This is a genomic window from Alloalcanivorax gelatiniphagus, assembly GCF_005938655.1.
Classification (GTDB): Bacteria; Pseudomonadota; Gammaproteobacteria; order Pseudomonadales; family Alcanivoracaceae; genus Alloalcanivorax; species Alloalcanivorax gelatiniphagus.
In genome coordinates this window covers 1-57,671 of sequence record NZ_VCQT01000035.1, presented here as the reverse complement: position 1 = coordinate 57,671, position 57,671 = coordinate 1, and the positions used below count along the sequence as shown (strand labels likewise).

45 protein-coding genes (1 of these 45 running past the window's edge) are annotated in these 57,671 nt (G+C 67.2%); 25 read left to right on the top strand and 20 right to left on the bottom strand.

The genetic code is table 11. The features are described 5' to 3' along the window. The 4 genes from ilvD to FGS76_RS11295 form a co-directional block, all read left to right on the top strand. Positions 1-884, top strand: the 3' portion of a protein-coding gene (gene ilvD / locus FGS76_RS11310) for a dihydroxy-acid dehydratase (RefSeq protein WP_138772753.1). It extends 793 nt beyond the left edge of the window; only the last 884 of its 1,677 coding nucleotides appear in the window; the start codon falls outside the window, past its left edge; the stop codon is at positions 882-884. Between the two features lie 106 nt (positions 885-990). Then, entirely contained in the window at positions 991-1,512 is a 522-nt protein-coding gene (locus FGS76_RS11305) for a sigma-70 family RNA polymerase sigma factor (RefSeq protein ID WP_138772752.1), read from the top strand. Beyond that, entirely contained in the window at positions 1,509-2,474 is a 966-nt protein-coding gene (locus FGS76_RS11300; protein WP_138772751.1) for a FecR domain-containing protein, read from the top strand. The genes FGS76_RS11305 and FGS76_RS11300 overlap by 4 nt, the downstream gene beginning before the upstream one ends. Positions 2,475-2,564: 90 nt before the next feature. Further along, complete coding sequence (locus tag FGS76_RS11295) at positions 2,565-4,955, top strand: TonB-dependent receptor (RefSeq protein ID WP_138772750.1); 2,391 nt, start codon at positions 2,565-2,567, stop codon at positions 4,953-4,955. A 22-nt stretch (positions 4,956-4,977) separates the two neighbouring features. Here the strand turns inward: FGS76_RS11295 and FGS76_RS11290 are convergent, their stop codons facing one another. After that, positions 4,978-5,415: a carboxymuconolactone decarboxylase family protein gene (locus FGS76_RS11290; RefSeq protein ID WP_138772749.1), complete on the bottom strand. Its 438-nt coding sequence runs from the start codon at positions 5,413-5,415 to the stop codon at positions 4,978-4,980. 112 nt (positions 5,416-5,527) lie between these two features. On the opposite strand from FGS76_RS11290, the gene pdxR reads away from it, so the two are divergent. Then, positions 5,528-6,943 (top strand): MocR-like pyridoxine biosynthesis transcription factor PdxR, encoded by a 1,416-nt coding sequence (gene pdxR / locus FGS76_RS11285; protein ID WP_138772748.1) that lies wholly within the window; start codon positions 5,528-5,530, stop codon positions 6,941-6,943. Between the two features lie 186 nt (positions 6,944-7,129). Next, positions 7,130-9,349, top strand: a complete 2,220-nt coding sequence (locus FGS76_RS11280; RefSeq protein WP_138772747.1) for a DUF6351 family protein — start codon at positions 7,130-7,132, stop codon at positions 9,347-9,349. 18 nt (positions 9,350-9,367) lie between these two features. Here FGS76_RS11280 and FGS76_RS11275 read toward each other — a convergent pair whose 3' ends face one another. From FGS76_RS11275 to yrfG, 11 genes are all read right to left on the bottom strand, one after another. Then, entirely contained in the window at positions 9,368-9,607 is a 240-nt protein-coding gene (locus tag FGS76_RS11275; RefSeq protein ID WP_138772746.1) for a DUF5062 family protein, read from the bottom strand. Then, positions 9,604-10,734 carry a PQQ-dependent sugar dehydrogenase gene (locus FGS76_RS11270; protein ID WP_138772745.1) on the bottom strand — a complete coding sequence of 377 codons (1,131 nt, stop codon included), beginning with the start codon at positions 10,732-10,734 and terminating at the stop codon, positions 9,604-9,606. Before FGS76_RS11270 ends, FGS76_RS11275 begins: the two co-directional genes overlap by 4 nt. A gap of 71 nt (positions 10,735-10,805) precedes the next feature. Beyond that, positions 10,806-11,465: a glutathione S-transferase family protein gene (locus FGS76_RS11265; RefSeq protein WP_138772744.1), complete on the bottom strand. Its 660-nt coding sequence runs from the start codon at positions 11,463-11,465 to the stop codon at positions 10,806-10,808. Positions 11,466-11,496: 31 nt separating this feature from the next. After that, a complete protein-coding gene (locus FGS76_RS11260) occupies positions 11,497-12,297 on the bottom strand; it encodes a glucose 1-dehydrogenase (protein ID WP_138772743.1) in 801 nt (266 codons plus the stop codon). Between the two features lie 49 nt (positions 12,298-12,346). Next, positions 12,347-13,267 (bottom strand): YihY/virulence factor BrkB family protein, encoded by a 921-nt coding sequence (locus FGS76_RS11255; protein WP_138772742.1) that lies wholly within the window; start codon positions 13,265-13,267, stop codon positions 12,347-12,349. A gap of 82 nt (positions 13,268-13,349) precedes the next feature. Then, entirely contained in the window at positions 13,350-15,737 is a 2,388-nt protein-coding gene (locus FGS76_RS11250; protein WP_138772741.1) for a glucose/quinate/shikimate family membrane-bound PQQ-dependent dehydrogenase, read from the bottom strand. A 40-nt stretch (positions 15,738-15,777) separates the two neighbouring features. Then, on the bottom strand, positions 15,778-17,070 hold the full coding sequence (locus FGS76_RS11245; RefSeq protein WP_138772740.1) for an NAD(P)/FAD-dependent oxidoreductase: 1,293 nt from the start codon (positions 17,068-17,070) through the stop codon (positions 15,778-15,780). 160 nt (positions 17,071-17,230) lie between these two features. Beyond that, entirely contained in the window at positions 17,231-18,775 is a 1,545-nt protein-coding gene (locus FGS76_RS11240) for a phosphoenolpyruvate carboxykinase (protein ID WP_138772739.1), read from the bottom strand. 116 nt (positions 18,776-18,891) lie between these two features. After that, positions 18,892-19,764, bottom strand: coding sequence for an Hsp33 family molecular chaperone HslO (gene hslO / locus FGS76_RS11235; RefSeq protein ID WP_138772738.1), 873 nt, complete (start codon positions 19,762-19,764; stop codon positions 18,892-18,894). Continuing rightward, complete coding sequence (locus FGS76_RS11230; protein ID WP_138772737.1) at positions 19,761-20,156, bottom strand: RNA-binding S4 domain-containing protein; 396 nt, start codon at positions 20,154-20,156, stop codon at positions 19,761-19,763. Before FGS76_RS11230 ends, hslO begins: the two co-directional genes overlap by 4 nt. After that, complete coding sequence (yrfG, locus tag FGS76_RS11225; RefSeq protein WP_138772736.1) at positions 20,153-20,806, bottom strand: GMP/IMP nucleotidase; 654 nt, start codon at positions 20,804-20,806, stop codon at positions 20,153-20,155. Before yrfG ends, FGS76_RS11230 begins: the two co-directional genes overlap by 4 nt. A 157-nt stretch (positions 20,807-20,963) precedes the next feature. Between yrfG and FGS76_RS11220 the strand changes: the two genes are divergently transcribed. Next, positions 20,964-22,400 (top strand): aminotransferase-like domain-containing protein, encoded by a 1,437-nt coding sequence (locus tag FGS76_RS11220; protein WP_138772735.1) that lies wholly within the window; start codon positions 20,964-20,966, stop codon positions 22,398-22,400. Here the strand turns inward: FGS76_RS11220 and FGS76_RS11215 are convergent. Continuing rightward, on the bottom strand, positions 22,397-24,598 hold the full coding sequence (locus tag FGS76_RS11215) for a hypothetical protein (protein WP_138772734.1): 2,202 nt from the start codon (positions 24,596-24,598) through the stop codon (positions 22,397-22,399). The genes FGS76_RS11220 and FGS76_RS11215 overlap by 4 nt on opposite strands. A gap of 218 nt (positions 24,599-24,816) precedes the next feature. Here FGS76_RS11215 and FGS76_RS11210 point away from each other — a divergent pair, with 218 nt between their 5' ends. Next, the gene (locus tag FGS76_RS11210) at positions 24,817-27,159 is read left to right on the top strand and encodes a DUF6351 family protein (RefSeq protein WP_138772733.1); all 2,343 of its coding nucleotides are present in this window, start codon (positions 24,817-24,819) and stop codon (positions 27,157-27,159) included. A gap of 542 nt (positions 27,160-27,701) precedes the next feature. Here FGS76_RS11210 and FGS76_RS11205 read toward each other — a convergent pair. Together FGS76_RS11205 and FGS76_RS11200 are read right to left on the bottom strand one after the other, a co-directional pair. Next, positions 27,702-28,487, bottom strand: coding sequence for an aldo/keto reductase (locus FGS76_RS11205; protein ID WP_138772732.1), 786 nt, complete (start codon positions 28,485-28,487; stop codon positions 27,702-27,704). Next, positions 28,484-29,704 carry an FAD-dependent oxidoreductase gene (locus tag FGS76_RS11200; protein ID WP_138772731.1) on the bottom strand — a complete coding sequence of 407 codons (1,221 nt, stop codon included), beginning with the start codon at positions 29,702-29,704 and terminating at the stop codon, positions 28,484-28,486. The genes FGS76_RS11205 and FGS76_RS11200 overlap by 4 nt, the downstream gene beginning before the upstream one ends. A 76-nt stretch (positions 29,705-29,780) precedes the next feature. Between FGS76_RS11200 and waaA the strand changes: the two genes are divergently transcribed. Beyond that, the gene (waaA, locus tag FGS76_RS11195; RefSeq protein WP_138772730.1) at positions 29,781-31,058 is read left to right on the top strand and encodes a lipid IV(A) 3-deoxy-D-manno-octulosonic acid transferase; all 1,278 of its coding nucleotides are present in this window, start codon (positions 29,781-29,783) and stop codon (positions 31,056-31,058) included. On the opposite strand, the gene FGS76_RS11190 is transcribed toward waaA, so the two are convergent. After that, positions 31,004-32,431 carry a TolC family outer membrane protein gene (locus tag FGS76_RS11190; RefSeq protein ID WP_138772729.1) on the bottom strand — a complete coding sequence of 476 codons (1,428 nt, stop codon included), beginning with the start codon at positions 32,429-32,431 and terminating at the stop codon, positions 31,004-31,006. The two genes, waaA and FGS76_RS11190, sit on opposite strands and share 55 nt — an antisense overlap. A gap of 239 nt (positions 32,432-32,670) precedes the next feature. Between FGS76_RS11190 and thiC the strand changes: the two genes are divergently transcribed. From thiC to cpdA, 4 genes are all read left to right on the top strand, one after another. Further along, positions 32,671-34,548, top strand: a complete 1,878-nt coding sequence (thiC, locus tag FGS76_RS11185; RefSeq protein ID WP_138772728.1) for a phosphomethylpyrimidine synthase ThiC — start codon at positions 32,671-32,673, stop codon at positions 34,546-34,548. After that, positions 34,541-35,167: an NUDIX domain-containing protein gene (locus FGS76_RS11180; protein WP_138772727.1), complete on the top strand. Its 627-nt coding sequence runs from the start codon at positions 34,541-34,543 to the stop codon at positions 35,165-35,167. Before thiC ends, FGS76_RS11180 begins: the two co-directional genes overlap by 8 nt. Next, on the top strand, positions 35,164-35,622 hold the full coding sequence (locus FGS76_RS11175) for a DUF1249 domain-containing protein (protein ID WP_138772726.1): 459 nt from the start codon (positions 35,164-35,166) through the stop codon (positions 35,620-35,622). The genes FGS76_RS11180 and FGS76_RS11175 overlap by 4 nt, the downstream gene beginning before the upstream one ends. Before the next feature lie 187 nt (positions 35,623-35,809). Next, a complete protein-coding gene (cpdA, locus tag FGS76_RS11170; RefSeq protein WP_240692514.1) occupies positions 35,810-36,616 on the top strand; it encodes a 3',5'-cyclic-AMP phosphodiesterase in 807 nt (268 codons plus the stop codon). Between the two features lie 6 nt (positions 36,617-36,622). Here cpdA and FGS76_RS11165 read toward each other — a convergent pair whose 3' ends face one another. Continuing rightward, positions 36,623-38,254, bottom strand: a complete 1,632-nt coding sequence (locus FGS76_RS11165; protein WP_138772725.1) for a Na/Pi cotransporter family protein — start codon at positions 38,252-38,254, stop codon at positions 36,623-36,625. A 147-nt stretch (positions 38,255-38,401) separates the two neighbouring features. Here FGS76_RS11165 and FGS76_RS11160 point away from each other — a divergent pair, with 147 nt between their 5' ends. The 4 genes from FGS76_RS11160 to FGS76_RS11145 all read left to right on the top strand — a co-directional run bounded on the left by FGS76_RS11160 (position 38,402) and on the right by FGS76_RS11145 (position 44,321). After that, positions 38,402-38,986, top strand: a complete 585-nt coding sequence (locus FGS76_RS11160; protein ID WP_138772724.1) for a YqiA/YcfP family alpha/beta fold hydrolase — start codon at positions 38,402-38,404, stop codon at positions 38,984-38,986. A 27-nt stretch (positions 38,987-39,013) separates the two neighbouring features. Beyond that, positions 39,014-40,900 (top strand): DNA topoisomerase IV subunit B, encoded by a 1,887-nt coding sequence (gene parE / locus FGS76_RS11155; RefSeq protein WP_138772723.1) that lies wholly within the window; start codon positions 39,014-39,016, stop codon positions 40,898-40,900. Positions 40,901-41,133: 233 nt separating this feature from the next. Then, a complete protein-coding gene (parC, locus tag FGS76_RS11150; RefSeq protein WP_138772722.1) occupies positions 41,134-43,371 on the top strand; it encodes a DNA topoisomerase IV subunit A in 2,238 nt (745 codons plus the stop codon). A gap of 53 nt (positions 43,372-43,424) precedes the next feature. Continuing rightward, positions 43,425-44,321 (top strand): acyltransferase, encoded by an 897-nt coding sequence (locus FGS76_RS11145; RefSeq protein ID WP_138772721.1) that lies wholly within the window; start codon positions 43,425-43,427, stop codon positions 44,319-44,321. A gap of 80 nt (positions 44,322-44,401) precedes the next feature. Here the strand turns inward: FGS76_RS11145 and FGS76_RS11140 are convergent, their stop codons facing one another. Then, positions 44,402-45,142 carry a TIGR04219 family outer membrane beta-barrel protein gene (locus FGS76_RS11140; RefSeq protein WP_138772720.1) on the bottom strand — a complete coding sequence of 247 codons (741 nt, stop codon included), beginning with the start codon at positions 45,140-45,142 and terminating at the stop codon, positions 44,402-44,404. 168 nt (positions 45,143-45,310) lie between these two features. Here FGS76_RS11140 and FGS76_RS11135 point away from each other — a divergent pair, with 168 nt between their 5' ends. The 5 genes from FGS76_RS11135 to FGS76_RS11115 all read left to right on the top strand — a co-directional run bounded on the left by FGS76_RS11135 (position 45,311) and on the right by FGS76_RS11115 (position 51,251). Further along, entirely contained in the window at positions 45,311-45,847 is a 537-nt protein-coding gene (locus FGS76_RS11135) for a DUF2058 domain-containing protein (RefSeq protein WP_138772719.1), read from the top strand. Then, the gene (locus FGS76_RS11130; RefSeq protein ID WP_240692513.1) at positions 45,844-46,689 is read left to right on the top strand and encodes a CvfB family protein; all 846 of its coding nucleotides are present in this window, start codon (positions 45,844-45,846) and stop codon (positions 46,687-46,689) included. Before FGS76_RS11135 ends, FGS76_RS11130 begins: the two co-directional genes overlap by 4 nt. Before the next feature lie 53 nt (positions 46,690-46,742). Then, entirely contained in the window at positions 46,743-47,510 is a 768-nt protein-coding gene (locus FGS76_RS11125; protein WP_138772718.1) for a helix-turn-helix transcriptional regulator, read from the top strand. A 346-nt stretch (positions 47,511-47,856) separates the two neighbouring features. Continuing rightward, on the top strand, positions 47,857-50,232 hold the full coding sequence (locus FGS76_RS11120) for a penicillin acylase family protein (RefSeq protein WP_240692512.1): 2,376 nt from the start codon (positions 47,857-47,859) through the stop codon (positions 50,230-50,232). A 98-nt stretch (positions 50,233-50,330) separates the two neighbouring features. Beyond that, positions 50,331-51,251 (top strand): alpha/beta fold hydrolase, encoded by a 921-nt coding sequence (locus FGS76_RS11115; protein WP_138772717.1) that lies wholly within the window; start codon positions 50,331-50,333, stop codon positions 51,249-51,251. 103 nt (positions 51,252-51,354) lie between these two features. Here the strand turns inward: FGS76_RS11115 and epmA are convergent, their stop codons facing one another. Together epmA and efp are read right to left on the bottom strand one after the other, a co-directional pair. Beyond that, positions 51,355-52,293 carry an EF-P lysine aminoacylase EpmA gene (gene epmA, locus FGS76_RS11110; RefSeq protein ID WP_138772716.1) on the bottom strand — a complete coding sequence of 313 codons (939 nt, stop codon included), beginning with the start codon at positions 52,291-52,293 and terminating at the stop codon, positions 51,355-51,357. Between the two features lie 8 nt (positions 52,294-52,301). Further along, positions 52,302-52,871, bottom strand: a complete 570-nt coding sequence (gene efp, locus FGS76_RS11105; RefSeq protein WP_138772715.1) for an elongation factor P — start codon at positions 52,869-52,871, stop codon at positions 52,302-52,304. Between the two features lie 53 nt (positions 52,872-52,924). On the opposite strand from efp, the gene epmB reads away from it, so the two are divergent. The 3 genes from epmB (at position 52,925) to FGS76_RS11090 (ending at position 57,645) form a co-directional block, all read left to right on the top strand. Beyond that, entirely contained in the window at positions 52,925-53,932 is a 1,008-nt protein-coding gene (gene epmB, locus FGS76_RS11100) for an EF-P beta-lysylation protein EpmB (protein ID WP_138772714.1), read from the top strand. Between the two features lie 101 nt (positions 53,933-54,033). Next, positions 54,034-55,485: a hypothetical protein gene (locus tag FGS76_RS11095; protein ID WP_138772713.1), complete on the top strand. Its 1,452-nt coding sequence runs from the start codon at positions 54,034-54,036 to the stop codon at positions 55,483-55,485. Positions 55,486-55,566: 81 nt separating this feature from the next. Further along, the gene (locus FGS76_RS11090; protein ID WP_138772712.1) at positions 55,567-57,645 is read left to right on the top strand and encodes an EAL domain-containing protein; all 2,079 of its coding nucleotides are present in this window, start codon (positions 55,567-55,569) and stop codon (positions 57,643-57,645) included. The last annotated feature ends 26 nt before the right edge of the window (positions 57,646-57,671 follow it).

Here is a 57,671-nt window from a genome sequence, read left to right as displayed (position 1 = left end):
TGATTGCCCTGGGCGGCTCCACCAACGCGGTGCTGCACCTGATCGCCATGGCCCACACCGTGGACGTGGAGCTGTCGCTGGACGATTTCACCCGCATCGGTAAAAAGGTCCCGGTGCTGGCGGACCTGCGACCCAGCGGCCGCTATGTGATGAGTGAACTGGTGGCCATCGGCGGCATCCAGCCGCTGATGAAGACCCTGCTCGACGCCGGCCTGCTGCATGGCGATTGCCTCACCGTCACCGGCAACACCCTGGCGGAAAACCTGCGCGACGTGGCCCCCTATCCGGTGGAGCAGGACATCATCCATGCCCTGGATAACCCGATCAAAAAGGACAGCCACCTGCGCATCCTCTACGGCAACCTGGCGCCCACCGGCGCGGTGGCCAAGATCACCGGCAAGGAAGGCACCTACTTCAAGGGCACCGCCCGGGTGTTCCACTCCGAGGAGGAAGCCACCGCCCGCATCATGGACGGCACCGTCACCGCCGGCGATGTGCTGGTGATCCGCTACGAAGGGCCCAAGGGCGGCCCGGGCATGCGCGAAATGCTCACCCCCACCTCGGCGATCATGGGCCGGGGGCTGGGCAACGACGTGGCGCTGATCACCGACGGCCGCTTCTCCGGCGGCAGCCACGGCTTCGTGGTCGGCCACCTGACCCCGGAAGCTCAGGAGGGCGGCCCCATCGCCCTGGTGGAAACCGGCGATGAAATCATCATCGACGCGGAAGCGGACACCATCACCCTGGGCGTGGACGACGCCGAACTGGAACGCCGCCGCGCCGCCTGGAGCGCGCCGGCACCGCGCTACACCCGTGGCGTGCTGGCCAAATACGCCAGGACCGTCAGCTCCGCCTCCCTGGGGGCGATCACCGACGGCGATTAGGGCGGCCGAAGACCCGGAGGCCGGCCGGTCTCCGGGCACCCGGGGCTGGCCTGTGGACCCATATAATGATAATAATTCCCATTATTGAATGATATTGGGGAAGGGGATGGCCATCGCCGAGGACAGTCCGGCAGCGGTCGAGGCGCGTATCGACCAGCTCTACAGTGCCCACGCGGGCTGGTTGCGCGGCTGGCTGCGCCGCCGGCTGGAGTGCGCCCACAGCGCCGAGGACCTCACCCAGGATACCTTTATCCGGCTGCTCACCGCCCGGGACCGCGGCGGCCTGGCGCTGCGCGAGCCGCGCGCCTACCTGAGCACGGTGGCCGGCCGCCTGCTGGTCAACCATTACCGGCGTCTTTCCCTGGAGCGCACCTACCGGGAGGCGCTGGCGTTAATGCCGGAGGAGCAGGCGCCGTCACCGGAATGGCGCCTGGATTTGCTGGAGACTCTGCAGGCGGTGGACGCCATGCTCGACCGCCTGCCCCGGGCGGTGCGAACCGCTTTTCTGATGGCCCAGCTTGAGGGGCTCACCTATGCCGTCATCGCCGACCATCTCGGGGTGAGCGAGCGCACCGTGAAACGTTACATGGCCCGGGCGTTGGAAGAATGCATTCTGTTGATGGAATGACGGACGACATACCGTTGGACCGCGCCGTGGCCCGGCAGGCGGCGCACTGGTTCCTGCGGTGGCGGGAGGACGATCTGGACGCGGGTGCCCGCGCCGAGCTGGCGCGCTGGCGGGCCAGCTCGCCGCGGCACGAGCAGGCCTGGCAGCGCGCCCTGAGGGTGGCGGAGACCTTCCAGGGTATTCCCGCGGACTTGGGGATGCGCACCCTGGATCGACGCCGGCGTGTGGATCGGCGCACCGCGCTGAAACATCTGGCCCTGTTGATTGGCGTGGCGCCGGCGGCCTATATGGCCGGCCGCGCTCTGCCGTTGGATGCCTGGCGCGCCACCCACCGCACCGGCGTCGGCGAACGCCGGGAGCTGGTGCTCAGTGACGGTACCCGTTTGAACCTGAACACCGACACCGCCCTGGACGTGCGTTTCGACGGCGCCCAGCGCCTGCTGCGTCTCCATCGGGGCGAGATTTTGGTGGCCAGCGGTGGCGACCCCGCCGACCGGCCCCTGAGGGTGCGCACCGACGAAGGCCTGATGCAGGCTCTGGGCACCCGTTTTCTGGTGCGCCGCACCGAGCCGGGGTTCTCTGAGTTGGCGGTGTTCGAGGGCGCGGTGGCGGTGCGGCCCGGGCAGAGCCCGGCGCCGGCCCCGGGGCGGGTGGTCGGCGCCGGCCAGGCCACCGGCTTCGATGATCAGGGGCTGGCGGCCAACTGGCCGGCGCTGGAAAGCCGCGCCGCCTGGACCCGGGGGCGCCTGGTGGCCGATGCCATGCCCCTGGCGCGCTTTCTGGCCGAGCTGGGCCGCTACCGGCACGGCGTGCTGCAGTGCGATTCGACGGTCGCCGACCTGCGCATCACCGGCACCTTCCAGCTTGATCGCACCGATCCGATTCTGGCGGCCTTGCCGGCCACCCTGCCGGTGACGGTGTCGTTCATGACGCCCTATTGGGTGCGCGTGGCTGCTCGCTGACGATCTTTTTCGCGAGGGCTGTCCCCTTTTCCGATCTCCCGTGTCCTTCCCGGTATAGACATTGAATTCACCGCATCAGGACACCGGACAATGATTTCCATGACCTTGTCGTTTCGTGCCTTAGGGCGGCCGCTGGCCGGCCTGCTGATCAGCGCTTTGTTTGCCCTTTCGGCGGCGGCCGCGCCCGCCGGCGAACAGGCTTTCGACATCCCCGCCGGGCCCTTGGCGCCGGCGCTGCACCGGTTCGCCGAGCGCGCCGGCATTACCCTCCAGGCCGATTCCGATTCGCTGGCCGACAAGTCCTCCCCGGGTCTGCATGGCCAGTACCGCGTGGCCGATGGGCTCAACCAGTTGCTGGCCGGCACCGGCCTGGCGGGCACCGTGGCCGGGCCGGATCTTTACGTGATCCAGCCGATCTCCGGCCAGCAGCTGGAGCGGGTGGAAGTGACCGGCGGCATCGGCGCTTCCCCGGCCATGGCCCTGCCGGTGCCCTACGGGGGCGGCCAGCTGGCCAGCGGCGGCCAGGTGGGCATGCTGGGCAACAAGGACTATATGGACGCGCCGGTGAACATCACCAGCTACACCCGCGAGACCATCGACAACCTGCAGGCGCGCACCGTGGCGGAGATGGTGCGCAACGATCCGTCGGTGCGCGGTGCCAGCGGCGCCGGCGGCATGCTGGATTCGTTCTTTATCCGTGGCTTCGCCATGAACGAGGGCAACTCCGGTGAAGTGTCCTATAACGGCGTCTACGGCGTGGCCCCCAACTATCGGGTGCTGACCGGTTACGCGGAGCGGGTGGAGGTGCTCAAGGGCCCGTCCACCCTGCTTAACGGGCTGTCGCCCAATGGCAGTGTGGGCGGCACCATCAACGTGGTGTCCAAGCGGGCACCGGCCAATGACCTGAACCGGGTCGAAGCCCAGTACACCCAGGACCAGCAGTTCGGTGGCAGCGTGGACCTGAGCCGCAGGGCCGGCGAGGACGACCGCTGGGGGCTGCGCTTCAACGCCGGCTACACCGACGGCGACACCCGCCTGGATCACCAGCAGCGGACTTCTCGCTACTCCGCCCTGGCGCTGGATTATCAGGGCGAGCGCCTGCGCGCCAGCCTGGACCTGCTGGCCCAGCGGGAAGATTACGACGCCCCGTCCCGGGAGTTGATGCTGGCCAGCGGCGTGCCGCTGCCCTCGGCGCCGGATGGCCGCCGCAACGTGACCCAGAAATGGGAATGGTCCCGGGTGGACGACCGCTCCCTGCTGTTCTCCACCGAGTACGACCTCAGTGAGCACCTGATGGTGTTCGCCAACCTGGGCGGCGGCGACAGCGAAGTGGACCGACTGTTCGGCTACCCGACCATCCAGAACGCCCAGGGCGATACCCGGGATTCCCCGTCCTACATGCTGTTCCGCAATCAGCGCCGCACCGCCGACGCCGGCCTGAGGGCCCTGTTCGACACCGCCGGCGTGGAGCATGAGGTCTCCGTTCAGGTCAGCGGTTACCGGGAGAAATACCGGCGCGGCGCGGTCTACGCCAGCTCGTCCTACGATTCCAATATCTATGATCCGGTGTCGCGGCCGGAGCTGAACGTGGCCCGGCCCGCTCATATCCCACGCATGTCCGAGTCCAAGCTGAAAGGTCTGGCCCTGGCCGATACCCTGTCGTTCCTGGACCGCCGCCTGCAGGTGACTCTGGGCGCCCGCCGGCAGGACATCGAGACCGACAACTTTAATGCCGCCCCCGGCAGCGACCACTACGACGAAGGCGACACCGCTTTGTTCGCCGGACTGATGGTCTCCCCCTGGAGCGGCGTGTCGCTCTACGGCAACTACACCGAGGGCCTGAGCCGGGGTGAGATCGCCCCGGCGGCGGCGGCCAACGCCGGCCAGGCCCTGGAACCCTATGTGGCCAAGCAATACGAAGCCGGCGTCAAGCTGGACCGGGGGGCTCTCGGCGCCACCCTGGATGTGTTCCAGATCACCAAGCCCTTCGGTGAGCTGAACGGCGCCGGTGTCTACCGGGCCGGCGGTGAGCAACGCAACCGGGGCCTGGAGGTAATGGTGTTTGGGGAGCTGGGCCAGCGGCTGCGGCTGATGACCGGGATGATGGTCATGGACGCCGAACTGACCCGGGCCAGGGACCCGTCGGTGAAAGGCAACAAGCCGGTGGGGGTGCCGGACTTCCAGGCCAACGCCACCGCGGAATGGGACCCGGCGGCGGTGCCCAACCTGACGCTGCTGGTGTCCGCCAACCATACCGGCGAGCAGTATCTTTCCAATAGCAATCAACAGCAGCTACCGTCATGGACCACCTGGGACCTGGGCGCCCGCTATCAGAGCCGGCTGGCGGGTACCCCGGTGACCTGGCGGCTGACCGTCCAGAATGTGGGCGACAAGGCCTACTGGGCCAGCGTCAACAGTTGGAGCATGCTGACGGTGGGCGCGCCGCGCACCGCGGTGCTGTCGGTGACCGCGGATTTCTAGGCGCGCCGCCGCCCCCCGGTGACTATTCCGGCTCGCGCCGGAAGCCGACGCCGAAGCGGTTCCAGGCATTGATCATGGCGATCAGATAGGTCAGGTCGGTGCGTTCTTTCTCGGTGAAGTGGGTGGCCAGCCGGTCGTACTCCTGGCTGTCATCCACCGGCTCGGCCAGCCGCGTGAGCCGCTCGGTCCAGGCCAGGGCGGCGCGCTCCCGGTCGCTGAACCAAGGCGCCTCGCGCCAGCCGGGCAGGGTGTCCAGCACCTCGTCGGGCACGCCGATCTTGCGCGCTTCGCCGGCGTGCATGTGCATGCAAAAGGCACAGCCGTTGATCTGCGAGGCGCGCAGTTCCACCAGATGCATCAGGCGCGGCTCCAGGCCGCTGGCGGCGTACACCTTCTGACAGCCGAACAGGTGCTTGATGGCGTCCGGTGAAGCTTTTTGGTAATCGAATCGGGCTTTCATGGGGCCTCCTTGAGGCGGTCGAGGAAGGGACCCGCTCAGGGTAGAATCGGATTGGTTCGATAACAGGATCCAATTTCGACCCTTTAACGGGACCAATCAGCGAGGCCGGACGGTGCAGATTCATCTTTCCCTGGACGGGGCCGGCGGCCTCGGCCAGCGGCTTTACGAGGCCCTGCGCCGGGCCCTGCTGGACGGGCAGGTGGCCCCGGGCGAACGGCTGCCGCCCAGCCGGGTGCTGGCGGCGGAACTGGGCCTGTCCCGGCGGCTGGTGGTGGAGGCCTACGAGCGCCTGGCGGCGGAGGGATTTCTGGGCGCCACAACGGGCCGGGGCACCTTCGTGCTGCGGGTGCCACCGCCGCCGCAACAGACGTTGCGGCAGGCCGGGCCCGGCCCCGGCGCGCACTGGCGGTCGCCGCCGGCCTGGGCCGGCCGGCTGGCGCCGGGCCGGCACAACTTTCCCGGTGGCGTTACCGACCGGGCGCTGTTGCCCTGGGCGGCCTGGCGCCGGGCGATGATGGCGGCCCTGCGTGAGACCTCCCGGGACATCGGCTTCTATGGCGACCCGCAGGGAGAGGCGTCGCTGCGCCTGGCCATCGCCCGCTACCTGGGCTACAGCCGTGGGCTGGCCTGTGACGGCGACGCCCTGTTGATCACCCAGGGCGCCCAACAGGGCCTGGACCTGCTGGCGCGGGTACGTGTCGCCCCCGGCGACACGGTGGCGATGGAAGAGCCGGGCTACCCGCCGGCGCGGGCGGTGTTCGAGGCCCGGGGCGCCCGGGTGGTGCCGGTGCCGGTGGACCAGCAGGGCCTGTGCGTGGATGAGCTGCCGGCGTCGGCCAGCCTGGTCTATGTGACGCCCTCCCACCAGTTTCCCCTGGGCATGCCGATGAGCCTGGAACGGCGGCTGGCGCTGCTGGCGTTCGCCCGGCGCCACGACGCCCTGGTGGTGGAGGACGACTATGACGGTGAGTTCCGCTTCCAGGGCCGCCCCCTGGACGCCTTGAAAAGCCTGGACCGGGACGGCCGGGTGGCCTACCTGGGCTCGTTCTCCAAGGTGCTGCACGCGGACCTGCGGCTCGGTTATCTGCTGATGCCGCCGGGGCTGGCCACGGCGCTGACCCGGGCGCGGGCCTTCAACGATGGCTACCCGCCGCTGGTCACCCAACGGGCGCTGGCCAGGCTGATGATCGGCGGTGATTTCGCCCGCCACCTGCGGCGCATGCAGCGCCTGTATGCGGCCCGGCGCACGCGCCTGGAGAAAGCGCTGGCGGAGTATCCGCGCCTGTGGACGCCGTTGCCCCAGGTGGCCGGCATCCATATGGCGCTGCGCTTCACGGCGCCGGTGCCCGATCTGGCGGCGCGGCTGGACGCCGCCGATGTGCGCGCCAATCCGCTGGCGCCGTTCCATGCCGGCGACCCCGGGCTGGACGGCTTGCTACTGGGGTTCGGGGTGATCGACGGCGACGCCATCGACCGGGGCGTGGCCGCCCTGGCGGAGGTGGTGGGGGGCGCGGCGGCGCCCCGCTGACCCCGCCGCCGCTGGTTGTCTCACTCCGTGGGTTGCCGACCACTGTTCCAACGCTTTTCCCTGATCTGTGCCTGTCTGGCCCGCTTTGATCGGCCTAGCCTCTGGCTGACGGTTTCGGTGAGCGCATCGTGCGGGTTCGTCCCCGGTGCCCGGCCATGATGTATGACAACAATTCAAAGAGGCACCATGAATATAAAAAATGAAAGGGATGAGCGCTCGGCAAACGGGCTCAAGGGCGCCGTGGTCGCCACGCTGGGCATGTTGTTGCTGGCCTGTGGCGGTGACGGTGGTCACCATGACGACGGTGAGCAAACCCGGGCCCTGAGCCTGTCGGTGGTGTCCAGCGACGCGGCCCGGGTGACCGGCGGCGACATGCGCGTGCGGCTGCATGCGGATGAGGCGCTGAAGCCGGCGGTGCGGGTGCGGGTGGATGGCGCGGAGCTACCGGAAAGCCCGGATATGGAAGTGCGCGACGGCGATCTGTCCGGTGTTATCTCCGGCCTGCCACTGGGCCCCAGCCGGGTGGAGGTGGAGGCGACCACGATGAAGGGCGAGACCCTGAGTGCGTCGCTGCAGGTGGTCAATCATCCCGCCGCCGGCCCGGTGTTCTCCGGGCCGCACCTGATGCCGTTTGAATGCCGCACGGTGGACTCCGACCTGGGCGCGCCGCTGGACACGGACTGCTCGGTGGAACGGCGGCTGGACTACTTCTACTTCAATCAGGCCGGGGAGCGCCAGGTGCTGGCCGACCCCTATGGCCCGCGCCCGTCGGATCTGGCCACTACCACCACGCTAGGCGGCGACACCGTTCCCTACATCGTGCGGGTGGAATCCGGCACCGTGAACCGTTCCATATATCGCATCGCGGTGCTGGAAGATCCTCAGGTGGAGGGCACCTGGAACGACAGCGGCTGGAATGGCCGGCTGGTGTTCCGCCTGGGTGAGTCCACCGGCGCGCAATACAACCAGGGCGATAACGATTTCGGCGATGTGTTCAAGGACAGCGGCGCCAACCACGCCATCGCCAGCGGCTACGGCTACATCATCTCCACGCTCAATGTGAACAAGGTCAACGTCAACGACGTGGTCGCCGCCGAGACCATGATGATGGTCAAGGAGCGCTTTATCGAAGGGTACGGCGTGCCCATGTGGATGGTCGGCATGGGCGGTTCCGGCGGTGCCATTCAGCAAATGCTGATCGCCCAGAACTACCCCGGCCTGTTGGATGGTGTGATGCCCAATGCCGCCTTCCCGGATGTGTTCGGCACCGCCCAGGCGGTTTCCGATTGCCGGCTGCTGAATCGCTATTTCACCGCCCACCCGGCGGACGACGCCACCCGCCAGGCGTTTGAAGGTCATCTGCCCGGCACCTGCAGAAACTGGGACTTCGGCAATGGCGACGCCATCGTGGTCGACAGCGGTTCGGTGTCGCCGGCCTGTGGCCTGCGCAACGCCAGCCTGGTTTATGACCCGGTCACCAACCCGGGCGGCGTGCGCTGCTCCCTGTACGACATCAATATCAATACCTTGGGCACCGATCCGGACACCGGCATCGTGCGGCGTCCGCTGGACAACGTGGGCATTCAGTACGGCCTGCAGGCGCTGCGCGCCGGCGACATTTCCGTGGACGAGTTTCTCGATGTGAACGCGGGCGTGGGCGGTTTTGACGCCGACGGCAAGCTGGCCGCCGAGCGTACCGTGGCCGACCCGCGGGCCCTGGCGCTCGCCTATGGGCGCGGCCGGGTGGGCACCGGCGGTGGTGGCCTGGCCACGGTGCCGATCTTTCACCTCCGCTTCTACGCCGAGCCCGGCGCCGATATTCATACCATCTACAACGACATCCAGATCCGCGAAAAACTGATCCGCGAGAACGGCAACGCCGACAATCAGGTGGTCTGGCTGTTCCCCCGACCGGAGCTGGCGATGCTGCTGAACCTGGGGGAAGACCAGCAGGAAGCGTTGGCCGAGCTGGCCGAACAGGTTTCCCTGCGGCAGTTCGAGCTGATGAGCCAATGGCTGGATGACCTGGTCGCCGATCCGGCGCCGCTCAGCGCCGCCAAGGTGGTGGACCACAAGCCCACCACGGCGACCGATGCCTGCTGGCGGGTGGACAACGGTGAGCGCGTCAACGAAGTGGCCACCTTCGATGAGGCCGGGGTCTGCAACAGCCTTTATCCGAAGACGCCGACGCCGAGAATCGCCGCCGGTGGTCCGGTGGCCGACGACATCCTCAAGTGCGAACTGCGGCCCACCGACGATTTCGACTACGGCAATGTGTTCTTCACTGGCGGTCAGTGGGACCGTCTTAACGCGATCTTCCCCAACGGGGTCTGTGATTACAGCCGCAAGGGTGTTGAGCAGCGTTCCCTGGAAGGCACCTGGCTGGATTACTCGGCGCGGGACTAACGCCACCCCGCCCGGCGGTCAGGGCTTCTGCTTCGAAGCCCAGATCGCCAGCTTGTGCTGCATGGATTGCTGCGACACCTGATCCTCCGGCAACGGTTGGATCAGCTTGTCGTGCACCAGCAGCCGGTAAATGTATTCCACTTTTTCGGCGGCGGAATCGGTGGCTTCGAACTCCACCACGCCGCGCTTCTCGCCATACTCCATGCCCATGGTGATGGCTTTCTTGACCAGTTCCTTCTCGTTTTTCAGTTTCTTCATGACGGTGGCTCCACGCGCAGCAGCTTGCCGTCCGGCGCGTCGGTGAGTAGATAGAGGTAGCCGTCCGGGCCCTGGCGCACGTCGCGGAGGCGCTCGCCCCGGTCGGTCAGGTAGCGCAGTTCCTCCACCGCCTCGGTGCCGTCGAAGCGCACCCGGTTCAGGTGGGTAAGTTTCAAGGCGCCGGACAGCACGTCGCCACGCCAGTCCGGGTAGCGCTGGCTGGTCACGAACACCATGCCCGAGGGGGCGATGGACGGGGTCCAGTAGTGCAGCGGCTGGGCGTAGCCGTCTTTCTTTTCCTGGCCGATGGACGGCCCATAGTACTCGCGGCCGTAGGTGATCACCGGCCAGCCGTAGTTGACGCCGGCTTCCACGCGGTTGATCTCGTCGCCGCCCCGGGGGCCGTGCTCGTTGAGCCAGGGCTCGCCGCTGTCCGGGTGCAGGGCCAGGCCCTGGGGATTGCGATGGCCCCAGCTCCAGATCTCCGGCTGGGCATTGGCGTCGCCCACCAGGGGATTGTCCTCCGGCACCCGGCCGTCGTCGTGCAGCCGCAGAACGCTGCCGCCGTGGTCGCCGGTGTCCTGGGCGCGGTCCCGTTCGCCGCGATCGCCCACGGTCAGGAACAGATAGCCGTCGTCGTCGATGACGATGCGCCCGCCGAAATGCTTTGCGGTATCGGTGCAGGCGCTTTCCGCCACGAACAGATCCTGGAAGTCCACCAGTTCACCGTCGCGGTACACGCCACGGCCCACCGCCGTGGTGGCGCCGCCGTCGCCGCAGGCCTTGGCGTAGCTCAGGTAGAGTTGATGGTTGTCGGCGAAATCCGGGTGGGGCAGCACGTCGAACAGGCCACCCTGGCCCTTGGCCACCACCGCCGGCACGCCGCTCACCGGTGTGTCCCGCAATTGACCCTGGACCACCCGGCGCAGGGCGCCGCCGCGTTCGCTGATCAGCCATTCGCTGTCGGACAGCATCGCCAGCGACCAGGGCTGGTCCAGCCCCTCCACCACCGGCGTGGCGCTGAGGTTGTCGCGTTCCTCGGGGGTCAGCGGGGCGTCCGCCCCGGCGCAGCCGGCCATCAGGACGGCGGACAGGGCCAGGGAGGGGGAACGGAAGCGGGGCGACATGGCGGACTCCGAAAGCTGAAGAAACAGCCATTGAGCATGCCACGCCGCCCAGGTGCCGTGAAGGCGGCGGTCTATTTACCGCCGCGGGCGTATTTGAGGAATTTCGCCATGGCGGCGTCCCGGTCGGCGGCCACCTGTTTGGCACTGTCACGCTCGTTGAGACGTTGCAGCAGCTCGGCGCTGCCCGGGGCCTCGGCCAGCAGGTCCAGGCCGAACAGCTTGCCGGCCACCGCCTGGGCCAGGTCGGCGCTGTACAGGAACATCACGTCCGCCGCGCTCAACTGGTCGCCGGCCAGGTAAGGGGAGAAATCCGCCGAGCGGCGCAGGGCGTGGATGCCCTTGAGCAGGGCTTCCCGGGCCTGGGTCTTGGTCTCGTCGCTGACCTGGCCGCCGAAGAACACCTCCGCATAGCAGCGCCGTGCCGGCAGCTCCAGATACAGCTCCACCATTTTGGCCAACTGTTTGACGCGGGCGCGCTGGAACGGCTCCGCCGGATACAGGGCCGGGCCCTGGCCCAGGTCGTCCAGGTATTCAAGGATCACGCTGGCCTCGGACAGATAGCCCTGTTCGGTTTGCAGCGCCGGCACCTTACCCATGGGGCTCAGCGCCAGTACCGGCTCTTCCTGGGCCGGGTAAAGGGTGGCCTGCTCAAAGGGGATGCCCTTTTCCAGCAGGGCGAATTTGACCATGTTCACGTAGTTGCTGGCGTCGAAGCCGTGCAGTGTCAGCATTGAAAACTCTCCCGATAAAAAAACAAAAAACTCAAAGGGCGGTGAGACCGCCATCCACGGCCAGCTGGTGGCCGGTGACGAAGGACGAGGCGTCGGACAGCAGCCAGCGCACCGCCTGGGCCACTTCGGAGGCTTCCCCGACCCGCCCCAGGGGATGCATGGCGGCATGGAACTGGCGCTGCTTTTCCTCGCTGGCGTAGCCGGCGCGGGCGGCCTGCTCAATGGCACGTTCCATCATGGCGGTGCGGATGATGCCCGGGCACACGGTGTTGACGCGGATGTTCTGGCGGGCGTACTCGGCGGCCACGCTCTTGGTCATGCCCACCACCGCGTGCTTGCTGCCGGCGTAGGCGGCCCGGCGCGGCGCGCCCACCAAGCCGGCCACCGAGGCGGTGTTGACGATGCTGCCACCGTGGGCGGCCATGGCGGCGGTCTGGTGCTTCATGCACAGCCACACGCCCTTCACGTTGATGGCCATCACCCGGTCGAACAGGACTTCGTCCACCTCCGCCACCTTGTCGTTTTCTTCCTCGATGCCGGCGTTGTTGAAGGCGCCGTCCAGGCGGCCATAGGCGTCCAGGGTGGCCGCCACCGCGTCGCGCACCTGGGCATCGCGGGTCACGTCCATGGCACAGGCGCGGGCCTCGGCGCCGGTGGCGCGCAGGGTCTCGGCGGCGTACTCGGCGGCGGCCGGGTCGATATCGGCGAGCATCAGCCGGGCCCCTTCGGCGGCCAGCAGCTCGGCGGTGGCGCGGCCGATACCGGCGCCGGCACCGGTGATCAGAATGACCCGGTCTTTCAGGGACGTGTCCCCCGGGGCTGGTGGATTCATCTGGCTCTCCCTTTGGTTGTTATGAAATGCGGTTATCAAAGGCGGCGGCTCAGAATTGCTCGCCGTGTTTGTCCTCCAGCACCCGCCGCTGCACGCGCACGGCCACGGAGCTGGGCCGGATATGGACACCGTTGGCCTCGGTCCAGGCGCGGGTGAGGGCGGCGCCGAACAACAGAATCAGGGACGAGTAGTACACCCACAGCAGCAACAGCACCAGCGAGCCGGCGGCGCCATAGGTGGAAGCGGTGGCGGTGTGCGACAGATAGAAGGCGATCAGAAAGCGCCCGAAGATAAACAGCAGGGCGGTGATCAGCGCGCCCAGGCGCACGTCCCGCCAGCGCAGCACCGCGTCCGGCAGTACCTTGAAGATGGTGGCGAACAGGGCGGTGACCACCGCCACCGACACCAGGGTTTCCACCGCCACCACCAGGCCGCCGGGGATCGGCAGCCAGTCCCGGGCGAACACCATCAGGGTCTGCACCAGCACGCTCAGAAACAGGGACACCAGCAGCACGAAGCCGATGGACAGCACCACGGTGAGCGACAGCAGCCGGCTTTTCAGCAGCGCCAGGAAGGTATTGCGTGACGGCTTGGGGGCGATGTCCCAGATATTGTTCAGCGAGCGCTGCATCTGACCGAACACGGTGGTGGCGCCCAGCAGCATGGCGCCGATGCCCACCAGGGTGGGCAGGATGCCGCTGTCGTCCAGGCGGCTGCGTTCCACCGCCTCGCGCACCGTCTGTGCCGCTTCCGGGCCCACCGTATCGTTCAATTGCGCCATGATCTGCGCCATGGCCGCGTCGGTGCTCATCACCAGGCCGATCACCTGCACCGCCAGAATCACCACCGGGGCGATGGAGAACAGGGTGAAAAACGCCAGCGCCCCGGCGTAGCTGATGGCGTTGGCGTCCAGCCAGTAGCGCACCGCGTCCCTGAGCAGGTGATAGGCGCGCAGCAGAATGTGCTTCATAACCAGCGTCCGTCTCGAAGAATCATCGAGTGTAGGGCCTGGCCCTCGCCCTGGCCATTGCCGGGGCCCGGCGTCCGCCGGGTTACTGTTCCAGGCCGTAGACGATGATGGCGTCGCCGGCCCGGGTGCCCAGGGAGCCGTGGCCGCCGGCCACCACCAGCAGCCGCTGGCGGCCCTGGGAATCGCTGTAGGTCATGGGCGTGGCCTGGCCACCGGCGGGCAGCCGGTCCTGCCACAGGGTTTCGCCGCTGGTCAGGTCGTAGGCGCGCACGGTGTTGTCCAGGCTGCCGCTCATGAACGCCACGCCGCCGGCGGTGATGATCGGGCCGCCCAGGTCCGGCACGCCCATCTCGAACGGCAGCGGCACCGGCGCCAGGTCGCGCACGTTGCCGTTGCGGTGTTGCCAGACCACCTCGCCACTGACCAGATCCAGGCCGGCCACATAGCCCCAGGGTGGCTGCTGGCAGGGCAGCCCCAGCGGCGACAGGAACGGCTTCAGGGTCACCGCGTAGGGCGCGCCATGGTTTTCACCGAGCCCGGGCTTGCCGTCGGACACATAGTTGGTGGTGGCGTCGTCCCGGGGCACCAGGGTGGACACGAACGCCAGATAGGAGGGGGAGGCGAAGGCCACCTGGCGGCGCGGGTCCAGCGCCAGACCGCCCCAGTTGAACACCCCGAAGTTGCCCGGGTAGATCAGGCTGCCACGCTCCGAGGGCGGGGTGTAGCGGCCCTGGTAATGGAGGCGGTGGTACTGGATGCGGCAGGCCAGCTGGTCGAACAGGGTGGCGCCCCACATATCGCGGCCGCGCAGCGGCGGCGGCTCCAGGCTCAGCGTCGAGGCGGGCTGGCTGGCCGCCACGGTCTGGTAGCCCAGGCTGGCGGGGGCCGGCCGTTCCTTCACCGGCAGCAGCGGTTCGCCGGTGCGCCGGTCCAGCACATAGATGTCGCCCTGCTTGGTGGGCGCCACCAGCGCCGGCACCGTGCCGTCCCCCATGGTCAGGTCGATCAGGCCGGGCTGGGCCGGCACGTCCATATCCCAGAGATCGTTGTGCACGGTCTGGAACACCCAGCGTACCTGGCCGGTGGCCAGTTCCAGGGCGACGATGGAGGAGGAAAAGCGGGCGGCGGCCGGGTTGCGGTCCTCGCCCCATTGGTCTGGCACTTGATTACCCATGGGCACAAAGACCAGCCCCAGCTCCTCGTCCACGCTGGACACCGACCAGCTGTTCGGGGTGCTGGCGCTGTAGGTTTCGCCCTCGGCGATGGGCGCGGTCTGCTCCGGATTGCCCGGGTCCCAGTTCCACAGCAGCTCGCCGCTGTCCACGTCGTAGGCGCGGATCACCCCGGAGGGCTCGGTGGTGGAGACGTTGTCGTTCACCGCGCCGCCGACGATCACCCGGTCCTCGGTGACCACCGGCGGCGAGGTGGAATAATAGAAGCCGTCCTGGCGATGGGGCATGTTGGCCCACAGGTCCACCGCGCCGTGGTCGCCGAACTGGCGGCACCGCCGGCCGTCGTCCGGGTCCAGGGCGATCAGGCGCCCGTCGGCGGTGGGCAGGAACAGGCGCCGGCGGCAGCGGCGATCCTCGGCGCTGGGCGGCGGCTCGTCCAGGCCGGCGCCGGACGCCGCCAGGGCGCTTTCGCCGTCGTTCTCCAGGGCGTCGTCGGCGCGGTGCCCGGGGAAGTAGGACAGCCCACGGCAGGTCTGGTGCTGGCGGCTGATGTCGCGGTCGATTTCCGGGTCGTACTTCCAGCGCTCCTTGCCGGTGTCCGCGTCCAGGGCGATCACCCGGTGGTGCGGGGTACACAGATACAGGGTGTCGTCCACCTTCAGCGGGGTGACTTCATAGGTGGTTTCGGTGGGGTCGCCGTCGCCGCGCAGGTCGCCGGTGTGATAGGTCCACAGCTTGCGGAGCTGGCTGGCGTTGTCCGGCGTGATCCGGTCCAGGGGCGAGTAACGCTGGCCCTGGGCGGTGCGGCCATAGGCGTGCCAGTCGCCGTCTTCCATGTCGCTGGCCGGTGCCGGGGCGCGGGGGCCGGGCAGCGCGCCTTGCAGGTCGTGGGGGTCGCGCTGCCAGCACAGCAGCGCCAGGGCGGCGGCCAACACCACGGTGCCCGCCAGCGGGCCGGCGGTGAGGGTCCAGGGCTGGCCACCGGTGCCGTTCAGGCCCCGGTTGATGAACGGCAGCAGCAGCCACAGGCCGATGGCCAGGATCACCGCGCCCCGGGGTACCAGGGCCCAGAAGTCCAGGCCCACTTCCCACACCGACCAGGCGCCGGTGGCGAGCAGCAGCAGGGCGTAGATCCACAGCGCCCCGGGGCGCCGTGCCACCATCAGCGCGCCGGTGAGCAGAAAGCCCAGCCCCGCCGGCACATAGTAGGCGCTGCCGCCCAGCCACAGCAGCCAGGCGCCGCCGGCCCCCACCACCAGTCCGATAATGATCAACAGCCAGCCGGTGAACACGGCCATGGGGTCCCTCCCAGCGGTGAATAAAGGTGTGGAGTCTGGTTCAGTGCAGCTTCAGACGCGGCCGTACCAGTTTGCTGAACCGGCCCGCCGCCAGCAGCAGCAGGGTGCGCGGCCAGCCGTACAGAGCGGCCTGGTGCATGCGGTAGAGGCTGACGTACATGATCCGCGCCAGCCAGCCTTCGACGAAGAAGTTACCGCCTTTCAGGTTGCCCATCAGCATGCCCACGGAGCTGTAGTTGGACAGCGACACCAGGGAGCCGTGGTCGCGGTACTCGAACGGTTTCGGGTCCCGGTTCATCAGCAGCCGCTGCAGGTTCTTGGCGGTGTGATGGGCCATCTGCTGGGCGGACTGGGCGCGGGGCGGAATCGGTTTGTCGGCGCCTTCCGGTTTCAAGAAGGCGCAGTCGCCGATCACGAACACCCGGTCATTGCCCTTGGCCAGCAAGGTGGGTTCCACCTCGATCTGATTGATCTTGTTGACCTGGATGCCTTCCAGCTTGCCAAGAAACTCCGGTGCCTTGACGCCGGCGGCCCATACCATCAGATCCGCGTCGATGGTCTCGTCGTCCTTGGTGACCAGGGCATGCTCGGTAGCCTTGGCCACCATCACGCCGGTGCGCACCGACACACCCAGGCTTTCCAGGCGTTCCTGGGCGGCGGCGGAGACCCGCTCGGAGAGCGCCGGCAGGATGCGCGGCAGGGCCTCCACCACGGTGACCTTGAGCTGCTTGCGGTCCAGGTGCTCGTGGCCGTAGAGCTTGAGCATGGCCACCGCATGGTGAATTTCCGCCGCCAGTTCCACGCCGGTGGCGCCGCCGCCGACGATCGCCACGGACACCGGATCGTTGCGGTAGTTGGCCTGCAGGCAGGTGTTCATGAAGTGCTCGCGGAACCGTTCCGCCTGGGTGCGGGTGTCCATGAACAGGCAGTGGTCGCGCACCCCGGGGGTGCCGAAATCGTTGCTCTGGGAGCCCACCGCGATGACCAGGTAATCGTAGGCCAGGTCCCGCTCCGGCAGCACCTGCTCGCCTTCCTGGTCGGTGATCGGCGCCAGGGTGATGGTGCGTGCCTGCTGGTTCAGGCGGATCATGCAGCCCGGTTCGAAACGGTAATGATTGAGGCGTGCGTGGGCGCGGTAATCCACCGCGTCCAGGTCGGCGTCGATGGCGCCGGTGGCCACTTCATGGAAGCGTGGCTTCCAAACGTGCACGCTGCTGGTGTCCACCAGGGTGATGTCGGCGCGGTCGTACTTGCCGAGCTTGCGCCCCAGTTGGGTGACCAGCGGCAGGCCGCCGGCGCCGCCGCCGACCACGACTATCTTGGGTTTGCTCATCAACGGACTCCTTGCGTCACGGCGGCCAGTCTAACGCCGTGGAGAAAAGCGCGAAATCGTGCCCGCGCCGGTTTTGCGTGATTTGACCGATCGGTCCCGGCCCCGATACGAAAAAAGCCCGCCGGTGTGGCGGGCTTTTTCGTGGGGCGCGGGGCCGGCTTCAGGCCTTCGGGCCCGCGGCGCGGATCTCGTCGGAAACGTCCGCGTACTTCTCGGCGAAGTTGTTCTGGAACTGCTCGGCGAGATCGCGGGCACTCTGCTCGTAGTTTTCCGGGCTGGCCCAGGTGTTCTTGGGCATCAGCAGCTTGCTGTCCACGCCCGGCACCTGCTTGGGCACGTCCAGATTGATGATGTCCAGGTGCTCGGTTTCGGCATCGTCCAGTTCACCGGTGAGGATGGCGTTGATCACGCCACGGGTGGTGGGGATGCTGAAGCGCTCGCCCTCGCCGTAGGGGCCACCGGTCCAGCCGGTGTTGACCAGGTAGACCTTGGAACCGAATTCCTTGACCCGCTTGATCAGCAGCTCGGCGTATTCGCCGGCGCGGCGCGGGAAGAAGGGTGCCCCGAAGCAGGTGGAGAAGGTGCTCTTGATGCCCTTGCCGGCGCCCACCTCGGTGGAACCCACCAGGGCGGTGTAGCCGCTCAGGAAGTGGTAGGCGGCGCCTTCGTGGGTGAGCCGGGATACCGGCGGCAGCACCCCGGTCAGGTCACAGGTCAGGAAGATCACGTGCTTGGGTTCGCCGGCGCGGTTCTCGAACACGCGCTTTTCCACGTTTTCCAGCGGGTAGGCGGCCCGGGTGTTCTCGGTCAGGGACACATCGCTGTAATCCGGAACCCGGGTTTCCTCATTGAGGACCACGTTTTCCAGCACCGCGCCGAAGCGGATGGCGTCCCAGATGATCGGTTCGTTCTTCTGGCTCAGGTCGATGCACTTGGCGTAGCAGCCACCTTCGATGTTGAACACCACGTCCTTGCCCCAGCCGTGCTCGTCGTCACCGATCAGGTAACGGGACGGGTCGGCGGACAGGGTGGTCTTGCCGGTGCCGGACAGGCCGAAGAACAGGGCCACGTCGCCGTTCTCGCCCACGTTGGCGGAGCAGTGCATGGGCAGCACGTCTTTTTCCGGCAGCAGGAAGTTCTGGGCCGCGAACATGGCTTTCTTCATTTCACCGGCGTAGCGCATGCCGGCGATCAGAATCTTGCGCTGGGCGAAGTTGAAGATCACGGTGCCGTCGGAGTTGGTGCCGTCCCGTTCCGGGTCGCACTGGAAGTTCACCGCGTGCAGGATCTGCCACTCTTCCTTGCCGCGCGGGTTGTACTTCTCCGGGCGGATGAACAGGGTGTTGGCGAACAGATTGTGCCAGGCGGTCTGCGCGGTGACCTTCACCGCCAGATAGTGGTCGGTGTCCGCGCCCACGTGCAGGTGGGAAACGAAGGTGTCGTCCTCGGTCACGAAGGCGGCCACGCGATCCCAGAGCGCGTCGAACTTGTCCGCCGGGAACGGCCGGTTGATGGCGCCCCAGTGAATGTGTTCGCTGGTGCTCGGCTCGTCGACGATAAAGCGGTCCATGGGGGAGCGGCCGGTACGGTGGCCGGTTTCCACCACCAGGGCGCCGGTATCGGACAACTGGCCTTCTTTGCGCTGGACGGCCAGTTCGACGAGCTGGGCCGGGCTGAGATCGTTATAGGTCATAGGGTTCGTCATGATTATTCCTGGGCTTGGCACCTTGACTGAGCACTTGCTGGCTACGCTGACAGGCGCGCGATTATGACAGAAAAGCGGCGTCCTGGCGATGTCGACGCCGGGCCGGGGCGCGGGCCTCAGCCGCCGCCGGCCTCGCGGGCCAGTTCGGCCAGGTCCACGGCGTCGAAATGCTGCCGGGACAGGCAGAAATCACAGGTCAGGGTGGCCTCGCCGTCCTCTTCCAGCAGCTGGCGGATCTCGTCGACGCCCAGGGACAGCAAGGCGTTGCGGGTGCGCTCCCGGGAGCAGGTGCAGCCGAACCGCATGGCCTGGGGGTCGGGCAGCCGGGGCGGGGTCTCATGGAACAGCCGGCGCAGCACCGTTTCCGTGTCCAGGTCCAGCAGCTCTTCCATGCGCAGGGTGTCCGCCAGGGTTTCCAGATGCTGCCAGCGCTCGGCGTTGTGTTCGGCGTCGGCGGCCCGGTCCGGCAGCCGCTGCAGCAGCATGCCGGCGGCGCGGCCGTTGCCGGCGGCCAGCCACAGGCGGGTGGGCAGCTGTTCGGACTGGCGGAAGTAGGCTTCCAGACAGCGGGCCAGGGTGTCGCCTTCCAGGGGCACGATGCCCTGGTACTGGCGTCCTCCCTCCGGGCTGATGGTGATCACCATGGTGCCGTTGCCGAGCAGGTCGCCCATGGCCACCTGTTCGTCGGCCCGATGGTCGTGGCGGGCCAGGGCGCGCAGCTGGCCGTCGTGGGTGCACTCGGCGAGCAGCAGCGACACCGGGCCACCGCCCTGGGCCTGCAGGCTCAGCCGGCCCCGGAACTTGAGGGTGCCGGCCAGCAGCGCCACGGCGGCCACCGCCTCGCCGACCAGACCCTGTACCGCCATCGGGTAGTCATGGGCGCCGAGAATCGACGCCAGGCTGCGGTCCAGGCGCACCAGCTCGCCGCGCACATCGGTATCGGGGAACAGGAAACGTTGCTTTTGATCGGACGCGTGGGTATTGCTCACAGGTCACCTTCGTGGTCACGTCGGAAGCGCGCCATATCGCGGCGCTCCTTCTTACTCGGTTTGTGGTCGGGCACCGGGGCGGCCATGCGCGCCAGCCGGCGCTGTTCGGCACTCTGCTGGCGGGCCGCCAGGCTGTCCTCGGTTTCCCGGTAGAGCTGCTCGGCGGCGCTGGCCGGGCCCCGCTTGTTGCTCAGGCCCTCCACCACCACCGTCCACAGCTGGTCGCCCTTGCGGATGTCCAAAACCGTGCCGGGCGTCACCGTCCTGCTGGGCTTGGCCTTGGCGCCGTCCACCTGCACCTTGCCGCCTTCAATGGCCTGCTTGGCCAGGCTGCGGGTCTTGAAGAAGCGGGCCGCCCACAGCCAGGAATCAATGCGGGTGCCCTCGCTCACGGCAACACCCGCAGGAAGTCGCCGATGGCCGGGAACGGGTCGGTGTGCGTGCGCGCCGGCAGGCTGGAATCCGGCTGCAGGATGCTGGCCAGATGGCCGAGCCCGTACAGCCGGCCGGAGTGCAGCACCGGCAGCGAATCGTCCACCAGCAGCGCCCGGGCCGGGTCGAACGGGTGCTGTTCACGCAGCCGCCGCCAGAAATCCTGGGCTTCCTTGGGGTGCCCGTAGTCGTGGCTGGACACCAGGGCATCGAAATAACGGTCGATGCCGGTGCGCTCCAGCTTCAGGTCCAGGGCCTCCCGGTGGGCGTTGGTGACCATGATCACCTGCCGGGGGCCGTCGCGCAGGGCGCCCAGAAACGCCTCCGCCCCCGGGCGCACGGTAATGCGGTCGGCGGCGGCCCGTTTCAAGGCGGCGATGTTCAGGTCCAGTTCCCGGGTCCAGAAATCCAGGCAGTACCAGTTCAGCGTGCCCAGGTGGCTGGCGATCCAGTCCTGCAGTATCCGTTCCGCCTCGGCGTATTGCAGACCGCGGCTCAGGGCGTACTGCTCGGGCACATGGCGCTGCCAGAACCAGTTGTCGAAGGCCAGGTCCAGCAGGGTGCCGTCCATATCCAGCAGCACGGTGTCGATGTCTTTCCAGTCGATCATTGCCTTGCCTGCCTCAGGGCGTGAGGGTGGGGATCGCGGCGCACAGTATGCAATATCCGCTCGGAGGCCGAAATACGAAGGCCCGGCGGGCGCGGTTACAAACCCGGTCGGGTAGGGCAGAATGGCGCCATTACGATAACAACATAAGGTGTCGCCGGTGATCGACGACCGCTTCCTTTACGAACGCATCAGCCGGCGTCTGCTGGAGCAGATCGGCGCCGGGTCCTTCGCCGTCGGCCAGAAGCTGCCCTCGGTACGGCGCATGAGCGCCATGTTCAAGGTCAGCGTCAATACGGTGATGCAGAGCTACCGTCAGCTGGAAGCGGAAGGCTACCTGGAGATCCGCCCGCAGTCCGGCGTCTATGTACGCAATTCCGATGTGCACGACATCCCCGAGCCGGACGGCTCCCGCTACCCGCTGCTGCCGGTGGAGGTGTCGCTCAGCGAACAGGTGCTGCACTACATGGAACTGCACGCCGACCCGGACATGGTGCGGCTCGGCATCGCGCTGCCCGGGCCGGAGGTGCTGCCGGTGGACCGGGTGATGGCCACCATCCGCGATGTGACCCGCCATCACGCCCTGGAAGTCTGGGATTACATGCACCCCAACGGCAGCGCCCTGTTCACCCACCATCTGGCGCGCCGCAGCCTGTCCTATGAGGTGCCGGTCACCGCCGAGGACATCATCGTCACCAGCGGCGCCATGGAGGCCCTGTCCCTGGCGCTGCGCAGCGTCAGCCGGCCCGGTGACACGGTGGTAGTGGAATCGCCCACCTACTACGGCGCCCTGCTGCTGCTGGAGACCCACCAGCGCAAGGTGGTGGAAGTGCCCACCCATCCCCGCCAGGGCATCAGCCTGGCGGCCCTGGAGCAGGTGTTTCAGCGCGGCGGCGTGGCCGCCTGCCTGGTGTCCACCAATGCCCAGAACCCGCTGGGCTTCACCATGAGCCTGGAACGCAAGGCGGCCCTGGTGGCGCTGTCCGAGCGCTACCAGGTGCCGCTGATCGAGAATGATGTTTGGGGCGACACCGTCTACAAGGACAGCGCGCCGCCGGCCAAGGCCTTCGACCGCAGCGGCATGGTGCTGTATTGCAGCAGCTTTTCGAAAAGCCTGATGCCCGGCCTGCGCATCGGCTGGGCGGCGGCGGGCCGTTTCCAGAAACGTTTCCGGGAACTCAAGCAACTGAGCACCATCACCTCCACCTCCATTTCCCAGATCGTCATGGGACGGCTGATGGAGAGCGGCTTCTATACCCAGCATCTGCGCGAACTGCGCCTGCATCTGCACGACCAGGTGGAGGCCATGGCCCGGGAGGTGCGCCGTTATTTCCCGCCGGGCACCCGGTTGACCCGGCCCACCGGCGGCTGCGTGCTGTGGGTGCGGCTGCCCGGTGGCGTGGACACCCTGGACCTGTTCCAGCGGGCCGCCGCCCGGGGCATCCATGTGTTTCCCGGCGGCGTGTTTTCCCTGGATGGCAAGCACGCGGATTATCTGCGCCTCAACGCCGGCAGCCCGATCACACCTTCGGTGCGCCGGGCATTGTGCTGGCTGGGAGAAGCGGCCGCCGAACTGGCGGCCGCCGGTGGCGACTAGCGGCTCAGGCCGGTGTAGTCATCGCTGTAGCAGGGGCTGTTGCCGCACACATCAACGACCGCGCCGAACGAGCGCAGGAACGCGGATTTCTGCTGGCGGGCGCTGACCGTGTTGCGCGGCGATTCGTGGGGGTCCTCGCCGAGCACCGGGCCGGTGTTGGTGCTGGGCGCGAACGGGGTGCCGTGGCCGCTGACCGGATCGTAGTCGCCGGAATCCCAGACCATCAGCGCATGGCCGTGGTAGGGGTATTGCTCGATGCGCGGAATCGCCACATAGGGGTTGGCATCCGGGTGCTCACCGAGACGGGCGGTGGGTTCGTGGATGGCGGCGCCGATGCTGCGGGCCATGATTTCCGCGCTCCAGTTGGTGACCAGATGATCGCCCATGGCCGCTTGTAGCAACACGGTCTTATTGGCCGGGGTGCCGGGCAGGTAGCGTCCCGCCAGGTGACTCAGATAGCCGTTATTTTCCGCCCGGTCCCAGAGCATTTGCATCAGGCCGAGCACCAGGCTGCGGTCCAGCTCATTCGGGTAGGCCTGGTACAGGATCACGCCGAAACGCTGCGGGAAGGGACCATAGCGGCGCAGCAGCAGGCTGTAGTTGCTGCCCGGCACGCCCAGCACGCCACGGTGCATATTGGGGGCGGTGGCCACCAGCGCGCCGCCCAGAATGCCGCCCTGGCTGTTGCCGTCGTAGAACACTTCCGAGGGGTCATAGATCAGCGCGTTGTCGGTGCCATGGTGGAACGCCGGGTGGCTGGCGAAACCGTCCGGATGACGCAGCAACTCCGCCAGGAACATGGCGTTGAGCAGGCCCTGCTGGCTGCGGTCCAGTTGCCGGGGCAGCCGCGACACGTCCGCCAGGATGCGGTGGATCACACCGGCCAGGAAGTCCTCCTGGGCCATGCCGATCCAGTCGGTGGCGCAGAACAGGATGTTGTGTTCGGTCTGCATGGCGCGAACATTGCCGGAGCGGAACTCGCCGCCGGGGCCTTCACCGAACAGACCATGGCCGTAGAGGGCGGCCCGCGCCGGCGTCACCGGGGCCGCCGGGTCGTTGAAGTCCGACACGGCGGTTTCCGGCACCTGGCAACGGAAGCGGGCGGTGACGGTGTCGTCGCCGTTCAACTGCTCGGGCAGGGCGTCCGGATCATCGGTGTTGTCGTAGTGGAAGCTGGAACCGGGCCCGCCACCGGGCTGATTCAGAAAATTGGGCACCTGGAAGGTGCCGCTGATGCCCCGGCTGAGGCCGGCGCGGGGTTGGCCCTGAATGTCGATGCCCACCTGGTCGATGGTGAACGCCGGAGCGCCGCCGCCCAGGCCGGCGAAGGCCCGGTCGCGGATGTGCAGCAACCGCTCGGTGAGGCTCTTCTGGCTGGCCACGGTGAACGACCAGGCCTGCACCAGGCCGTCCCGGGCCACGCCGTGGCTTTCCAGGGTCTCGAACAGCTCGTTCATGGTGTGGCGGCGGGCTTCCAGCGCCGGCTTGCCGGTGTCCAGGCCGTCCCGGTAGGCGCGGAACAACGGCGACGGCGGGATGGTTTCGCCGGCACCGTTGACCAGATTGCGCAGGGCGACGATGTAGGTGCGGCCCTCCAGCAGGTTTTTCGCCGGGCGGATGATCAGCGCGCGGCCGGCGTCACTGCTGGCGTTGGCGTCCAGCTCCGCCCACATCAGTTGCCGCTCGCCGGTTTGTCCGTCGAGCAGCAGGATCGGCGCATCCGGGTTGAAGGTGTCGGACAGGTCGCCAATGCCCACCGCGCCGCTGGCGGCCAGGTCCACGTCCGGCAGCCAGGTCTGGATCATCGCCCCGGGGGAGAAACCGTCGTTGCGGTTCCACTCGCTGGGATCGATGGGGGTGGCCTCGGTGGTTTCCACGCCAACCGGCGCGTAGGGGTTGGCGGCGATCGACACCGGCTGCGCCACCGGCATGGCGGCACGCTGGAAATTCACCCGCCGCCCGGTGGGGGTGCCGGGGTCGGCGCGGGTGAAATAGTCATTGGGGAACGGGTACAGGCAGCGGGTGGCCACGGTCAGGTCGCAGTATTCGGCGGTCTCCAGATTCAGGCCGGACAGGTCCACGCCGGCGGCGGGCGCCGTTGAGCCACCGGAGGAGCCGGAATCGCCGCCGCAACCGGACAGCAGGGTAAGCAGACACGCGCCGGCCAGGGCCGCGCGGGAAGCGCCGGATAAGGGCATGGTCAGTTCTCCCGAACAATGTTTATTGTTTTTTGAAGCCGTTATCTAGCCCGCCGGGCGGCGGATAAAACAGGCACAGTTGCCCCCTTTTCACTGCAACAGTGGTGTCACTGTTCCAGCCACTTCCGCAAAACTGTACCTGTTATGCGGCCGCCGTCCCTCCTACCTTGAATCATCCGGCACAGCCCGGCGATAACAAAAATATCGAGGAGAGCAACATGTCTGTACGCGTAACGGGCAGCGCACTCGCGTTGGCGACCGCCTGCCTGCTCACCGCCTGTGGCGGCGACTCCAGTTCCCATTCCCCGGAAGCCACGCCCTCCGCCAGCCTGCGGGTGGTGTCCAGCGAACCCCAGTGGGTCAGCGGCGGAGACGCCCGGGTGGCGGTGCGCGGTGACGCCGGCCTGCTGGACGGGGCGCGCCTGCGCCTCAACGGCGAGGACCTGGACACCGAAGGTTTCCAGGCCAGCGACGACGGCGTCGAAGGGATGGTGCGGGGCCTGCAAGAAGGGGAGAACGAACTCACCGTCTGGCACCCGGACCACGGCACCCTGGCCCGCCTGACCCTCACCAACCACCCGGTGGAAGGCCCCATGTTTTCCGGCCCCCACCAATACCCGTTCGTATGCACCACGGTGTCCGAGCTGGGCAAGCAGCCGCTGGTGGACACCGACGGCAACGAGGGCTTTCCGGTCTATGACGACCAGAACCAGCAGATCGGCCTGAGCCGGGACTGCGGCCTCGAGCCCTACACCGAATACTGGTACCGCACCACCGGCGGCGAGTATCAGCCCCTGCCGGAGGGCGGCTCGCGGCCGTCGGACATGGCCACTACCACCCTGTCGGACGGCCGCGTGGTGGACTTCGTGGTGCGCTGGGAGCGCGGCACCATCAACCGCTTTATCTATTCCATCGCCATGCTCGCCGACGCCGGCGAGGAAGCCGGTTCCCTGGACACCGACCTGTGGAATGGCCGGCTCATGTTCCGCTTCCAGGGTGGCGTGGGCATCGGCCACACCCAGGGGCGCATGGACTACAAACGCCGTGCCCTGCAGCCCGACGTGCTCGGCCAGGGCTATGCCATCATCTACTCCACCGGCACCCGCATGAGCGAGCACTACAACATGCAGGTGGGCGGCGAGACCGCGCTGATGGTCAAGGAACGGTTCCTGGAGGAATACGGCGAGCCGCTCTACACCGTGGGTCTGGGCGCCTCCGGCGGTGCCATTCAGCAGTACGTGTACGCGCAGAATCATCCCGGTCTGATCGACGCGGCGATTCCGGTGCAGAGCTACCCGGACATGGTCACCCAGACCATCCACATCGGTGACTGTGAACTGCTCGAGTACTACATGGACGCCACCGACAAGGACAACCCCAAGTGGGCCACCACCAAGAACCGCACCTGGCTGGTGGGTCTCAACGCCGAGGACGATGTGGAAGACCCGCTCTACCCGCTGAAGCAGCAACTGAACTACGGCGGCGCGCCGGGTTCCACCGAATGCGTGGAATCCTGGCGCGGCCTGACGCCGCTGACCATGAACCCCTACTACGGTGAGGCGGACAACCAGGAGCAGATGCAACCCGCCGGTCTGATGGCCACGGTGAACTGGAGCCACTACGACGACCTGCGCAACATCTACGGCGTGGACGGCGAAGGCTACCCGCACACCCTGTTCGACAACGTGGGCGTGCAGTACGGCCTGGAGGCGCTGAACGCACACAACATCACCCCGGAGGAATTCCTCGACCTGAACGCCCGGGTGGGCGGCTGGAAAGACCAGAAAGACATGGTGCAGGAAGGCTTCCCGTTCCTGGGCTCGGTGCAGGATGTGATGAACGACCCGTCGATGTTCGACCCCTGGAGCAGCCGCAATATGACCCTGGGCAGCGACCCGTCATCGCCGGCACCGCGTACCCAAGGGGACCTGGAAGCGATCAACGGCGCCTACAATTCCGGCATGGTGTTCCATGGCAAGGCGGAAGGCATCCCGATCATCGACTACCGGCCCTACCTGGAACACGAGCTGAACATGCACAACGTGCACCAGTCCTTCGCGGTGCGCCAGCGCATGCTCGACTACGACGGCAACGCGGACAACCAGGTGATCTGGTTCGCCGACGCTCGGCCCGAGGAAGACTACAGCGCCGTGCCCCTGGCCCTGGAAGTGATCGACGACTGGATGGCCAACCTGCGCGCCAACCCGAAAGCGGGCGTGGCCGCCAACAAACCGGCCCAGGCCATGGACACCTGCTTCGACACCCAGGGCAATCTGATCGCCCGGGGCGACGATGTCTGGAACGGCATTCTGGATGACCAGGCGGACGGCGCCTGCACCGCCTACTTCCCGGTGTACTCCACCTCGCGGATCGTCGCCGGCGCGCCCATCGAGGGCGACGTGTTCAAGTGCGCGCTCAAGCCGGTATCCGTGGCCCTGGAAGACGGCACCTACGGCACCTGGCAGCCCACCTCCGACCAGGTCAACCGCCTCAACGCGATCTTCCCCGACGGTGTGTGTGACTACACCTTGCCCGACCAGGGCCGGCCGGAGGGACTCTGACACGGCTTGTTAAAGGGAGAGCATGATCGTGTGTTTCGCTCGTCAGGCTCGGGACACCGGATAATGGTGATGTTTGGCGAGATTCGGCCCCTCTTCGGAGGGGCTTTTTTATGGTTCATCGGTTTAGCGGCAAGCATGGCTCCGTAGTGTGGTGTTGGCGCTTAAAGGAAGCGGTAGTCGCGATCAACCACCGTGCCAGATTCATCGCGACTAAAGTCGCTCCTACAACAAGCGAGGCTACCAAGCCGCCACCAATACCCACCCAGGTTCAACGCTGTTTGGAACCAAGAACGGTTCCGCTACCTCGGAGCGGAGCTGTGTGGGTCCCTTCCGGGACCCTTTTTGGCAGGGATGCCAAAAACGGGAGCGCCCAGGGGTGAGGCAAGCGTGTTGCGAAGCACTGCTTCGCGCGCCGCCGAACGCCGCCCATCTGTGATGGGTGGCCGGACCGCTTGCGGGCTTGAGCGATCCCGGAAGGGACCCACACAGCTCCGCGTCCCAGACAATGACCCGCTCTTCCCGGTAAGTCGCGATGAACCTTCTTATCGCTCCCCGCAGGCGCGGCGGGCCTTGGCTACGTTTTCTTCCAGGTGGGCCGGGTTCACGGTGCCGGCGATCACCGCGCCGACGCCGGGGGTGCCCAGCACCTGGTCCAGGCTGGCCTGCACCGGGTCCGGGTGGTCGGCGGGCAGGTGTCCGCTGGCGAAGGCTTTCTTGATCAGGATGCCCTTGCCCTGTTCGGCGGCGAAGTCGATCACCGGCTTTTCGTCCTGTTGCGCCAGGTTGTAGGTGACCATGGCGATGTCGGCCCGGCGCAGGGTTTCCATGCCGCCTTGCACGGTTTTGGTGGAGACCCCGGTGGCGCGGATCTTTCCTTCCCGCTTCAGGTCGTCGAGCACTTCAAGCGTGCCCTGGCGCAGCACGTCCAGGTCGTTGCCGTCGGAGTGCACCAGCACCACATCCAGATGGTCGGTGTTCAGCCGGCGCAGGCTGCGTTCCACGGAGGCGCGGGTGTGTTCCGGGGTGAAGTCAAAGTGGCTCTCGCCGTGTTCGAATTCCTCGCCCACCTTGGTGACGATCACCCAGTGGTCCCGGTGGCTGAGCAGCTGGCCGAGGCGTTCCTCGCTGCGGCCGTAGGCCGGGGCGGTGTCGATCAGGTTGATGCCCAGGTCCCGGGCCCGGGCCAGCAGATGGCGCACCGCGTCGTCGTCGGGGATGGTGAAGGCGGTGGGGTATTTGACGCCCTGGTCGCGGCCGATCTTCACCGTGCCCAGGCCCAGGGCGCTCACCGTCAGGCCGGTGTCGCCGAGCGCGCGCAGGAAGCTCATCCGTGTTCTCCGAAGCTGCGGTACCACTGGGGCTGGCCCACCGGAGCCCGGGGCAGGGCCTCGGGCACCTCGCCCAGGGGCGCGCCGGGCGTCAGCCCGTGTTCGTCCACCAGGGCGTCGACCCGGTCGCCCAGGTCCGGGGCCAGGGTCAGTTTGGTGGGCCAGGTGATGATCAGGTCCCGGTCCCGGCGGGCGTAGGCGTTGTCCGGCTTGGCCAGGCCGTGCTGGCGCGGCTCGGCGCGGGCCACGTCGAGAATGGCGAAGCGGGCGTCGCCGAAATCCAGCCACGGGAACAGGGCATCCAGCTCGGCGCGGGCGGCGGCGATCTGCTGTTCGTCGCTGCGCTCCACGCCTTTTTCCGCCAGTTCGCCGCCCAGGTACCAGACCAGGTCGCCGTCGGGCAGCTCATGGGTGGTGACGGTGAGGCGCGGCTTATTGCTGGCGCCCACGCAGTGGGCGTAGAGGCGGTGGCCCAGCCGGTGCTTCACCAGTACCATTTTCAGGGGCCGGCTTTGCGCCGCCTCGCGGGGGAACAGGCGGCTTTTCTGGGCGTCGGCAAGCAGGGCGGCGTTGCCTTCGCCGGCGGCCAGCACGGTGAGGCGCGGCTCGATGCGCACGCCGTTGATGCGCGCCGCGCGCAGGCCGTCGTCGCCCCATTCCAGATGATCGCGGCCCGGGTCGAAGCGCAGCAGCCGGTCGCGCACCGGCGCCACCAGCACCCGCAGCAGGCTTTCCGTGTCCACCACCAGGTCGTCGAGCCGGTAGACCTGGCCCTTGAAGCGCGGGTTGGCCAGGGCCGAGGGGAACTGGTCGCGCTTCAGCTTCTCGATGCGCCCGCGCAGCATCTTGCTGGCGAAGAAGCTGGTCATGCGGCTGGCCACGGAGCCGGTGGACCACAGGTTCTGGGTGTCGGCGAGCACCCGCAGGCCGCTCAGATCCACCTTGTCGCGGCCGTCGATGGCGGCGCGCCAGCGGTCCGGCATGCCGGCGATCGCCTCGGACTCGCTGGACAGGCCGCCGCCCAGGGCGTATTTCAGGCCGCCGTGGATGATGCCCTGGCTGGCCAGGGTCTGGGCGCCGCCCAGGGTGCCGGTTTCCAGCAGCAGGCACTGGTAGCCGCGTTCGCGCAGGCGGTTGATCAACCACAGGCCGGCGATGCCGCCGCCGAAAATCAGAATGTCCGGTGTCAGGGTGGGCGTCCGGGCGCTGTCGGTCATGGCTCTACCTCGGTTCAATGCGCGGCTATGCTAGCATAGCCGGTCCGCTCTCTTCGCCGCTCTCGATGGATCGCACATGCGCGCTCTGTACACCCTGCTCTGGTACCTGTCCCTGCCTCTGCTGTTCCTGCGTCTTTGGTGGCGCGGCCGGCGCGCGCCCGCCTACCGGCAACGCTGGCGCGAGCGCCTGGCGCTGGGCTACCGGCGCGGCACCCTGAGCGGCAGCGTCTGGGTGCACGCCGTGTCGGTGGGCGAGACCCTGGCGGCGGCGCCGCTCATCGAGGGCCTGCTGGCGGCTCACCCGGATACCCCCCTGGTGGTGACCACCACCACGCCCACCGGCTCCGAGCGGGTGCGCGCCCTGTTCGGCGACCGCGTCACCCACGTGTACTGCCCGTGGGAGCTTCCCGGAGCCTACCGGCGCTTCCTGAACGCCTTCGACCCGCGCCTGGTGGTGATCCTGGAAACCGAGCTGTGGCCCAACCTGTGCGCCGCCGCCAAGGCCCGGGGGGCGAAGCTGCTGTTGATGAACGGCCGGCTCTCGGAGAAAAGCTACCGGGGCTACGCCAAACTGCCGCGCCTGGTGCGGCCCATGCTGGCGCGCTTCGACACCCTGGCGGTGCAGACCGAGGCGGAGGCGGACCGCTTCCAGGCCCTGGGGGCGAGCCGGTCGCAACTGGTGGTCAACGGCAGCGTCAAATTCGACCTGACCCTGGACCACGCGGTGCGCGACCGGGCCGCCGCCCTGCGCGCGCCCTGGGGCGAGCGGCCGGTGTGGATCGCCGCCAGCACCCACCCGGGAGAGGATGAGATCGTGCTGGCCGCCCACCGCCGGCTGCGGGCCGCGCGGCCGGATGCCCTGCTGATTTTGGTGCCCCGTCATCCGGAGCGCTTCGACGACGTGGCCGGCCAGGTCCGCCGCGCCGGCCTGGGCCTCGCCCGGCGCAGCCGGGAGGAGGCGGTGGACGACGGCGTGGCGGTCTACCTGGCGGACACCATGGGCGAGCTGCTGATGCTGTTCGGCGCCGCCGATCTGGCCTTCGTGGGCGGCTCCCTGGTGCCGGTGGGCGGCCACAATCTGCTCGAACCCGCCGCCTGGGGTACGCCGGTGCTGACCGGGCCGGCGCTGCACAACTTCACCGCCATCGCCGCCCTGCTGGACGAGGCGGGGGCGCTTACGGTGGTGTCCGGGGAAGAGGAACTGGCGGCGGCGCTGGCCGCCCTCTACGACGACGCCGGCGAGCGCCGGCGTCGGGGGGAAGCGGCCGCCGGGGTGGTGGCCGCCAATCGGGGCGCGCTTCAGCGCGGGCTGAACATCTGCGCTTCGCTCTGGCCTTCCAGGTCCGGGTTGTAGAGGTCCAGGGTTTCCTGGCCGGACAGCCAGTCGTTCACCGCCACCAGATCCTCCACGTCCAGTTCGCCGGCGGCGGACTTCAGCGTCAGGGTGTCCAGGATGTAGTCGTAGCGGGCGTTGGCGTAGTCCCGCTGGGCGGCGTACAGCGCCTGCTGGGCGTTGAGCACGTCGACCACGTTGCGGGTGCCCACCTCGTAGCCGGACTGGGTCGCTTCCAGGGCGGAGCGGGTGGAGCGGATCGCCTGGCGGCGCGCTTCCACGCGCAGGGCGTCCGCTTCCACGGTGCGGTAGAAGGTGCGCGCCTGCTGGCTGATGTCGCGGATCGTCTGCTGGTACCGCTGGCCGGCGGCGTCGGCGAGCAGGGCCGCCTGCTTGCGCTGGCTGTTGAGGCCGCCACCGCGGAACAGCGGCACGGTTACTTCAATGCCGATAGTCTTTGAATTAGTGTCCGGTTGCGTCGAGTAGAATTGCGTGAGTTGATTGCCGGGGTCGCCCCCCGAGACGCTTGGATCGGTATTGTGGTTGTGTTGATACTCAGCGAACAACTGAACCTTTGGAAGCATGGCCCCCAGTTGTCGGTCGGCCGTAAAACCCGCTGCTTTGGCGCTGTAGCGGGCGGCGAGAATCTGCGGATTCTGGTACGCGGCCTTATCGATCCAGGCGTTCATTTTTGACGGTTGCGGCCCCTCCATCGGCAGATCGTCGCGCAACTCCGCCAGCGTCTCCCATTTACGACCAGTGAGTGTTTCTAACTGGTCGCGGGCGATATCGAATTCCTGCTCGGCGACGATCAGGTTCACCCGGGCCAGGTCGTAGGCGGCGCGCGCTTCTTCCACATCGGTGCTGGCCACCAGGCCCACATCGAAACGTTCCTGGGATTGTTCCAGCTGCCGGCTGATCGCCTTCTCCTCGGCCTGGGCGGACACCAGGGTGTCCCAGGCGCGCAGCACGCCGAAGTAGCCCTGCGCCACGCGCAGCACGAAATCCTGGCGGGACTGGTAGAACTCGGCCTGGGCTACGGAGGTCAGCGACTTGGCTTCCTTGTAGCCGTAGAAGGCATCCAGGCGGAACAGCGGTTGCGTTAGCGTCACCGAGGTGGAACGGGATCTACCGTCTATCTCCAGGTCACCCGTCGATTCGTAGGTTTGGTTGATTTCCGAATGGCGGTGGCTGGCATCGATGGTCGGCAGCAGGGCGGCGCGGCCCTGTACCAGGGTTTCCTGCTCCGCTTCCCAGGTTTTGCGATCGGCGCGCCAGGTGCCGTCGTAATCCCAGGCCGCGTTGGCCACGTCGGTGAGATCGGCGGCCTGGACGGCGCCGGCGGCCAGCAGGGCCATCAGCATGCCGAGGGGCGTTAGGGAACTGCGCTTCATGGATTCATCCACCGTGTCTGAAGGTTCTTGGAAAGCTGAACTGGGCAGTATGGTAATAGTAAGTCCACCGGATTGACACTCCCGCCCGGGGCCGATGCCGCCGTGTCCCGGTTGTTCGGCCCTGGCGCCGTGGCTATAGTGGGGCCTGCCGCCGACCTCCCCCCGACGACCGTCCGCCGGACGGGTTCCGGGAGCGGGGCGCCTTCCTCCCCAATCAAACGAACGCCTGGAGGCCGAACGTGCCCGACGAGCAACGTCACGCCGTACCCAATGCCATCGACGAAGCCTGCCAGCCTATCGCGGGTTCGCGAAAAATCTATGTCACCGGCAGCCGGGCCGATATCCGGGTGCCGATGCGGGAAATCCGTCAGCAGCCCACGCCCCTGGCGGACGGGAAGTTCGAGGATAACCCGCCTCTGGCCGTTTATGATACCTCCGGGCCCTATACCGACCCGGACGCGGCCATCGACGTGCGCCAGGGCCTGCCCGCCGTGCGCGGCGCCTGGATCGAGGAACGCGGCGACAGCGAGCAGCTGGACGGCCTCAGCAGTGAATTCGGCCGCCGCCGCGCCCGCGACATCGCCACCGAGGGTTTGCGGTTTCCGCACCTGCGCGCGCCGCGCCGCGCCCGGGCCGGCGGCAATGTGTCGCAGATGCACTACGCCCGCCAGGGCATCATCACGCCGGAGATGGAGTTCATCGCCATCCGCGAGAACCAGCGTCTGCGCGAGCACCGCGAGGCGGGCCTGCCCACCGGGCAGCACCCGGGGCAGAGCTTCGGCGCCGCCATTCCCGACGAGATCACCCCGGAGTTCGTGCGCGACGAAGTGGCCCGGGGCCGGGCGGTGATCCCGGCCAACATCAACCACCCGGAAATCGAGCCGATGATCATCGGCCGTAACTTCCTCACCAAGATCAACGCCAACATCGGCAACTCGGCGGTCACCTCCTCGATCGAGGAAGAAGTGTCCAAGATGACCTGGGCCACCCGCTGGGGCGGCGACACGGTGATGGACCTGTCCACCGGCCAGAACATCCACGAAACCCGCGAGTGGATTCTGCGCAACTCGCCGGTGCCGATCGGCACCGTGCCGATCTACCAGGCCCTGGAAAAGGTCAACGGCGTCGCCGAGGACCTGACCTGGGAGATCTACCGCGACACCCTGATCGAGCAGGCCGAGCAGGGCGTGGACTACTTCACCATCCACGCCGGCGTGCTGCTGCGCTACGTGCCGATGACCGCCAAGCGCGTCACCGGCATTGTCTCCCGGGGCGGCTCGATCATGGCCAAGTGGTGCCTGGCCCACCACAAGGAGAGTTTCCTCTACACCCATTTCGAGGAAATCTGCGAGATCATGAAGGCCTACGACGTCACCTTCAGCCTCGGTGACGGCCTGCGCCCCGGCTCGGTGGCCGACGCCAACGACGAAGCGCAGTTCTCCGAGCTGCGCACCCTGGGCGAGCTCACCAAGATCGCCTGGAAGCACGACGTGCAGGTGATGATCGAAGGCCCCGGCCACGTGCCCATGCACATGATCAAGGAAAACATGGACGAGCAGATCAAGCATTGCGACGAGGCGCCGTTCTATACCCTGGGCCCGCTGACCCTGGATATCTCCCCCGGCTACGACCACATCAGCAGCGCCATCGGCGCCGCCATGATCGGTTGGTACGGCACCGCCATGCTCTGCTACGTGACGCCCAAGGAGCATCTCGGCCTGCCCAACCGGGATGACGTGAAGGAAGGCATCATCACCTACAAGATCGCCGCCCACGCCGCGGATCTGGGCAAGGGCGTGCCCGGCGCCCAGCTGCGCGACAACGCCATTTCCAAGGCGCGCTTCGAGTTCCGCTGGGAAGATCAGTTCAACCTGGGGCTGGACCCGGACCGGGCGCGGGCCTTCCACGACGAGACCCTGCCCAAGCAGGCGCACAAGGTGGCGCACTTCTGCTCCATGTGCGGGCCCAAGTTCTGCTCCATGAAGATCAGCCAGGAAGTGCGCGACACCTATGGCGACGGTCGCGCCCAGGTGGCGCAGGCGGAAGCCGGCATGGAGGAAAAGTCCCGGGAATTTCGTGAAAAAGGGGCGGAGATTTATCACAAAGCCAATGAATGATCCGAAACCGGTATTCACCGCCGAGGACGTGGAAATCCTGGAACGGGAAACGCCGTTCCAGGGTTTTTTTCGTGTTGAACGCCTGACCCTGCGTCACCGCCATTACCAGGGCGGCTGGGGCGCGCCGGTCAAGCGCGAGCTGTTCGTGCGGCCGCCGGCCGCGGCGGTGCTGCCCTACGACCCGGTGCGCGGCGAAATCCTGCTGGTCGAGCAGTTTCGCGTCGGTGCCCTGGAATGGCGCGACACCCCCTGGTGCCTGGAACTGGTGGCCGGCCTCGCCGACAAGGACGGCGAGCCGGTGGCCGACCTGGTGCGCCGGGAAGCCCTGGAGGAAGCCGGGGTGGAGATCGGCGCCATGCGCCGCGTGGCGCACTACATGCCCAGCCCCGGCGGCTCCAATGAGCGCCTGCAGGTGTTCGTCGGCCAGGCGGATTTGAGCGGCGCCGGCGGCATCCACGGGGTCGCCGACGAAGGCGAGGACATCCGCGTGGTGGTGCAGCCTGTGTCCGCCATCGAGTCCCTGCTGCAAAGCGGCCGGGTGGACAACGCCGCCTCGCTGATCACCCTGCAGTGGCTGTTGCTGAACCGCGAGGCGCTGGACCGGGAGTGGCGCCGATGAGCGCGCCGCGCCGCTACCGCCTGGATTTCCGCGACCTGATGGCCCAGTGCGAATCCAACTACGCCCGCCTGCTGCCGTTTCTGCGCGCCCTGGGCGAGCGGGAAAGTCTCGACCTGGCGCTGGGCCGTGGCCGCCCGCGCACGGTGCACATCCAGGTGCTGGAGCGCTCGCCGTACACCACCACCCTGTGCCTGCGGGACCAGGCCCTGCACGACGCCGTGCCGGCGCCCAGTCTGACCGTGCGGCTGTACCACGATGCACGGGTCGCCGAGGTCACCGAGGCGAGCCCGTTCCAGCGAGTGCAGGCGCGCTACCCGTACCCCAACTCGCAGATGCACCAGCGCGACGAGAAAGCCCAGTGGAATCGCTTTCTGGGGGAATGGCTGACCCACGTGCATGATCATGGCCGCGACGCGGCGCCGGCCTGGGGCCGCTCCGGTACCACCGGCGACTGACCGGCCCGGGTACTGCGCATTGGTTCCAGAAACCGGGCGCCCCTCCTGGCAAACCGCCATTATCTTGGTTATAACCGTAGAGCCGCCGGTCTCCCTGGGGAGGACACCGGCGGTTTTTTGACTGGGGGCCCGCGCCGGCGCGGGTATCACGACCACCTTCACCTTAGAGAACAACGGGAGCGGGGCTTTGACGCAACCGGTGCAACCGCTGCGCATGGTGCAGTTGTCCGATTTTCACCTGTTCGCGGACCGCGACGGCAAGCTGTTGGGCCTGAACACCCAGTTCAGCCTGGAGCAAGTGCTTGAGCGTGCGCGCCGGGAACGCCCGGTACCGGATTTCGTGGTGGCCACCGGCGACCTTTCCCAGGACGGCTCCTACGAATCCTACCAACGTCTGGAAGACACCCTGGCGGTGCTTGAAGCGCCGGTCTACTGGCTGGAAGGCAACCACGACAAGCCGGCGCCGATGCTGCGCGCGCTCAGCGGCCAGGCCGGGCGCATCAGCCCGTGCGTGGCGGAGGAGGGCAACTGGACCCTGGTGTTGCTTGATTCCACCATTCCCGGCGAGGTGCCCGGCGAACTGTTCGACGACGACCTGAGCTTTCTCGACCAGGCCCTGGCCTCGGCCCGGGGCGACCATGTGCTGGTCTGCCTGCACCATCACCCGGTGCCCATGGGCAGCCGCTGGCTGGACACCCAGCTGGTGGCCAGCGCCGACCGCTTCTTCCAGGTGATCGACGCCCACCCCCGGGTGCGCGGCATTGTTTGGGGGCATGTGCATCAGGAATACGACGCCGAGCGCAACGGCGTGCGGCTGCTGGCGGTGCCCAGCACCTGCGTGCAGTTCAAGCCCGGCAGCGAGGATTTCGCGGTGGACGACGCCAGCCCCGGCTACCGCTGGCTGGACCTGTGGCCGGACGGCCGCATCGACACCGCCGTGAGTCGCGTGGAAGGCATCGAGTTCAGCGTTGACCTTACCGTGAAAGGCTACTGAGGCCGGTCACCCCCGCCGGTCGTCCTCGCCGTCCAACCCTTCCAGCGCGGCAAAAGCCACCGCGCAGAACAGCGAATTAAGCCGCTTCATATCGCCGATCAGCTCCAGGTGCAGGGAGCTGGTCTCAATGCTCTCCACCACCTTGCGGTGCAGCCGTTCCAGATGGGCGTGGGAAAGCTGTCGCTGGCGGGAGCGGAAACGGTTCTTCTCCATCAGCAGTTGCCGGGCGCTTTCCTCGTCGCCGCTGAGAAACACGGACAGGCCCAGCCGCAGGTTGGCCTTGAGCAGGCCGTGCAGATCGATCAGCTCCTGCAAACCGCTGTCGGAGAACGAGCGGCGCCGGGCGGTCTTGCGGTCACGCACCTTCTCCATCATGTGTTCCATCTGGTCCCCGGCCTGCTCCAGGTTGATGCTCATCTCCACCACCTGGGACCAGCGCCGCCGGTCACTCTCGTGCAACTGGGCGAGGGACACCCGGGCCAGGTACAGCTTGATGCCGGTGTACAGCTCGTCCAGATCGTCGTCCAAAGCGCCCAGGTCCCGGTCGCTGCCCACCCGTTCATTGCGCAGCGCCTCGACGATGGCGTCGAGCATGGTTTCCACGGTGTCGCCCATGCGCAGCACCTCCCGGGTGGCGTTGGCCAGGGCCAGCCGTGGCGTGTCCAGGGCCGCCGGGTCCAGGTGGCGCGGCCGGGACCGGTCATCGGCGGCGTCCGGCCGGTCCGGCATCAGGCGCCGGGTGAGCCGCGCCATGGGGCCGGTGAGCGCCAGAAACAGCAGGCAGCGAAGCCCGTTGTAGGCCACGTGGAAGCCGATCACCAGGTCCTGTGGCCCGAACGGCAGGGTGGCCAGGTAGCGCGCCAGCAGCGGGATCGCCGGCAGCACCAGCGCCAGCCCGAGCAGTTTGAACAGCAGATTGCCCAGCGCCACCCGGCGCCCGGCCACGTTTTGCAGGCTGGTGTTCATCAGCGCCAGCAGGCCGCTGCCCACGTTGGCGCCCACCACCAGGGACAGCGCCACCGGCAGCGACAGCACGTCGGTGGCGGCCAGGGTGGCGGTGAGCAGCACCGCCGCCAGGCTCGACCAGGTGATCAGGGTGAACAGGGCGCCCACCAGGGCGTCCAGCACCAGGTCGCCGGTCAGCGAAGCGAACAGCACCTGCACGCCCCGGGCCTCGGTGATCGGCCCCATGGCGGTGATGATCTGTTCCAGGGCCATCAGGATCAGCCCCAGGCCGATGGCCACGCGGCCCAACTGCCCGGGGCGGCTTTGCTTGCGCGACAGGAACAGCGGTACCCCGACGATCACCAGCAGCGGCGACAGCCAGGCCAGATCCAGGGTCAGCACCCGGGCCATCAGCGCGGTGCCCAGGTCGGCGCCGAGCAGAATCGCCAGGGCCGTGGCCAGCGGCATCAGGCCGTCGGCGACGAAGCCGCTGGCCAGCAGGGCGGTGGCGTTGCTGCTCTGCACCAGGGCGGTGACGCCGGTGCCGGCGCCGAACGCCACCACCCGGTTCATGCGCCCGCCCAGCCAGCGGCGCAGCCGGGCCCCGTACACGCGCAGCACCCCGGTGCGCACGATGTGCGTGCCCCAGACCAGCAGTGCCACCGCGGACACCAGATGCATCAGAGTGAGCATGGCGGGCCTTCCTGGCGGCCTCCTTCGGGATTCCCTTTATGAACATCGTTTATAGCAGCCAGCGAAGCCGCTCGGCCACCGTTCTCTGGCCCGCCGCCGCCGGGCCCGGTACCCTTGGCGTCCGATTTGCCCGCCGACGGTGACACCATGAACGTACCGGCCACCAGCCTGATCTATATCCATGGGTTCAACAGCTCCCCGGCGTCGTTCAAGGCCGGTGTGCTGCGTGACGTGTTCGAACGGGCCGGCGCCGCCGACCGGCTGCACATTCCGGCCCTGCCGCCGGAACCGCGCCGGGCCATGGCGCTGCTGGAGGCCACCATGGCCGCCGCCGGCCCCTGCGCGCTGCTGGGTTCCTCGCTGGGGGGCTTTTACGCCACCTGGCTGGCCGCCCACCACGATTTGCGCGCGGCGCTGATCAATCCGGCGGTGCGGCCCTGGCAACTACTGGACAAATACACAGGTATCAATCATAACTACCACACTGGCGAGGCCTACCAGCTGGATCCGGCCTGGGTGGCGCAGCTGCGCCACTACGAGGTGCCGGCGATCGAGCGGCCGGAGCAGCTGCTGCTGCTCACCCAGACCGGCGACGAATCCCTGGACTGGCGGGACGGTTGGGAATACTACGCCGACTGCCATCTCTACCGGGGGCTGGGCGGCAGCCATGGCTTTGATGACTTCGACGCCTTTATTCCGCTAGTGTTGCGCTTTTGCGGAATCGAGCTGTAACCCCCCGCGGCGTTTTTTAGGACATCTATGAGCAACACCTATACCTCCGAAAACATCGAGGTCCTGTCGGGCCTGGAACCGGTGCGCAAGCGCCCGGGCATGTACACCGATACCAGCCGTCCCAACCACCTGATCCAGGAAGTGGTGGACAACTCCGTGGATGAGGCCCTGGCCGGCCACGCCAAAAGCATCCGAGTGACCCTGCTCGCCGACGGCGGCGTCGAAGTGGAAGACGACGGCCGGGGCATGCCGGTGGACCCGCACCCGGTGCAGAAGAAACCGGGCGTGGAAGTGATCCTCGCCACCCTGCACGCCGGCGGTAAGTTCTCCAACAAGAACTACCAGTTCTCCGGCGGCCTGCACGGGGTCGGCGTGTCGGTGGTCAACGCCCTGTCGAAAAAGCTGGAGGTGCTGGTCAAGCGCGACGGCCAGCTGCACCACATGGAATTTGGCGGCGGCGAGAAGGTCAGCGACCTGAAAGTGGTCGACACGGTGGGCAAGCGCAACACCGGCACTATCATGCGCTTCTGGCCGGACGAGAAATATTTCGACTCGCCGAAAATCTCGGTGACGCGGCTGCGCCATCTGCTGCGCGCCAAGGCGGTGCTGTGCCCGGGGCTGAACGTCACCCTGGAAAACAAGCAGACCGGCGAAAGCGAAACCTGGGAGTACGCCGACGGCCTGGTGGAATACCTGGTGGACAGCACCCGGGGCTGGGAGCGGGTGCCGACGGAACCGTTCGAGGGCGCCATGAGCGGCGACACCGAAGCGGTGGACTGGGCGGTACTGTGGCTGCCGGAAGGCGGCGAGCTGGTCACCGAGTCCTACGTGAACCTGATCCCCACCGCCCAGGGCGGCACCCACGTCAACGGCCTGCGCTCCGGCCTGCTGGAGGCGATGCGCGAATTCTGTGAATTCCGCAACCTGCTGCCGCGTGGCGTCAAACTGACTCCGGAGGACATCTGGGACCGGGCCTGCTACGTGCTCAGCGTCAAAATGCAGGACCCCATGTTCGCCGGCCAGACCAAGGAGCGGCTCAGCTCCCGGCAGACCGCGCCGTTCGTGTCCGGGGTGGTCAAGGACGCCTTCTCCCTGTGGCTCAACCAGCACACCGACGAAGCCGAGCGCCTCGCCGAGCTGTGCATCAACAACGCCCAGAAACGCCTGCGCGCCGCCAAGAAGGTGACCCGCAAGAAAGTGGTCAGCGGCCCGGCGCTGCCCGGCAAGCTGGCCGACTGCACCAGCGATGACCCGGCCCAGACCGAGATCTTCCTGGTGGAAGGGGACTCCGCTGGCGGCTCCGCCAAGCAGGCCCGGGACCGGGTCTACCAGGCCATCATGCCGCTGCGCGGCAAGATCCTGAACACCTGGGAAGTGGACCCGGGGGAAGTGCTGGGCAGCCAGGAAATCCACGATATCGCCGTGGCCCTGGGCATCGAGCCGGGCAGCGACGACATCGGCGCCCTGCGTTACGGCAAGGTCTGCATTCTCGCCGACGCGGACTCCGACGGCCTGCACATCGCCACCCTGCTGTGCGCCCTGTTCCTGCGCCACTTCCCGGCGCTGGTGCGTGGCGGCCATGTGTTCGTGGCGATGCCGCCGCTGTACCGCATCGATGTGGGCAAGGATGTCTATTACGCCCTCGACCAGGAAGAACGGGCCGGCGTGCTGGACCGCATCAAGGCGGAAAAGAAACGCGGCAAGATCAGCGTCACCCGCTTCAAGGGCCTGGGCGAGATGAGCCCGCTGCAACTGCGCGAAACCACCATGGCTCGGGACACCCGCCGGCTGGTGCGCCTGAGCGTGGACAGCGCCGACGACACCCACCAGCTGATGGACATGTTGCTGAGCAAGAAGCGCGCCTCCGACCGCAAGGTCTGGCTGGAACAGAAAGGCAATCTGGCTGAGGTTTAAGTTGCAAGTTTAAAGTTAAAAGTTGCAACGCGAGGATGTGCCCTTTGTGCGCAAAGCGGCGTGCTCCGCGCTGGCGCTTTAAAGGGACTTCGCGGGCACGGTCTTGCCGATTGGCAAGGCCCGTCACGCGGCTTGCAACTTGGAACTTTTAACTCGCGACTCTTACGGCAGGATTGGACGTACAGCCTCTGCGCACCCCCATGCGCCGGGGCGACCAACAAGGCAAAAACGTAATGGCTGACGATTTCGAAGATCTTTCCCTCCGCGATTACACGGAGAAGGCGTACCTGGATTATTCCATGTACGTGATCATGGACCGGGCGTTGCCGAAGATCGGCGACGGCCTGAAGCCGGTGCAGCGGCGCATTATCTATGCGATGAGCGAGCTGGGGCTGAAGAACACCGCCAAGTACAAGAAGTCCGCCCGTACCGTGGGTGACGTGCTGGGTAAGTTCCACCCCCATGGCGACTCCGCCTGCTATGAGGCCATGGTGCTGATGGCGCAGCCGTTCAGCTACCGTTATCCGCTGGTGGACGGCCAGGGCAACTGGGGCAGCCCGGACGATCCCAAGTCGTTCGCCGCCATGCGTTACACCGAATCCAAGCTGGCCCCCTACGCGGAAGTGCTGCTCTCCGAGCTGGGCCAGGGCACGGTGGAATGGGTGCCCAACTTCGATGGCACCATGGACGAGCCCAAGCTGTTGCCGGCGCGGCTGCCCAATGTGCTGCTCAACGGCACCACCGGCATCGCCGTGGGCATGAGCACCGACATTCCGCCCCACAACCTGAAGGAAGTGGCGCGGGCCTGTATTCATCTGCTCAAGGACCCGGGGGCCTCCCTGGATGATCTGCTGGAGCACATCCAGGGCCCGGACTTCCCCACCGAAGCGGAAATCGTCACCCCCCGCAACGACATCATCCGCATGTACGCGGAAGGCAAGGGCAGCCTCAAGCAGCGCGCCGTCTATGAGCGCGAGGAAAACGATATCGTGGTCACGGCGCTGCCCTACCAGGTGTCCGGCGCCAAGGTGCTGGAGCAGATCGCCGACCTGATGCAGAAGAAAAAGCTGCCCATGGTCAGCGATCTGCGTGACGAGTCCGACCACGAGAATCCCACCCGCCTGGTGATCACCCCCCGTTCCAACCGGGTGGACGTGGAACAGCTGATGAGCCACCTGTTCGCCAGCACCGACCTGGAGAAGAACTACCGGGTCAATCTGAACATGATCGGCATCGACGAGCGGCCCCAGGTGAAGAGCCTGGACACCATTCTCACCGAATGGCTGCAGTTCCGGCTGACCACCGTGCGCCGTCGTCTGCAGTACCGCCTGGACAAGGTGGAGGACCGGCTGCATATCCTGGAAGGTTTGCTGATCGCCTATCTGAACATCGACGAGGTGATCGAGATCATCCGCCGGGAGGACGCGCCCAAGCCGGTGCTGATGGAACGCTTCGGGCTCAGCGACCGCCAGGCGGAAGCGATCCTGGAACTGAAACTGCGCCACTTGGCGAAGCTGGAAGAGATGAAAATCCGTGGCGAGCAGGACGAGCTTGCCGAGGAGCGCGCCTACCTGCAGGCGACCCTGGATTCGCCGGCCAAAATGAAGAAGCTGGTCGCCTCCGAGCTGGAAGAGGACATGGAGAAGTACGGCGACGAGCGCCGCTCTCCGATAGTGGAGCGCGCCGAGGCCCGGGCCTTGGACGAAACCGATCTGATCGGCGCCGACCCGGTCACCGTGGTGCTGTCCGAGAAGGGCTGGATTCGTGCCGCCAAGGGCCACGACGTGGACGCCGCCGGGCTCAGCTACAAGGCCGGGGATAAATTCCTGGCCGCCGCCCAGGGCAAATCCAACCAGCCGGTGTGCTTCCTGGATTCCACCGGGCGCAGCTATTCGCTGCCCACCCATACATTGCCCAGCGCCCGGGGGCAGGGCGAGCCCCTGTCCGGCCGGGTCAGCCCGCCCTCCGGCGCCCGCTTCGTGGCGGCGGTGATCGGCAAGGAGAAGGACGCCTACCTGATGAGCACCGACGCGGGCTACGGCTTCGTGGTGCGCTATGGCGACCTGCTGGCCAACAAGAAGGCTGGCAAGAACGTGCTCAATGTGCCCAATGGCGCCAAGGTGCTGGCCCCCTGCCGGGTGAACGATCCGGATCAGGACCTGATCGCGCTGGTATCCAACGAGGGGCGCCTGCTGGTGTTCCCGGTCCGTGACCTGCCGGAGATGACCCGGGGCAAGGGCAACAAGATGATGTCGATTCCCACCGCGCGGGTGGCGGACCGCACCGAGTTCGTCCAGGACGTGCAGGTGCTGGGGCCACGGGACCTGCTGGTTATCCGTGCCGGCAAGCGCCATCTGAGCCTCAAACCCGGCGATCTGGAGCACTACCTGGGCGAGCGTGGCCGGCGCGGCGCCAAACTGCCAAGGGGCTTCCAGAACGTGGATGTTCTAGAAGTGGAGCGGCGTGATTAATCGGCATTTTTAGGTATCATCCGCTTTGATCCGAGGAAGAGGAGCGTTGGCGGATGCGGGCCCTATTGACCGGTATCGTCACTTTTTTGCTGTTGCTGCTGAACACCCTGGTACTGATCGGCCCGATGATGGCCGTGGCGCTGCTGAAGCTGGTGGTGCCGGGGCAACGGAACAAGACGCGGCTGTCCGCCGGGGTAATGTGGATCGCTGAAACCTGGGCGGAGCTGTGCAAGGCGATCTTCGCCCTGATGACCCCCACCCGGTGGGATATCCGTGGCGACGAGGGGCTGCGCCAGGACACCTCCTATCTGGTGGTCAGCAACCACCAGTCCTGGGTGGATATCGCCGCGCTGGTGCAGACCTTCAACCGCAAAACGCCGTACTTCAAGTTCTTCCTCAAGAAGGAGCTGATCTGGGTGCCGTTTCTGGGGCTGGCGTTCTGGGCGCTGGATTACCCGTTCATGAAACGCTACAGCAAGAGCCAGCTGGAAAAGCGGCCGCACCTGAAGGGCAAGGATCTGGAGATCACCCGGGCCGCCTGCGCGAAGTTCGTCGACATGCCGGTGACGGTGGTGAATTTTCTGGAAGGCACCCGCTGCACGCCGGCCAAACAGGCCCGGCAGAATTCCCCCTACCGCTATTTGCTGCGGCCCAAGGCCGGCGGCGTGGCCTTCGTGCTGGCGGCCCTGGGCGACAACCTGGATGCCCTGCTGGACGTGACCGTGGTGTACCCGGAGGGCAAACCGCCGGGTTTCTGGGCGCTGCTCAGCGGCCAGGTCCAGCGGGTGATCGTGGACGTGCGCACCCTCAAGCTGGAGCCCTGGCTGTGGCAGGGGGATTACCAGGAGGACCGGCAATTCCGGGCCCGGGTGCAGAAGTGGGTCAGTGGCCTGTGGGCGGAGAAGGATGTCCGTATTCAGGCGTTGCTTGATGATCCGGATCGCGGATAACGGCCGTTATCGCGACTGAAGTCGCTCCTACAAAAGCGGTATGTTGTTGTAGGAGCGACTTCAGTCGCGATCAACCGCGATCAGAACGCCAAAGTAGCCGCCAGATAAGGCCCACCAATCTCCAGGTCCGAATCCAGCCCGCCCACGTCGTCCAGCTCGATTTCCATGCGCGAGTAGCCCGCTTCCACGCCCAGCAGGAAGTCCGAGCGCCAGCCGATGCGGGCGGTGTAATCGCGGATGCCGCTGCCGTCGTACTCCACCGCGTTGACCTCGCCGCCCAGGTAAACACCGGTCAGCGGCAGGTTGGCGTGCACCGCCAGGTGGCCCATGGGGAAGGTTTCGTCGGCCTTCTCGGTGGCGGAGTTGCCCAGGGTGTCGGAACGGATGGTGATTTTCGCGTCCAGGCGCCGCACGGTGATGCCCAGATCCAGCTTCACCACGTTGTCCACCGGGGTCCAGTAGAAGGTGCCGTCGAGGATGTCCATGTCGTACTCGGAGGCCACGTCGCCGGTGAACGCCTGGCCGTTGAAGGTGATTGGCTCGATCAGAGTGTTGCGGCCGTCGTCGGACAAATCCATGTAGCGCACACGCACATTGGGCAGGATCGGCACCGCGTGCTCCACGCCCACGAACAGCACCGTCTGGTCGCTGTCGTCGAAGCCCAGGTCATCTTCCATGTCGATGTCATTGTCGCCGGAGGCGATGGTGCCGGAGGTTTCCGTGTCCCAGCTGTAGCCGCCGGCGTAAACATCCACCAGGGGGGCGGCCTGGGTGGCGGGGGCGGCGGCCGCCAGCGCTGCGATCATAGTGAGACGCTTCATGGGTGCGGGTCCTTGTTTTGTGGAGAGTTGTTTTGATCGGAATCGTGTTGAGGGGATGGCGGTGGTATTGCTTCGCTATCAGTCTTTTACCTTAGCTGGCATCAGGATGGCGTCAAGGCGGGGCTTTCCTTTATGCTCGTGCGGTCAGTAAAACCGTACGGATTCACCATGGCCAATTCATTGCAAGACCAGCTCATGAAAGCCGGGCTGGCGGACAAAAAGAAGGCGCGCCGCGCCAAACAGGCGAAGCGCGAGGACGCCAACCGCGCCAAACGGGGCGAAATCGAGTTCGAGGACCCGGCGGAGCGGGCCCGGCGCCAGCGCGCCGAGCAGGCGGAGCGTGACCGCGCCCTGGCCCGTGAAAACCAGGAACGCCAGCGCGAGAAGGAAATCGCCGCCCAGATCCGCCAGCTGATCGAGCAGCACCGGCTGGCCCGGAACGACGCCGATCAGTCCTACCAGTTCGTGCAGGACAAGAAGATCAAGAAGCTCAATGTCACCGCCCGCCAGCAGGACCAGCTGGCCCGGGGCCTGATCGCCATCGTCGCCCTGGGTGAGCGCCACGAGCTGGTGCCGGCGGCGATCGCCGAGAAAATCCGCCAGCGCGATGAGGCGGTGGTGGTGGTGCTCAATGAGAAGGGCGCCGGACTCGACGAGGACGATCCCTACGCGGATTACCCGATTCCCGACGACCTGATGTGGTGAGCAGCGACACCGTGAGCCCCCATCCCGATACCGGCACCGTGGCGGTGCTGCCGGTGCTGCGCCGGGTGCGCGCCGGCCTGCTGCTGGACGGCGGCACCCTGGGCGAGGTGTTGCTGCCGGCCCGGGAACTGGGCGAGGACCCCACCGCCGCGTCGCTACGCGTGTTTCTTTATGAGGACGGCGATGGCCAGCCCCGGGCCAGTGCCCGCCTGCCCCGCTTGTTGCCCGGTCAGGTGGGCCGCCTGCGGGTGGTGTCCGTGAGCCGGGTGGGGGCGTTCCTGGACTGGGGGCTGCCCAAGGATCTGCTGCTGCCGTTCGCGGAACAGGGCAACCGCCCGGAAGTGGGCCGCTGGCAGACCGTGCGGGTGGTCCGTGACCGGTCCGGCCGGCTGTTCGCCAGCGCCCGCCTGGACCGCTGGCTGGAAGACACCTGTGACCAGTTCGCCCAGGGCGACGCGGTGTCCCTGGTGGTGGTGCAGCGCACCGAGCTGGGTTACAAGGTGGCGGTGGAAGACCGCTACTGGGGCCTGCTGGCGGAGGACGGCGCGGCGGACCTGAAGCCGGGCCAGCGGCTCACCGGCTATGTGCAGCGGCTGCGGGAAGACCGGCGTCTGAGCCTGTCGCCGAACCCGCCCGGCGCCGCCAAGCGCGAGGGCGTGGCGGAGCGCGTGCTGCAGCGGCTGCGGCGGGAAGACGGCTTTCTGCCGCTGGGGGACAAGAGCGCCCCGGAGGACATCCGCGCCGCCTTCGGTTGCAGCAAGAACGCCTTCAAGCAGGCCATTGGCAAACTGTACAAGGACGGCGAAATCGTCATCGAGCCGGCCGGTATCCGCCTGCGTTGAGGCCGGGCCGCCGGCTCCTGGAATACCAATAACAAGATCTCGGGAAGGGCGCCATGTCGTACCAGAACCGCTTGTACGTGTGGGACGACCGTTTTCTGTACCTGACCGAAAGCATCGTCTCCGGCCTCACCCAGCGGCACACCGTCACCCTGCTGGTGTCCCTGGGCGAGCCCGGTTTCCGGCTTGGCGATGAACGGGGCGGGGTGGCCGAGTATCCGGCCGCCCTGGTCGGCAATCAGACCGCCCGTTCCCTGGATGCCAGCCGCGCGCCGCTGCTGTCCATGAACTTCGACCCGCAGAGCTACGAATACCACTGCCTGGCCGCCATGCTCGGCCGCCAACCGGTGCGCCCGGTGATCGTCACCCCGGGGCGCATCGACGCGGCCACCCTGCGCGGCGCCCGGGATGGCAGCCTGGATCCCGCCGGCCTGTTCCGGCTGACCACCGCCTTGCCCCAGGCCCTGAGCGGCTACCGACCGATCCGCATGCCCATGGACATGCGGGTGATCCACATCGCCCAGAAAATCAAAAAGGAACTGCCGCTGACCAGCACCCTGGAGGAACTGGGCGCGGAGGTGGGGCTGTCCGCCCACCGGCTGCGGCATCTGTTCTCCGACAAGATGGGCATTTCCATCAAAAGCTACACCCTGTGGGCGCGCATGCGCCGCGCGGTGGAGCTCATCGCCCGGCACGAACCGTTGTCCATGGTGGCCCACGATGTGGGATTCTCCGACGCCGCCCACCTGACCCGCACCCTCAAGCAGTTCTTCGGTCTGACGCCCTCATTCCTGGCCCGTGGGATGGAAGTGAGCATGCTCTAGGGCCTGTTCACACTACTTGCATTACGCCTGTTGTGGCTAAAAACCCACCCATCAAGGCACGAGGAGAGAAGTTTGGTGGCGCCAAATGAACGACGAGTAACGCGGAGGGGTGGGTTTTTAGCCACAACCCGAAGGGCTGGCGCCTTTTTGGCCTCCAGCGTCGTTGTCGGTCGCTTATTTGGAATGACCAAACCGCGCTCCCTCCGCCTAGCTGGAGACCAAAATGACATCCAGCAGGCGTGATGCAAGTAGTGTGAACAGGCCCTAGCGCCGTTTCCCGGAATAGCCGCTGCGTTCAAGTACCGGTTACGGGTTTTCACGTAGGCTTTTCCGGTCTGGAGGCCCCTTGCCTCCGCATAACAACAACTCGGGAGACAACAATGACCATCCCCTTCGACCGCCGATCTGGTCGCGCGGTGTCGTTCTCGGTTTGACGGTGGCCCTGGCCGCCTGCGGCGGCGACAGCAATCACCACCACGGCGAGGACGCCAAGGCCTACCAGGCCACCATTGAACGTACCACCTACGGCATTCCCCACATCACCGCCGACAGCTATGGCGGCGTCGGTTATGGCCATGGTTACGCCATCGCCGAGGACAACCTGTGCGTGCTGGCCTCCGCCTACGTCACCTTCCGGGGCGAACGCTCCCGCTATTTCGGGCCGGACGCCAAGGCCGCCCCCATGGGCACCTTCGGCAGCCCGACCAACCGGGACGCGGACTTCTTCTTCCGCTTCGTGGTCAACGACGATCAGGTGGACAGCTTCCGCTCCGTGCAGCCCGCCGACGTGCGGCAACTGTCCGAGGGCTTCGCCGCCGGTTTCAGCCGCTATGTGCGCGAGGTGAAGGCCGGTCAGCACGCCGGGCGGCATCTCACCTGCCGGGACGAGCCCTGGCTGGACACCATCACCGACCAGGACGTGTTCCGGCGTCTGGTGGCCCTGAACCTGGCCGCCAGCAGCGCCAACCTGCTGGAGGAAATCGTTAACGCCCAGCCGCCAATGGCCGGCCCCACCAACCTGGTGCGCGGCGCCGGCGACGGGTCCGATGACAACGAGCACCGTTTCTGGGTCGGTGGCCAGGAAGGCATCGGCAGTAACACCCTGGCGTTCGGCGCCGAGGCCACCGATTCCGGCGGCGGTCTGCTGTTCGCCAACCCGCACTGGTACCTGGAAGGCGTGGATCGCTTCTACCAGCTGCAGCTCACCATTCCCGGCGAACTGGATGTGTCCGGTGTTTCCATCATGGGCGCGCCGATGGTGCTGATCGGCTTCAACAACAACATCGCCTGGGCGCACACCGTATCCACCGCCCGTCGCTTCACCCCCTACCTGCTGCAAATGGCCGACGCCACCCACTACATGAAAGACGGGCAGTCGAAGGCCCTGGAAGCGGTGGAGATCACCATCCAGGTGAAACAGCAGGACGGCTCCCTGCAGCCGGAAACCAAAACCCTGTACCGCTCCGAGTACGGCCCCATGGTCGATTTCGGCAATCCGCAACTGCCGCCCTGGAGCAACAACACCGCCATCACCCTGCGCGACATCAACCTGGAAAATACCCAGTCATTCCAGAACTTCCTGGCCTTCGATCAGGCGGAATCCCTGGATGATTTCTTTGCCGCCATCAAGGAACACGTGGGCATTCCCTGGGTGAACACCACCGCCATCGGCCGTGGCGATGAGCGCGCCCTGTATTCCGACATCACCGCCGTGCCCAATGTGCCGGACAGCATGCTGGGCTCCTGCCAGGTGGCCGCTCTGGCAGCGGGGCTGCCGCTGCTGAACGGCGCCACCTCCGACTGTGACTGGCGGCAGGACGCGGACGCGGTGCTGCCGGGGGCGTTCGGCCCGGCCAATCTGCCCTACCTGTTCCGCCGCGATTATGTGGCCAACATGAACGACAGCTACTGGCTCACCAACGCCAAGGCGCCGCTCACCGGCTACGCCGCCATCAGCGGCCGGGAAGGCTATGAACAGAGCCTGCGCAGTCGCCTGGGCCACACCCTGGTGGAAGACCGCTTCGACAGCCGTGACGGCTTCGCCGGTTCCCAGATCAACAGCACCCGGCTGCGCGATATCGTGCTCAACAGCCGCGTGCTCAGCGCTGAGATGCTCAAGCAACCGGTGCTCTCCGAGGTCTGTGGTGGCAATTTGACCGGCGATGAGCAACAGGCCTGCCAGGTGCTGCAGAACTGGGACAACACCGGCAACCTGGACGCCGTGGGCGCCCACGTCTGGACCGCCATCTGGGAGGAGCTGCGCGATGTGCCCGACCTGTACGCGGTGCCGTTCGACGCCAATGATCCGGTGCACACGCCGTCCGGTCTGAACAGCGGCGACAGCGAAGTGCTGAATGCGGTGCGCCAGGCGTTCTCCGACGGCGTGGCCGCCGTGATCGACAGCGGCGAAGCCCTGGACGCGCCCCTGGGCGACGTGCAGAAGTACCCCAAGGCGGGTACCGACATCCCGCAATATGGCGGCGAGGGCTACGAGGGTTACTTCACCGTGCTGCGTAACACCTACCTGCACGTGGTGGATTTCCCTGAAGGTGAGCCGGTGCGTGCCTACACGCTGCTGTCCCACGGCGAATCCACCGACCCCACCAGCCCGCACTACGCGGACTACACCGAGGCTTACTCTCGCAAGCAATGGCATCGGGTGCCCTTCACCCGGGAGCAAATCGAGAATGCGCGCCTTTCCATCCTGGAATTGAGCGAGTAACGCCTCCGGCCCATTGGGCCAGAATGCCCGGCGGCGCTTGTGGGCGCCGCCGGGCTTTTTTATGTTGTGCGCCTGTTCCCACTCAGAGAGAGGCGCCCATGGCCACCGGCACGGTGCACAGCAACGGCATTGAACTGTTCTACGAAACCCGTGGCCCGGAGGACGGCGTCCCGCTGATCTTCGTCATGGGCCTGTCCGCGCAACTGGTGTTCTGGCCGGAGGGGCTGCTCGACGCCCTGGCCAACCGGGGCTACCGGGTGATCGCCTTCGACAACCGGGACGCCGGCAAATCCTCGTACATCCGCAAACCGTTCAAGTACGGCCCGATGCAGGCCATGCTGCGCTATATGGTGGGTGCCCGGGTGCACGCGCCCTACACCCTGGATGACCTGGTGGCCGACACCTTCGGCCTGATGGATGCCCTGGGCATCGAGCGCGCCCATCTGGTGGGCGCCTCCATGGGCGGCATGGTGGTGCAGCTGGCCGCCGCCACCCACCCGGGGCGGGTGCTCAGCATCACCTCGATCATGTCCAGCACCAACAGTCAGTTGCTGCCGCCACCCAAACCGGCGGCGCTGAAAACCCTGGTGGCGCCGCGGGTGAAAATCGAAACCGTGGACCAGTACGTGGCGTTCGGCCTGGACATGATGGCGAAGCTGGGCGGCACCCTGGACCCGGGCCGCGACGAGCTGGAGAACATGTTCCGGCGCAGCTGGGAGCGGGGCCTGAACCCGCGCGGCGTGCGCAATCAGTTCCTGGCCATCCTCGCCACCGGCAACCTTACCAAGCGGCTCAAGCGGGTGCGTTGCCCGGCCCAGGTGATCCATGGCGGCGCCGACCCGCTGATCCGCCCCGCCGGCGGCAAGGCCTCCGCCCGGGCCATCCCCGGTGCCCGGCTGGCGATCCTCAAGGGCATGGGCCATGACATCCCGCCCACGGTGCAGCCGCGCATCGCGGACCTGATCGATGCCAATTGTCAGCGGGTGGGGGAGGGTGAAACGGTGGTGGTGGGGGCCTGATGCCGATCGCGGCTGAAGCCGCTCCTACAAAGAGGGCACGGCAGGTTGTGTAGGAGCGGCTTTAGCCGCGATGCACCCCTGACGGCTTCAGCCGCGATACCCCTCAAGCCCGCTCGCTGGGAAACGCCCACACCTGCTCGATGCGCCCGGCGCCGCTGACCGCCATCTGCAGCCGTTCCAGGCCCAGGGCCACGCCGCTGCACGGCGGCAGACCGGCGCGCAGGGCGGCCAGCAGGTAGGGGTCGGCGGTCATCGGCGGTTTGCCGCTGGCGCGCCGTTTCTCATTGTCCCGTTCGAAGCGGCGCGCCTGCTCGTCGGCGTCCAGTAGCTCCTGGTAGCCGTTGGCCAGTTCAAGCCCCCGGTGATAGATCTCGAAGCGCCGCGCCACCGGGGCGCCGTCCCGGTCCTCGGTGGTCTGTGCCAGCGCCGCCGCCCAGCCGGGGAAGTCCTCCACCACGGTGAGCAGCGCCGGGTCCAGGGCCGCTTCCACCTCCACGGCCATCAGATAGTCCACCGCCTGGGGGCCGTTCAGGCCCGCCGGGGCGCCGGCCCGTTCCGCCCGGGCGGCCAGTTCCCTGGCCGGGGCGGTGAGCGGGTCCAGCCCGGTGACCGTGGCGAACAGCTCGCGGAACCGGTGGCGTTCGGCGCCGGCCCCGCACAGCGGCGTCAGCAGCGCCAGGCACTCCTCCACCAGGGCGTTCAGATCGAAGCCCGGCCGGTACCATTCCAGCAGGGTGAATTCCGGGTTGTGGCGGGCGCCGGCCTCGCCATGGCGGAACGCCCGGGCGATCTGGTAGATCGGCCCGCTGCCGGCGGCCAGCAGCCGCTTCATGTGGTATTCCGGGGAGGTTTGCAGCCAGCCGTGGCCGGGCACTTCGATGGCGTCGATATGCTCGTCACTGACCGCGTGGGCGGCCAGCAGCGGGGTGCTCACTTCCAGTACGCCGCGCCCATCAAAAAAGGCGCGCACCGTCCTCAGCAGGTCGGCGCGCGCCTTCAGGGCATCGTGGGCGGCGGTGGGCCGCCAGGATGCATCGCTCATGGGCGGGCTCAGTTCTTGATGCGGCCCACGTATTCGCCGGTGCGGGTGTCTACCTTGATCACCTCGCCTTCCTGCACGAACAGGGGCACGCGCACCACGGCGCCGGTGCTCAGGGTGGCCGGCTTGCCGCCGGTACCGGCGGTGTCGCCCTTGAGGCCCGGGTCGGTCTGGGTGATTTCCAGCTCCACGAAGTTGGGCGGGGACACGCTCAGCGGCTCGCCGTTGTAGAGGGTGACTTCGCACATGTCCTCTTCCTTCAGCCACTGCTTGGCGTCGCCCACGGCGTCGGCGCCGGCGGGCTTCTGGTCGAAGGTGTTGGGGTCCATGAAGTGCCAGAATTCGCCATCGCTGTAGATGTACTGCATGGTGACGTCGAGCACGTCGGCGCCTTCCAGGCTGTCGCCGGACTTGAAGGTGCGTTCGATCACCTTGCCGGTTTTCAGGTTACGCAGTTTCACGCGATTGAAGGCCTGGCCCTTGCCCGGTTTGACGAACTCGTTTTCGATGATCGAACACGGGTCGCCGTCGAGCATGAGCTTCAAGCCGGATTTGAATTCGCTGGTAGAATAGCTGGCCATAGACTCTGATCCACTGTTGCGGGAATTTCCGGATGGCGTTGAAAAGGTTGGCCATGATAACTCAGGAGGCCGACGGTTGGCAGGTGCCGGATTGGCGCCGCCTGCAGGCGGACCTGGTCACCGATGCGGCGGAGCTGTGCGCGCTGTTGGGGCTGCGCCCGGAACAGCTGCCCGGTGGCATCGACGGGGACAGCGATTTCCCGCTGCGGGTGCCGCGCCGCTACCTGGCGCGCATCACCCCCGGCGACCCGCACGACCCGCTGCTGCGCCAGGTGCTGGCCAGCGGCCGCGAACGTGACACCGTGCCCGGCTACGGCGCCGATCCCCTGGCGGAGGCCGACCACACCCCGGTGCCGGGGCTGCTGCACAAATACCATGGCCGCGCCCTGCTGGTGGTCACCGGCGCCTGCGCGGTGCACTGCCGCTACTGTTTCCGGCGTCACTTTCCCTACCAGAGCCATCTGTCCGGCGGGCGCTGGAAGCAGGCGCTGGACTGGCTGCGCGCCCACCCGGATATCCGCGAGGTGATCCTCAGCGGCGGCGACCCGCTGACCCTGAGCAACCAGCGGCTGGCCGGGCTGATGGACGAACTGGCGGCGATTCCCCACCTCGACCGGCTGCGCATCCATAGCCGCACGCCGGTGGTGATCCCGGAGCGTCTGGACGACGAGCTGCGGGCGTTGCTGGACACCCCGCGCTGGCGGGTCACCCTGGTGCTGCACGCCAACCACCCCCGGGAAATCGACGCGGACCTGGCCGGCCGCTGCCGGGCGCTGGGGCGGGCCGGGGTGACCCTGTTGAACCAGGCGGTGTTGCTGGCCGGGGTCAACGACGACGCGGAGACCCTGGCGGCGCTGTCCGACCGGCTCCACGACGCCGGCGTGTTGCCCTACTACCTGCACCAGCTGGACGCGGTGGCCGGCGCCGCCCATTTCGCCGTGTCCGACCACCGGGCGCTGGCTCTGCACGATGCCCTGCGTGCCCGCCTGCCGGGCTTTCTGGTGCCGCGCCTGGCCCGCGAGGAGCCAGGGCGGCACAGCAAGACCGTGCTGAAAGGCTGATTTACACAGACAGGGCTTTGCCGTACCGTTTTGTGAAATAGTTCACAAAAACGGCGGGTCATGCCGGGGCGTGCCCGCCCCTGGGTGAAGGACAATCACCGATGCATGACGCATGGCCAAAGGATCTGGCGTGGGCGCTGCCGGAGGGGGGCGCCGCTCCGCTGGACAATTTCTCCCTGGCCAGCACCCGGGTGCCGGGGTTGCGGGCCTGGCTGGCGACGCTGCCGCCGGAGGACCCGACGCTCAGCGCCGCGCGCTTGCTGCGCCTGCTTGATGAACTGACCCGCCTGCGTATCGATACCCGCCGCCGTCTGGCCCTGTTGGAAGAAGTCCGCCCCTGGGTGTGCCGCCTGCTGCCGGTACTGCAGAGCCACTATCTGGATGCTCCCTTGAGTCTGCCGCAAGCGGCGCGCCGCTCCGCCGAGCAGGTGCAGGACCTGTTCGAGACTTTGGCGCGGGGGTATCAGCAGGTGGCGGCGGCGCTGTTGGCCAGCACCCCGGGGCCGGCCCGGCGCCAGGCCGCCGCCACCGCCGTGCAGCGGGCCCTGGATGCCCTGGGCCAGCGACTGTGGCAGTACTGGCTGCTGTATTCGCTGGCCGAGCCGGGGCTCTGGTGGCGGCTGCACCGCCTTTATGCCACCGCCGAATACCAGGGGCTGCAGGCCCTGACGGTGGCCGATCCGGAGGCCCCCGGCCATGAAAGTTCAGTGCACGACGCCTATGCGCGGGTGCTGCTGGTGGCCAGTGCCCAGCCACAGCAACTGCGGCCGGCGGCGCTGGTGGCCTTGTACCGCGCCGCCGGTCACTGGGGTCGCTGGCTGACGCTGGATGCCGCTGCCGCCGACGGCGGCTTCCAGGTGATTCTGGATCAGGATCGCGGGCCGGCGCCGGCGGACCACGACGGCGGCCCCCGATGCCGTCATTTCGACACCCGTACCCTGGCCCGGGCCCTGGCCGGCGATGGCCGGCCGGGCCCGTTGCCGTCGCTGTTGCTGGCCCATCTGCGCACGGTCTGGTCGGTGCCCCGGGACCGCCAGGATGCGCGCCGGCCCAGCGAGGACAGGCTCACCGTGGTGCTTGGCCTGAACGGCGCCCATGCCTGCCTGGAGCAGCCGGCCCATCGGCACGACGCCGCGCCGGCCTACTGCCTGGACCGCAACGAGCAAGGCTGTGGGCTGATCTGGCCGGGCGCCACGCCGGACACCCTGCGGGTGGGCGCGGTGTTGGCGCTGGGTGGCGTGGAGGAGGCGGCCCCCTGGCGGGTCGGCGAGGTGCGCTGGCTGGCCCGGGAGCCGGACGGGGTCCGGTTGGGGGTGCGGCTGCTGCCCGCCGATGCCCGCCCGGTGCGCATCAGCCATGGCTACGGGGACACCCTGCCGACCCCGGCCCTGTTGCTGCCGGCGGCCGCCGGCGACACCCTGCTGGTGCCCACCGCCGGTTTCGCCAGCGGCGCGCGCATCACGGTATGGGACGGCCCGCCCCGGCTGGCCCGTCTCGGGGTTCGCGTGGACGGCTCGGCGGAGGCGTGCCGCTATCGCCTGCGCTGGGATTGAATCCCGATTCAGTTCTTTGGAGAACCGGGTCCGGTCAGGCACAATGGTTGCCCTACGAATAACGGATGAGCACCGGCGCCGATGACATACGCTCTCGATACCCTCCGCTTGTTGATCGCCCACGATTCCCAGGATGAAGCCGAACAATTGATGAACGCCCTGCGTAACGCCGGCCGTGCGACGCGGGCGCAGTTGGCGCTCAACGAGGACGATCTGGTGCGGGCGCTCAAGGGCGGCGCCTGGGAGCTGATGCTGTGCCGGCCGCGTTTTGGCGACGGCAGTTTCGAAAGCGCCATGGCCCACATCAACCGGCTCGGCAAGGTGCTGCCGGTGGTGCTGCTGAGCGACGATTACGACGCCACCATCGTCCGCGATGCCTATAACGCCGGGGCCCGGGCGGTGGCGCCCAAGGACGACCGGGAACTGCTGATGCAGTGCGTGGACCGGTTGATGGAATTCCTGCGCCTGCGCAAGGAGCTGCAGCACTCGGAAATCACCCGCCACGAGGCCGAGAAACGGCTGCGTTTGCTGATGGACCAGAGCCGCGACGCCATCGCCTATGTGCTGGACGGCATGCACATCCAGGCCAATGACAACTATGCGCGCATGTTCGGCTACCAGGATGCGGAGGAGCTGGCCGGGGTGCCGATCATGGACATGGTCTCGGCCAGCGACCACGGCCGCCTCAAGACACTGCTGCGCAACCGCGCCCAGGACCAGAACCAGACCAATGAGCTGGAGTGCCGGGGCGTGCACACCGAAGGCCACGAATTCGAAGCCAACTTTATTTTCTCGCCCAGCACCTACGACGGCGAGGCCTGTACCCAGATCGTGATCCGTGCCGCCAGCCTGGACGAAAACGCCCTGCAGGAACGGCTCCATGAAATCAGCCAGACCGACCAGATCACCGGCCTCTACAGCCGCAGCTGGTTCATGGAACAGCTTGATCAGGCGGTCAGCGACGCGGCCCGCCAGGGGCAGCTGGCGGCGGTGCTGTACCTGCGCCTGGACGACTTCGAGCAGCACCAGTCCCGGTTGGGCATGGGCGGCGCCGACGAGGTGCTGCGCACGGTGGCGGACTGGCTGCGCGGGCACTGCGCCGATGCCCGCCTGGCGCGGGTGGACGGTGAGGACTTCGCGGTGCTGAAGTCGATCAATGACATCGACGAGGCGGCGGCCCTGGCGGAGACCCTGCGCGCCGGCATCGAGACCCTGATGCCGGAGGTGGCCAACCGCACCGTGCACATCACCGCCAGCCTCGGGGTAGCGTTCGCCCGGGAGGACGCGCGCAGCAGCCAGGACATTCTCACCAAGGCCCTGAAGTGCTGTAACCAGGCCCAGCGTCAGAACGACGAGCAGGGCAACGCCATCAAAATCCACGACCCCATGGACGACGTGGCCGCCGGTTCCAACGAGGCGGTGGCGCTGAGTATCCGCCAGGCCCTGGAGAAGGGCAGTTTCCGGCTGCGCTATCAGCCGCTGATGAGCCTGCGCGACGACGGCGAGCAGATCTTCGAGGTGTTCGTGCACATGCCGCAGAAGCAGGGCGATGACCTGGCCGCCGCCGCCTTCATGCCGGTGGCCGCCGATCAGGGCATGGCCGGCAAGGTGGACCGCTGGGTGGTGCTCAACGCCATGCGCGCCGCCGCCGCCCACGAAGAGAAGGTCACCCTGCTGGTCAATCTGAGCGGTTACTCCCTGGGCGAGCCGGGGCTGGCGGAATGGTTGTCCAAGGCCATGCGCGCCGCCCGCCTGTCCGGCGAGCAGGTGATTTTTCAGTTCTCCGAGGGCGACACGGTCAACTACCTGAAGCAGGCCGGCGCCTTCGCCCAGGCCATGCGCAAACAGGGCTGCGGGCTGTCGATCAGCCGGTTCGGCGGCAGCCTGGACCCGTTCAAGCTGTTCGAGCACATTCCCGCCACCATGGTGAAGTTCGAAGGGTCGTTCACCCAGGAACTGGGCAAATCCGAGAGCCGCGAGCGCTTCGCCGAGCTGATCCAGCAAGTGCAGGACAGCGGCCGCCGCACCGTGGTGGGGTTCGTGGAATCCGCCGCCCAGATGCAGACCCTGTGGACCCTGGGCGGGGTGGACTACCTGCAGGGCTACTACCTGCAGGCGCCCATGGACCGTCTGGAAGTGGCGGAAACCACGGACGGGTAGGCAAGGGCAAGCTGCAAGCCGCAAGC

Bases quoted from the DNA above. Each gene is read 5' to 3' on its own strand.
- FGS76_RS11305 (WP_138772752.1), top strand. From the start codon at position 991: ATGGCCATCGCCGAGGACAGTCCGGCAGCGGTCGAGGCGCGTATCGAC.
- FGS76_RS11300 (WP_138772751.1), top strand. From the start codon at position 1,509: ATGACGGACGACATACCGTTGGACCGCGCCGTGGCCCGGCAGGCGGCG.
- FGS76_RS11295 (WP_138772750.1), top strand. From the start codon at position 2,565: ATGATTTCCATGACCTTGTCGTTTCGTGCCTTAGGGCGGCCGCTGGCC.
- FGS76_RS11290 (WP_138772749.1), bottom strand. From the start codon at position 5,415: ATGAAAGCCCGATTCGATTACCAAAAAGCTTCACCGGACGCCATCAAG.
- FGS76_RS11280 (WP_138772747.1), top strand. From the start codon at position 7,130: ATGAATATAAAAAATGAAAGGGATGAGCGCTCGGCAAACGGGCTCAAG.
- FGS76_RS11275 (WP_138772746.1), bottom strand. From the start codon at position 9,607: ATGAAGAAACTGAAAAACGAGAAGGAACTGGTCAAGAAAGCCATCACC.
- FGS76_RS11270 (WP_138772745.1), bottom strand. From the start codon at position 10,734: ATGTCGCCCCGCTTCCGTTCCCCCTCCCTGGCCCTGTCCGCCGTCCTG.
- FGS76_RS11265 (WP_138772744.1), bottom strand. From the start codon at position 11,465: ATGCTGACACTGCACGGCTTCGACGCCAGCAACTACGTGAACATGGTC.
- FGS76_RS11260 (WP_138772743.1), bottom strand. From the start codon at position 12,297: ATGAATCCACCAGCCCCGGGGGACACGTCCCTGAAAGACCGGGTCATT.
- FGS76_RS11255 (WP_138772742.1), bottom strand. From the start codon at position 13,267: ATGAAGCACATTCTGCTGCGCGCCTATCACCTGCTCAGGGACGCGGTG.
- FGS76_RS11250 (WP_138772741.1), bottom strand. From the start codon at position 15,737: ATGGCCGTGTTCACCGGCTGGCTGTTGATCATTATCGGACTGGTGGTG.
- FGS76_RS11245 (WP_138772740.1), bottom strand. From the start codon at position 17,070: ATGAGCAAACCCAAGATAGTCGTGGTCGGCGGCGGCGCCGGCGGCCTG.
- FGS76_RS11240 (WP_138772739.1), bottom strand. From the start codon at position 18,775: ATGACGAACCCTATGACCTATAACGATCTCAGCCCGGCCCAGCTCGTC.
- yrfG (WP_138772736.1), bottom strand. From the start codon at position 20,806: ATGATCGACTGGAAAGACATCGACACCGTGCTGCTGGATATGGACGGC.
- FGS76_RS11215 (WP_138772734.1), bottom strand. From the start codon at position 24,598: ATGCCCTTATCCGGCGCTTCCCGCGCGGCCCTGGCCGGCGCGTGTCTG.
- FGS76_RS11210 (WP_138772733.1), top strand. From the start codon at position 24,817: ATGTCTGTACGCGTAACGGGCAGCGCACTCGCGTTGGCGACCGCCTGC.
- FGS76_RS11205 (WP_138772732.1), bottom strand. From the start codon at position 28,487: ATGAGCTTCCTGCGCGCGCTCGGCGACACCGGCCTGACGGTGAGCGCC.
- FGS76_RS11200 (WP_138772731.1), bottom strand. From the start codon at position 29,704: ATGACCGACAGCGCCCGGACGCCCACCCTGACACCGGACATTCTGATT.
- waaA (WP_138772730.1), top strand. From the start codon at position 29,781: ATGCGCGCTCTGTACACCCTGCTCTGGTACCTGTCCCTGCCTCTGCTG.
- FGS76_RS11190 (WP_138772729.1), bottom strand. From the start codon at position 32,431: ATGAAGCGCAGTTCCCTAACGCCCCTCGGCATGCTGATGGCCCTGCTG.
- FGS76_RS11180 (WP_138772727.1), top strand. From the start codon at position 34,541: ATGAATGATCCGAAACCGGTATTCACCGCCGAGGACGTGGAAATCCTG.
- FGS76_RS11175 (WP_138772726.1), top strand. From the start codon at position 35,164: ATGAGCGCGCCGCGCCGCTACCGCCTGGATTTCCGCGACCTGATGGCC.
- FGS76_RS11165 (WP_138772725.1), bottom strand. From the start codon at position 38,254: ATGCTCACTCTGATGCATCTGGTGTCCGCGGTGGCACTGCTGGTCTGG.
- FGS76_RS11160 (WP_138772724.1), top strand. From the start codon at position 38,402: ATGAACGTACCGGCCACCAGCCTGATCTATATCCATGGGTTCAACAGC.
- parE (WP_138772723.1), top strand. From the start codon at position 39,014: ATGAGCAACACCTATACCTCCGAAAACATCGAGGTCCTGTCGGGCCTG.
- parC (WP_138772722.1), top strand. From the start codon at position 41,134: ATGGCTGACGATTTCGAAGATCTTTCCCTCCGCGATTACACGGAGAAG.
- FGS76_RS11145 (WP_138772721.1), top strand. From the start codon at position 43,425: ATGCGGGCCCTATTGACCGGTATCGTCACTTTTTTGCTGTTGCTGCTG.
- FGS76_RS11140 (WP_138772720.1), bottom strand. From the start codon at position 45,142: ATGAAGCGTCTCACTATGATCGCAGCGCTGGCGGCCGCCGCCCCCGCC.
- FGS76_RS11135 (WP_138772719.1), top strand. From the start codon at position 45,311: ATGGCCAATTCATTGCAAGACCAGCTCATGAAAGCCGGGCTGGCGGAC.
- FGS76_RS11125 (WP_138772718.1), top strand. From the start codon at position 46,743: ATGTCGTACCAGAACCGCTTGTACGTGTGGGACGACCGTTTTCTGTAC.
- FGS76_RS11115 (WP_138772717.1), top strand. From the start codon at position 50,331: ATGGCCACCGGCACGGTGCACAGCAACGGCATTGAACTGTTCTACGAA.
- epmA (WP_138772716.1), bottom strand. From the start codon at position 52,293: ATGAGCGATGCATCCTGGCGGCCCACCGCCGCCCACGATGCCCTGAAG.
- efp (WP_138772715.1), bottom strand. From the start codon at position 52,871: ATGGCCAGCTATTCTACCAGCGAATTCAAATCCGGCTTGAAGCTCATG.
- epmB (WP_138772714.1), top strand. From the start codon at position 52,925: ATGATAACTCAGGAGGCCGACGGTTGGCAGGTGCCGGATTGGCGCCGC.
- FGS76_RS11095 (WP_138772713.1), top strand. From the start codon at position 54,034: ATGCATGACGCATGGCCAAAGGATCTGGCGTGGGCGCTGCCGGAGGGG.
- FGS76_RS11090 (WP_138772712.1), top strand. From the start codon at position 55,567: ATGACATACGCTCTCGATACCCTCCGCTTGTTGATCGCCCACGATTCC.